Source organism: Pseudomonas sp. PA-1-3F, assembly GCF_021609665.1.
Classification (GTDB): Bacteria; Pseudomonadota; Gammaproteobacteria; order Pseudomonadales; family Pseudomonadaceae; genus Aquipseudomonas; species Aquipseudomonas paracarnis.
In genome coordinates this window covers 1-44,344 of sequence record NZ_WJZD01000043.1, presented here as the reverse complement: position 1 = coordinate 44,344, position 44,344 = coordinate 1, and the positions used below count along the sequence as shown (strand labels likewise).

Genomic DNA, 44,344 nt, shown 5'->3' with positions numbered 1-44,344 from the left:
CATCATCATCGGCTTGCTCGGCGTGTTGCTGGCGGTGCTGGTCTCCGGTCTCAACGAGATGGTCACCAAGGTTGCTCTCGCCGATATCCGTGGCGCGCTGTACATCGGCTTTGATGAAGGCACGTGGTTGGTCGCCACCTATACCGCCACCTCCGTGGCAGCCATGGCCTTCGCGCCGTGGTGTTCGGTGACGTTTTCCCTGCGTCGCTTCACCCTGTGCGCTATCGGTTTGTTCACCGTGCTGGGCATCCTTTGCCCGTTTGCGCCGAACTACGAAAGCCTGCTGCTGCTGCGTACCGTGCAAGGCCTGGCCGGTGGCGCGCTGCCGCCGATGCTGATGACCGTGGCGCTGCGTTTTTTGCCGGCCAACGTCAAGTTGTACGGGTTGGCCGGTTACGCACTGACCGCCACCTTCGGGCCCAGCCTGGGCACGCCGCTGGCGGCGTTGTGGACCGAATACGTCGGCTGGCAGTGGGCGTTCTGGCAGATCGTCGCGCCGTGCCTGCTGGCCATGGCGGCCGTGGCCTACGGTTTGCCACAAGACCCGCTGCGCCTGGAGCGCTTCAAGCAGTTCAACTGGCGTGGCCTGCTATTGGGCTTTCCGGCGATTTGCATGCTGGTGATCGGCTTGTTGCAGGGCAATCGCCTGGACTGGTTCGAATCGGGCCTGATTACCTTCCTGCTGTGTGGCGGCACATTGTTGCTGGTGCTGTTCATGCTCAACGAATGGTCACAGCCGCTGCCCTTCTTCAACCTGCAGATGCTCGGCCTGCGCAACCTGGCCTTCGCCCTGATCGTGCTGGCCGGCGTGCTGATGGTGCTGACCTCGGTGATCATCATCCCGTCGAGTTTCCTCGCCCAGGTCCAGGGCTACCGGCCGCTGCAAACTGCGCCGGTGATGCTGCTGATGGCGCTGCCACAGTTGATTGCGCTGCCGCTGGTGGCGGCGCTGTGCAACCTGCGCTGGGTCGATTGCCGCTGGGTGCTGGGCATTGGCCTGAGCATGTTGGTGCTGTGCTGCATCGGCAGTTCTCACCTGACTTCGGCGTGGATTCGTGACGACTTTTACGGCTGGTACCTGCTGCAGATTTTCGGTCAGCCGATGGCCGTGTTGCCTCTGCTGATGCTGTCCACCGGCAGTATCCAGCCCATCGAAGGGCCGTTTGCCTCGGCCTGGTTCAATACCGTCAAAGGCCTGGCTGCTGTGATCGCCACTGCGGTGCTGGATACATTGACCACCCAGCGCGGGCATTTCCATTCAACCATGTTGGTGGACCGCCTGGGCAATTCGCCCCTGGCCGACGCTGACGCGCCGGGCCTCGCCCACCGCTTGCACGAGCAGACCGTGGTGCTGACCTCTTCGGATCTTTACGTCGTCATGGCCGGTGTCGCGGTGGCGTTGATCCTGCTGATTTTCTGGATGCCCACGCGGATCTATCCGCCTCGCGCTCCGGCCTGACCACAAGGACTCTCCATGAAACGCAAAGACAAAATTGCCGTCTCCGTTATTGCTGTATTTGCCGTCGGCGTGTTGGTTTACCTGGTTGCGCCGGGCGTACTGGGCAGCAAGCACCAGACCACCAACGACGCCTTTGTCGCCGCCGACTTCACTCTGGTGGCGCCGCGGGTGGCAGGCTTCATCAAGGAAGTGCTGGTAGAAGACAACCAGCGCGTCAAGGCTGGCCAACTGTTGGCGTTGATCGACGACCGCGATTTTCGCGCTGCCGCCCAGGCCGCCGATGCCGACACCCTGGTCGCCCAGGCCCAGCTGAAAAACGCCAGCGCGACCCTGGAGCGCCAGAGCTCGGTGATCGCCCAGGCCCAGGCCACCGTGGCAGCAGATCGCGCAGAAGTGGCGTTTGCCGAGCATGAACTGAATCGCTACAACCACCTCGCTGGCGTCGGTGCGGGCACCGTGCAGAACGCCCAGCAAGCCAAGACCCGCATCGACCAGGCTACCGCGCGCCTGGCCAAATCCACCGCCGTGCTGGCCGCCGAACGCAAGCAGGTGGAAATCCTCACCGCCCAGCGCGACGCCGCCGAAGGTGGGCTTAAACGCGCCCAGGCCGCGCTGGAAATGGCCAGTTATCAGCTGTCTTACACGCGCATTGTCGCACCGGTGGATGGCATGGTCGGTGAGCGTGCGGTGCGGGTCGGCGCCTATGTGACACCGGGCAGCAAGATCCTCGCGGTGGTGCCACTGGCCGAAGCCTACGTGGTGGCCAATTTCCAAGAGACCCAACTGTCGCATATGCACGCGGGGCAAGCGGTGCAAGTCAGCGTCGACAGCCTTGACGGCGAACTGCTCAAAGGCCATCTGGAAAGCCTGGCGCCTGCCACCGGGGTGACCTTCGCCTCGGTCAAGCCCGACAACGCCACCGGCAACTTCACCAAGGTGGTGCAGCGTATTCCGGTGAAGATCGTCCTCGAACCGAACCAGCCACTGACCGAGCGTTTGCGCGTCGGCATGTCGGTGGAAGCCAGCGTCGACACCCGGCCGGTCGCGCAACAGCGTGAGGTGGCCCAGCAATGAAACACGTTGCCTGGCTCACCTTGAGCCTGATCACCCTGAGTGCCTGCACGGTCGGCCCGGATTTCCAGCGGCCCCAGGGCTCGCAGATCAATCAGTGGAGCGAACCCCAGGGCCGCCAGGCCGCCAGCCGCGCCACCAGCGACCCTTTGCAGGAGCGCTGGTGGGATGTGTTCCACGATGCGCAGCTCTCGGCCCTTACACGTCGCGCCCTCAGCGATAACCTCGACCTGAAACTGGCCAGCAGCCGCCTGCAACAAAGCCGCGCTATCCGCCAGGTGACCACGGCCGAGCGCTACCCCAACGTTGATGTCGGCGGCGCTTACCAGCGCAAGCGCAACAGCGGCAAAGGCTTGAACGACCCTTCCGGCGAGAACGGCCGCTCGGCCTTCAACCAATGGGACATGGGCTTCTCCGCTTCTTGGGAACTGGACTTCTGGGGCCGGGTCAAGCGCGAAACCGAAGCCGCCGACGCCACCCTGGAAGTCGCCGAAAACGACCGTCGCGCCGTGTTGTTGTCGGTACTGGCCGAGACCGCCCAGGACTACATCCAACTGCGCGGCGTCCAAAACACCCGCGCCGTGACCGAGCAAAACCTCGACGTCGCTCGCCACAGCCTCAAGCTCTCGCAACTGCGTCTGGCCGACGGCGTCGCGACCGACCTGGACGTGGCCGAAGCCGCCGCTCAAGTCGCGGCTATCGAGGCGCGCCTGCCGGATTTACAACAGCGCCAGGACCAATTGATCAACGCCCTTAGCCTGCTGATGGGCGAGCCGCCCCAGGCCCTGCACGCGCAGCTGTCCAAGGATGCACCTGTGCCGCAAACCCAGCGCCAGGTCGCGATCGGCTTACCATCAGAGCTGGCTGAACGGCGCCCAGACATCCGTCAGGCAGAAGCTCGCTTGCACGCTGCCACTGCCAGCATCGGCGTGGCCAAGGGCGACTTTTACCCACGCATCACCTTGTCCGGCAGCCTCGGCTCCCAAGCCATGCAGCTCTCGGATTTCGGCTCCTGGGGTTCCCGCGCCTTTGCCTTCGGCCCGCAATTGAGCCTACCGCTGTTCAACGGCGGGCGCCTGCAAGGCATGGTCGATTTGCGTGAAGCCCAGCAACAGGAAGCGGCGCTGGCCTACCAGCAAACCGTGCTACGCGCCTGGCATGAAATCGATGATCAACTGTCCCGCTACAACGCCAGCCAACTGCGTCGCGACAGCCTGGCCGAAGCGGTGCGCCAGAACCAGATCGCACTGACCACTGCGCAACATCAGTACGTCGAAGGCGTGGCGGATTTCGTCAACGTACTCACCGTGCAAAGCGCATTGCTGGCGACGCAGGAGCAGTGGGTGGAAAGCTCCACCGGCGTGTCGTTGGCCATGGTCGGGCTGTACAAAGCGCTGGGAGGAGGGTGGGAGTCGGTGTACCCGTTGCAGACCGCTGTGCGCTGAGCGAGAAAGAGTTTTTGTCAGTCGCCAAATAAGATGTAATGATAATTGCTCTCAATAACACTTCTGAGCTTTTCATGGGCATCGCGACTGACGGCCAGCAACAGCTTCACATCCTGTACCGCGACCATCATGGCTGGCTGCAAGGCTGGTTGCGCAAGCGTCTGGGCGACCGGGAACAGGCCGCCGATGTGGCTCAGGACACCTTCCTGCGCCTGCTGGTGGCCGGGCGCTTCCCGGGTGACAAAGAAAGCCGCAGCTACTTGGCGCAGATCGCCCGCAACCTGGTGATCGACCAATGGCGCCGCCTGCGCATCGAGCGTGCGTACCTGGAAAGCATCGCGCACCTGCCCGAGCCCGAGTCGCCTTCCCTGGAAACCCGCGCGCTGATCCTCGAAACCCTGATGCAGATCGACGCCATGCTCGACCGCATGCCCGACAATGTACGCCGTGCGTTTTTACTTTCGCAGTTCGAAGGCTTGAGCTATGCGCAAATCGCCGTACGCCTGGGCGTCACCGTCAGCTCGGTGCAGAAGTACATGACCCGCGCCATTGTCGCCTGCTACCAGGTGGTGTACGAAGAATGAAACACGACGCGCCTATCGCCCCCGCGATTGTCGAGCAAGCCAGCGAGTGGTTGATGCTGCAATGGGGCGACGAGCTCAAGGGCGAGCAGCGCCAGGCGTTTGCCCGCTGGCAGGCCGCTGACCCGGAACACCGCCGCGCCTGGCAGCGCTTGCAGCAGCTGCAACACACCCTGGGCGGCGTACCTGCCGACAGCGCTCGCGCAGTATTGCGCGACACCCCGGATACCCAACGCCGGGCCGCGCTCAAACTGCTCGGCCTGCTGTTGGTGGCCGGTGGCAGCGGCTACCTGGTGCAACGCAGTGAAACCTGGCAAGCGGCCTTTGCAGAGCTGCGTACCGCCACGGGCGAAATTCGCCATATGACCTTGAGCGACGGCACGCAACTGGACCTTAACAGTGACAGCGCCGTAGACCTGCGTTTCAGTGCTACCGAGCGGCGTATTCGGCTGATCCGAGGCGAGGTCCTGCTGACCAGCGGCCACGACGCCTCGCGCCCGTTGATCGTCGAAACGCCAGCCGGTGATGTGCAGGCGTTGGGCACGCGCTTTGCGGTGCGTGAACTGCCCGACGGCAGCCGCGTGGATTTGTACGAAGGTCGCCTGCGGGTCACGCCGTTGCAGGGCACGCCGGTGCATATGCAGGCAGGGGACAGCCTGTGGTTCAACGCACGCCAAAGCACCGCGTTGCCGGCAGTGAGCGCCAATGCCAGCAGTTGGACCGAGCATCGTCTGGTTGCCGAACGTCAGCCGTTGGGTGAGTTCGTGGCGCAACTGAGTCGCTACCGCCCGGGCCTGTTGCGCTGTGATCAGGCGGTGTCGAACCTGCTGTTGACCGGCGTGTTCCCGCTGAACGACACCGACGCGATCCTGGCGGCCTTGGAGCGTTCATTGCCCGTGCACGTGCAGGCGGTGACCCGTTACTGGGTAACGATCAAGGCGCGGGTCTGAAAATACTTTGTACAGGGCTTGTCGGTTTCTGCGGCCCGTTCGGGATACCTCTTGAAAGCCAATCAAGAAGCGTTCTCACGGGGAGTCCTGCCATGTCGCACCACCCAATCCAACCTTTGGCCCGCGCGCTGCGTCGTGGCCTGTTTGCCGGCCTGCTGGCAACGGCTCCGGTACTGCCGAGCATGGTTCAAGCCGAAGAAAGCACCGAAGCGCTGCGCAGCTATGACATTCCGGCGGGCAGCCTCGACCAGGCGTTGAACCGTTTCGCCAGTGCCTCAGGCATCTTGCTGTCGGTTGACGCATCGCTCACCGACGGCAAGCGCAGCGCCGGCTTGAAAGGGCGTTACGGTGTAGGTTCGGGATTGCAGCGCTTGCTGGCGGGCAGTGGTTTGGCGGCGGTGCAATCCCAGGGCGGTTGGTCGTTGCAGGCCCTTTCCGGCGACGGAGCCTTGCAGTTGGGCGCGACCCAGATAAGTGGCCGGCAGGAGCAGGAAAGCGCCTGGGGCCCGGTGGACGGTATTGTCGCCAAGCGCAGCGCCTCGGGCAGCAAGACTGACTCGGCGCTGGTGGAAATCCCCCAGACCATCAACGTGATCACCGCCGCCGAGATCAAGGCGCGTGGCGCCCAGAGTGTCACCCAGGCGTTGCTCTACACCCCAGGTATGAGCGCTGGTGGTTTTGCCGACCGAGTCAAATTGTTCGATGAGCCGACGTCACGCGGCTTCTCGCCCACGCCGCTGTACCTGGATGGCCTGCACCTGCCTTATGGCGGCGGCAGCACAGGTGGCGCGTTGCAGATCGAGCCGTATTCCCTGGAGCGCATCGAAGTGCTCAAAGGCCCGGCGTCCGTGCTTTACGGCCAGAACCAACCGGGCGGCATCGTCAATATGGTCAGCAAGCGCCCCAGCGAAACGCCGATACACCAAGTGGTACTGGAAGCCGGCACCTACGAACACAAAAGCGCGGCCATCGACCTGAGCGGCCCGCTGGACGAGGAGGGGCAGTTTCTCTACCGCCTGACCGGCCTGGCGAATGACGCGCAAGACGAAATCAACTACGTCGAAAACAAGCGCCAGTTCATCGCCCCCAGCCTCACCTGGCGCCCCAACGACGACACCAGCCTGACCCTGTTCGCCCAGTACCAGAAAGACAAAGGCGTGCCCGAAGCCCAAGGCCTGCCGGCGTCCGGCACGCTGTGGGACAACCCCAACGGCAAGATCAAGCGCGATGTGTTTATCGGCGAGCCGGGCGTCAACCAGTACAACCGCGAGCAATACGTGCTGGGTTACGAAGTTTCCCATCGCCTCAACGACATCTGGACCCTTAAGCAAAACGCCCGTTACGCCGAGGTCGACGACCGCTACACCGCGCCCTTGCACGGCTACCGCTTTGTCGCCAACCCCAACACCGGCGTGCAGGACCAACGCTACCTGCAACGCTTCGGCGTGGACTGGTCGCAGACCAACAAAGTGTTCGGCGTGGACAGCATCGCCCAGGCTGAATTCGACACGGGCGCACTGTCCCACACCTTCATCGTTGGCCTGGACTACTACCATTCCAACTCGCAGTTCCATGGCCTGTATGACCGCAACCCGCCGATCATCGACCTGTTCAAACCGGTGTACGGCCAGCCCTTGAACTTCGGCCAACCGTACCGCTGGGACCGCACCATTACCCAGACCGGCCTGTATCTGCAGGACCAGATCAAGCTGGATAAATGGGTGCTGGTACTCCGTGGCCGCTATGACTGGGCGAATGTGGTGAACAAGGAGCCGATACAGGACACCCGCTTTGCCAGCAAAGACCAGGCATTCACCGGCCGTGCGGGCCTGGTGTACCTGTTCGATAACGGCGTATCGCCCTTCGTCAGTTATTCGGACTCCTTCTTGCCGCTGGCCGGCACTGATGCGAACCGAAAACCCTTCGAACCGTCCACCGGCAAACAGTACGAAGTCGGCGTGAAGTTCCAGCCACCGGGCCAGAAGAGCTTCATCCAGGCCTCTGTGTACCAACTGGACCAGGAAAACGTGCTGACCACCAACCCGGTGGACACCACCTTCAGCACCCAAAGCGGCGCCCTGCGCTCGCGAGGTGTTGAACTGGAAGCCAAGGCCGTCTTGAGTGATGCCTGGGACGTGGTCGCCTCGGCTGCGCGCAATGACGTCAAATACATCAAGGACAACGATGGCCGCCAAGGTCGCCACCCGGCCGGCATCTCCCCACTCACCGCCTCGATGTGGGTCAACTACACCGTGCTCGGCGACACGCCCTTGGCGGGGCTGGGTGCAGGGCTTGGCGTGCGTTACGCCCGTCAAAGCCTGGGCGACTACTACGAAGGCGCCTTCAACGTGCCGTCCTACAGTGTCTACGATGCAAGCCTGAGCTACGACCTGGGCGCCTCGCCGCTCAAGCTCAAGGGCGTGAAGCTGGCGATGAACGTGCAGAACCTCAGCAACAAGACCTACGTCTCGCAGTGCACCAGTGATCTGGATTGCTACTACGGGGAAGGACGCACGGTGGTGTCGAGCCTGACGTACGATTGGTAACTTAGCGTTTAGGTGATATTTGCTGCGGCGCGCACCCTTCAAGGGTGCGCTCTGTTGCCGCCCTACACCAGGTCCGCTGCAAATCGTGTACACACATTGGAAAGCATGCGTACCTCGGCACCGCTACAGCCTGCCGCTTCGAAAAAGCCGGAGGCTTCTCGCACGACGGCATACATATCCGTGACGATGGACCTTGCTTCATCCGCCCCCAACCCAAAGCGTTCAGGCGTACTCAGCAAATTGCTGACAGACGATACCCTGCCTTCATTGCCGATGATCAGCGCCTGCAAGCCGAGTTGCGTGGGGTGGGGCAACACGTCAAATACTGGCGCAAGGGAGTAGCCCGAGGCGCTGGTCAGCAGCAGCCCGGTTTGTTTCAGGTGGTCGTCGCTATTGCCGATGAGCACGTTGAAGGCCATACGCTTGTAAAGCTCGCGCATGTCAAAGGTGGCATCGTCGCTGACCTTCTTCAATACGTCGGCGATTCTGGAATATGAAACGGCACCGTCAGCCGCATCAACCCGCATTCTTGGCTTCTCCGTGCTTACCAAAGAGTTGCAGCTGACATAGTGCTCGCGGCCAGCGCCTTCATGTCGGTCAAAACGCTCGACCATCAACACCGGTTTGCCGGCGACCTCTACCAATTTGCGCCCGGCTGCGGGTAGACCCGCAGCATCCGCCATTTGAAGGCTGGCGAATTCCGCCCGTGGCTGGTCGAACACATCGTCGCTACGGCCGAGTTTAGCAATCCATTCCTTGCCTTCATGGGTCACGGTGACCTTCGGCCTGGCGCCGCCCATGGAACTCCCAAACTCGAATAACCGTGCGATTTCCGCAGGCAGGTCGACGTCACCCTTCTCGACTCGATCAAGGCCCACCATGATTTTCTCAAGGTCTTCAAATTGCGGGGGTTGGTGCAGGGTTGGCAGCTGACTTCTTGACGCACTGAACAGCAGGCAACCCACTCCTGCTCCCCGCGAGGCAAGCAGCCATTCAACTTCGTTTTGTGGATGCTGTTTGTGGGTCGCCAGCAGAACACGCCGACCCCAATTATCGGGCGTTGCATCGTCGAGCACACCAAACATGCGCGTCGAGGAATACTGGTTAGGGGTCAGTGGCAAACTCAGCGGGTCAATCGCAAATGCGTCGGGCCGTGCGAGCCAACTGTTGGCGTAGCGAAAAACGAATCCATTCCCATGCATGGCCACTTCGCCAACAGGGACCGGGTCACCGACTAAGTGAGCTGAAAAAACAAAGGCATTACCAATCGGCTTCCAGGACATCGTGTTCTCCTTCAGTGCGAATTCGCTCAGGCTCACGGGCGAGGCTCATGGTAATGCCAACTTGGTCAAGTTCTGGTGACGCAATGCTCGCCATACCTTCTTCCAAGTCCATCGCGCTAAGTACATTCATCAGCACGCCGAGGGATACGCCGGCCTCGCCCTGCCTCAGCCGCTGATACGTCTGCCGCGTAATGCCCGCGCGGCTGCATATGGTGGAGATTTTCAACCGGCGACGAATGCGGGCTACTTCGATACCGTTCCCGATACCTCTCATTAGCTCAGCGCTTCTCTCTGAGATGTACCCTTTGTGCGGGTAGGGTTTCGCTGTTTCTTGCATGATATATCACTCTTTAAAGCAATAAAGGTAACTTATATCATCCAAGCCTCTAAGGCCACCTGCAAAAAACCGGCTCGATGCTAAGGTTTTTTGTAGGAGCGAGCTTGCTCGCGAAAAACTCACAGGCGCCGCGTTCAATCAGGAAACACGCGTTGTCGTTGACGTTTTTCGCGAGCAAGCTCGCTCTTACAGAGGGCATTAGGCTCGATGCCCGGTTTTTTTCAGGGTTGGAAGACTCAAGGGTTTTGCAAAAACACCACATACCCCCGAAACCACTCACTTCCCTGTAAATACCCCGGCGCTTGCCACTCGCCTCCCTGAATCAAGCCGACCTTGAACGGCATCCCCAGTCGATTCATCCGCGGCAAATACGCGCCATAGTCAGGGATGCTGTGGCGCCCTTGATACGTCTGCACCACCACTTCATCCACCACGCCTTTGAGCTGGGCGATGGCGGCCGGGTCGGCGTTGCTGCTCCAATCCATCAGGCCGGTGATGCTCAACCGCAGGTCGGCAGGCAGGCGCTGGCGCAGGTCGCGCAGAAAGTCGGCGTATTCGTGCAGGTATTGGGTGCGGGCGTCGAAGTCGATCTGGATGCCGATCACCGGGTTACCCGCGTCGCGCCAGCGTTGCACCTGGCCGAGCACTTGGGTGTAGACCTGTTCCGGCCAGTGCAAGGTGTGGGCGCGATAGACCACCCAGATTTCGCCTTGGGTAATGCGGGGCACACTGATGCCCTGGGCGATCAATTGCACGCCGCGCTGGGGTGCGCGGCGCGTGGCGTTGATCTGGCCTTGCAGGATGTACAGGGTTTTTGCCTGCTTGATGACCGGCTGGGGCGTGACGCCACTCCACAGCCAGAAGGCGTCGTAGTCGCCTGCGTCAACGGCGCCAAAAGCCGGGCTTGCCAGCAACAGCAAGCCTAGCCACAGCGATTTCACCAGTAGTACTGCAGCGATTTGCCCCACTGGGTATCGGCAAAACCGCTCTTGAGTTGGCGGAACCATGCTTTGCGCACTGCCGGCGCAACGTCTTCGCCGCCGCAGCTGTTGTAGCCGGCCGGCGCGTAGCAGTTGATGGCGCGGAACAACGCATAGGCCTTGTCGGTTTTCGGCGCCTTGGCGTTGGCGATCACCTGTTTGTAGCCGTCCAGGCGCGAGAAGGTTTCACCCTTGAAGTCCGAGGCGGTACTGCCCAGGCTGCCGGCGGCGCGGGGTTGTTCCAACGGCATGCCGTCCAGGCCGTTGCGCAGGATGAATTCACCGAAGCAGTTCAACGCGTGCGGGTTTTTGGCCTCGTTCTGCAGGGTCGCCGCGGTTTGCGCGATGCTTGGGCACGCGTACCCAGATTCGGCCTTGTCGCCGTTCCATTGGAACAGCTTCAAGGTCTGGCCGCTGGTATAGGTGTAGCCCAGGCTGGTGCCGAGTTTGTCGTCAGAGAGCGAGGCCTGCTTGAGGTCATCGGCGAAGGTGGCGTACTGGCCGCGCAGCAGGTCTTTGTAGAGGAGCACGAATTGCGCGCTCTGACGCTCGATCGGGTCGCTGGCGTTGGCGATCTGCTGGCGTAGCAGGTCGGGGCCGGCGACGTTGCGCAGCAGGATGTAGCGCACTTGCTTGGCGCTGATCGGTGAGTCGGCGGCGAACACCTTGGCCAGTTGGCCGCTGCGCTCGTAGTTCATGGCCAATGCCAGCTCCAGCTGGTCACGTTGCAGCGGTTGCTTGGCCAGCGGCAGCAGTTGCAGCCACAGGGCTTCGGCGCCTTTCCAGTCCTGCTTGGCCTCCAGGGCGAGGGCGCGCAGGGTTTGTTGGCTGAAGGCGAAGTAATCCAGGCTCGATGGCACATCCGCAGGCAGGTGCTTCAAGGCCGTGTCGGGTTGGTGCTCGACGTACAGGGCATAGCTGGCTTGCAGGAAGTCAAACAGCGCGGGCTCAGTGGCGAAGGTGCTCTTTTGCTTATCCAGGTCTTCGCGGCTCAACAGCGGCGGGGTGTGGGCGCGCATCGCCATCAGGTCGCTGACCACTTGCAGCATCGGGCTGTTCGCCGCTTGGTTGCCGACCATCAGCAACTTGAGGTCAGCCTCTTCCACCAGTTCGTCCACGCTCACATTGCGCTGGGCGTCGGTGGCCTCGGTGAATTGCCAGGTGAAGTCTTCGGCAAGTTTGGCGTCGTCGTTCGCCAGCCAGTGCACACGGCGCAAGAGCCCACGGGCGGAGGCGACGTAATCGCCCTGTGGGTAAGTTTTCAGGTAACCGAGAAAGCCTTGCTCGGCATCGCTCAGGGCCGACTTATCCACATGCTCGCGTTGCGGCATGCCGTATTCGTCGAAGGCTTCAGCCTGGGCCTGATTCAGCGACGTACGCGCAGTCATGTACAGCGCCGTTTCCTTCAGCCATGGCACATCGCTGGTGGAGGCAGCGGCGAAACCGCGCTCGGCGTAATCGAAGCGCCCGCTGTAGAAGTCGCCGGCGGCCTGCAAATAGGTACGAAACAACTGAGCATTGGCCGACGGGGTCAGCTGCGCGTCCACCACCTGGCGGCTCCAGTCACAGGTGCTCAGTAATTGCAGGCGTGCTTTGACCAACACATCGCGCTCGGCGGGCGGCATCTGGGCCTTGATCACCTGGCTGATAAACGCCGTGGCGCTGTCATCGTCATTGCTGCGGCAACGGCTGCCTTCGCCATTCAGGAAGGCCTGGCCTGCGGTCTTGTACTCCTCGCGCTTGATACCCAGGGGCTGGAGCAAAGTGTCGAGTTCGGCTGTGCGTGAATCGTCAGCCTTGTCATCCGGCTCCTCAGCCGTAGCCGGAACCGGCACCAGGCGATACACCGGAAACGGCACCGGGCCGAACCCTTGCGCCAAATCGTCTTCGCCCAAGGCATTGGGGGCCAGGGGCGCGGCTTTTTTGTCAGCCAGCAACAGGCGCAGGTTCACTCGGCTGTCGTTGCCAGGGCTGAGAAACGGCTGGTTGCTGCACGGCTCGTAGCTGTCCCGCGATACCCGCCAGTCGGGGTAGCATGAGTCGTCAGAACTGGCCTGGGCCGGTAGGGAAAAACCGGCCAGCAGGGCCAGGGCCAGAGGTGACAGCAAACCGATGCGCATAACGTTTCCTTGATCCTGAGTCCTTGGAGAAGGGGCAATAATAGCCTGATCCGGCGAGTGCTTCGGTGAAGGCCTACACAAATTGCTGATTTGTCCGATTCCAGCAGCGAGGCCAGGGCTTTTGGCCTAGAGTGGCGGTGTTTGCGCATGCGCAGTGTTTGTCCTGTAAGAGGGCAGTAGTAGCGGAGTCGATATGCGTCGGTCTGTGGTAGAGCAACACGAAAAAGTCGAGGCATTGCCTGCCTTTCATCGCTTGAGCTGGGAGGGCGCCGGCTGGCTCAGCCGTTTATGGTGGGTACCGATCCTGGCGCTGGCCATGGCCCTGCGGTTTTACCACCTCACCTCGGCGGCGATCTGGGGCGACGAAGGCTCCAGCCTGTTGCTCAGCGAATACGCCCTGGCCGACCTGTGGTTTCACGCGGCCCATGATGTGCACCCGCCGCTGTACTTCTTGCTGCTGCGCGGTTGGATCGAGGTGTTCGGCGACAGCATCGGCTCAATTCGCAGCCTGAGTGCGATCCCCGGCGTGGCCGTCGTGGGCCTGGGCATCTGGCTGACACGGCAACTGTCCACCCGACGCGCAGCCGTGCTGGCGGGGATCCTGCTGGTTCTACTGCCCACTGCGGTGCGCTACAGCCAGGAAGTGCGTATGTATTCGCTGCTGGGCGTGTGGCTACTGGGCGCCACGCTGGCGCTGGTGTACTGGGTGAGGCAGCCCGAACGCGCGCGCTATTTGGCTGTGTATGTGCTGCTGATGAGCGCCGGCTTCTATACCCACTACTTCACTGCGCTGTGCGTGCTGGTGCATTGGGCGTACCTGGGGTTGCAGGCGCCGGGTCAGCGCTTGATCACGCGACCTGCCTGGTGGGTCGCCAACGTGGCGATAGTGTTGCTGTATCTACCCTGGCTGCCCAACCTGCTGGACCTGGTGCAGCACGTCGAACAGCTCAAAGTCGGCGGCGACATTGGTTGGGAAGAGCCGGTCAATCTGCTGTCGCTACCGTCGATGGTCTGGCAGTTCCTTTTGCAGGATGACGGTCTCGGCCTGTGGCCGCCGCTGTTCTGGCTGTTACCCCTGCTGCTGGCCGTGGTGGTTGTATCGACGGCCTGGCGCAATAACGCGGCGCGCCTACCGGCACTGTTTTGCCTGCTACCGCTGCTGCTGGTCTATGGCGTGTCCTTTATCTCGCCCGTGTTTATCGAGCGCTACCTCACGGTGTATGCGTTAGGCCTGCCGATAGTCCTGGCGCTTGCCATCGACCGTTTGCCGTCCCGTTTGTCCTGGCTGGGCGTGGCGTTGTTCGCACTGTTTGTTGGCGTAGAACTGCTGGGGTTAAAAAACAACTTCGAGGTGGATGAACACGACCAGTTCAACGTGCCGGTGGAGTTCGTCAATCGCAACTACCAGGAAGGCGACCGCATCGTCCTCAGCGACATGATGTGGTACCTCAGCTACGTGTATTACGACCAGACCGACGCGCAACTTCAGCTCTACACCCCCCCCAAACCCGACGGGACTGCCACTCGCCCGAACGCCTATGGTTTCGGCACACTGGTGGACCAGGACGGTGGCCGCATCTATCTGGACCGCCTCTCAGCACTGCCTGCTCAAACGCGACGGGTATGGTTGATCAGCAGCAACGAAGCCCCGGATGAATTCGCGCCGCTGCCCACCAGTTGGCACGAACTCAGTCGCCAGGACGGCGGTGGCGCCAGGGCGCGGTTGTTCGTGCTATGCAACGCACCGGCGCCGCAACCTGAAGGCTGCCGCTAGACTCACTTCAACTTACTTATGAGGAACCCTCCATGGAATCGCCAGTGCACAGCCTACCGGCTTTGTTCAAACAGCTTGGCTTGCCGCACGACCCGGTCAGTATCGAGCAATTTGTCGCCTCTCATTCGCCGCTCAAGCCGGAGTTGAAACTGGCGGATGCGTTTTTTTGGAGCGACGCCCAGAAGGCATTTTTGCGTGAAGAGATTCTGGATGATGCGGATTGGGCGGTGGTGGTGGATGAGTTGAACTTGATGTTGCGGAGTGGGCGAGAGGTGTAAAAAAATATCCAAATAAGGGCGAGTATGTAAAAAAAAATGGTGAGCGGTAAAAAAAACTGGGCTTTAATCGCCTAAGTGAATTTTTTCTGGAAAGCTCGCCATGCCAACAGTCGGATACGCTCATCTGTGTGAGGCGCTGGATCTAAAGGTTATCGCACCCTTGAGGACTGCGATGATCAAGCCGGTGACGAGGATTACCTTGATCGGCGACTGCCTGGCAGTTCCCCATTCGGTGGCGCCCGCCCAACATGCGCTGTTTGAGCATGTGTTATTTGCGCTTAAGCATGAAGGCGTGAACCTGGCGATACTTGCTCAGGTGTTTGAACAGCTCGGCCCAGAACCGTTTTTGGACGCGCTGGCCGACTCGCCTAACGGTGCGTTTATCCGAAAAGCCTGTTTTCTGTGGGAAGGCTTTACCGGGAAAATGCTGGATCACACCCTTCCTGTTCGTGGTCGCGTTGTTCCCTTGTTCGATCCCCAGCGCTATGTAACCGGCCCGAGCATTCGCAACAGTCGTTGGCGAGTGGATTTCAACGGTTTGGGCTCTTTGCATTATTGCGCCACCGTAGAGCGAACGCCTGAGCTGGAAGCGTTGTTGGCGCTTGATGTATTGGCTCGTGCCAAATCCTTCATGGCCACCCTCCCTCCGGAAATGATGGACCGCGCCATCCAGTGGGCATACCTGCACGAAACCCGCGACTCATTTGCCATCGAAAAAGAACAACCCAGCGAAGAAAAATCCCGCCGCTTCGTCCAACTCCTGCGCCAGGCCCACGAAGGCCGGTTGCTCACCGAGGACTACTTGGTCGAGCTGCAAAACAGCACCATCTCCAATCCGTTTGACAAAGCCGTCGCGTTTCGCCACGAACAGAACCATCTGCACAACGGGCTACGCGGCGCAGCCGGTGTGAGCTACGTGCCGCCAGCTCCCGCGCTTTGCCAGGAATTAATGGAAGAGCTGATGGCCTTCGCCAACCAGCCCGTGCGAGACGTCGATCCTTTAGTGGCGGCCGCGGTCACCGCTTTTGGTTTCGTCTTCCTGCACCCGTTCATGGACGGTAATGGGCGCCTGTCTCGCTTCCTGATTCACCAGACGCTCTGCCACTACGGCGCACTGGAAAATGGCTTGCTGCTACCGGTCTCTGTCGCCATGAAGCACGAGGAACAAGCCTATCTGGAGGCACTCAAGACCTTCTCCCAGCCGACTCGGGAATTCTGGAACGTCACCTGGCTGGACGCCGACCACATGGCGTTCGACTTCATCGGCCACCCCTCGATCTATCGCTACTGGGATGCGACCCGCTGCGTCGAATTCACCCTGCAAATGGCCCGCCGCGCACTGGAAGTGGAACTGCGCGAAGAAACCGAATTCCTCGACCGTTATGACCAAGTGATCAAAGCGGTGAACCAATGCTACGACGTGCGCGGCAGCGATCTTTCGAAGCTGGTGATGATGTGCCTGGATAACGGTGGGAAGCTTTCCAAGCATCGGCGTAAGCAGTTTCAGTACAGTGTGGCGGAAGAGGTGTTTGGGTTTATTGAGGAGGAGAGCTTGAGGTTGATGGGCGAGTAAGAGGTCATCCAGTCACGCCAGATGAGGCGTCTGAAAAAAAGGAATTCCGTATCTGAGTGATGTGATAAGCGCCTCAGATGTTTTGCGAGAGCACAGTGATGTGCAAATTGTCATGTTTATGGGGGCGTTGGTTGGTTTTACAGGCCTCAATTTTCGCATCCTGTGCCATGTTTTTTCTTCAGAAAAAATCAGTCAGGTGGCTTGTCTTTTTTCAAACCCCCTTACGACTTGTGCACATTATTCCGTCCGTTTCGCTCCTGTTGATTGGCGCTCGAGTTTTCCCGCATTACAACGTACTGGCAATGGCTGGATTGATCGGTGCGTCGGAGATTTTAAAAGTCTGGAGCGTGTGGCGATGGAGCAAAAAATGCTGACGCTGACCTAATGTGGGAGCGGGCTTGCCCGCGAAGGCGGCGTGTCAGTCACTGAATATTCAACTGAACCACCGCTTTCGCAGGCAAGCCAGCTCCCACATTTTGTTTGTCGTATGGTGAATATCAGCGATTTGCTGATGCCTACCCTAAAACCCGCTTTACTCAAGCCACATCCCACCACTCATCTGCGAAATTGTTTCAAAACTTGACGATGCTTCATGCATCGACCATATTGATAGTTAGCAAACTAACTGTATGCGAACTATCCAGTGCCTCAATCCCTCGAACAACTCCAGATGAGCCTCAGCAGCAGCATGGTGGTGGGCGCCCGTAATTGGCGCAAAATCTGCCAGACCACGCTGGTCAGCTATGGCATCTCCGAAGCCTGCGCCGTGCCGTTGTTGATGATCGGTCGCTTGGGCGACGGTGTGCACCAGGTCAAAGTAGCCCAGGCTTCCGGTATGGAAAGCCCATCACTGGTGCGCCTGCTCGACCGACTGTGCGGTGACGGCTACGTATGCCGCACCGAAGATATCCACGACCGCCGCGCCAAGGCTCTGAGCCTTACCGAGCGTGGCCGTGAGTTGGTGCAGGCGGTGGAGGCGCAATTGGTGCGTCTGCGCAAGGATGTGTTGGCCGATATCGCCCCCGACGATCTGCGAGCGGCACTGCGTGTATTGCGCGCCTTCGAAGCGGCCGAGGCTGTGACGCCTTGAACGGATTTTTTACTGGCTTCCCGCCCGCCCGCGACTGGTTCTACGGGGTGCGTACCTTCGCTGCGTCGATGATCGCGCTGTACATCGCCATGCTCATGCAAATGCCGCGTCCGTACTGGGCGATGGCCACGGTGTATATCGTCTCCAGCCCGTTTGTCGGCCCTACCAGTTCCAAAGCCCTGTACCGCGCCATCGGCACCTTGATGGGCGCGGCGGCGGCGGTGCTGTTTGTGCCGATGTTCGTTCAGTCACCCTACATTCTGGTGGTGGTGATTGCGTTGTGGACCGGCACTTTGCTGTTCTTATCCATGCACCTGCGCACCGCGAATAACTATGCCCTGATGCTGGCCGGCTACACCTTGCCGCTGATTGCTCTGCCGGTGGTGGATAACCCCTTGGCGGTCTGGGATGTGGCGGAGGCGCGTACCGAAGAAATTTTCCTCGGCATCGCGGTCGCAGCGGTGGTGGGCGCGATGTTCTGGCCTCGGCGCCTGATGCCGGTGTTCGATGGCTCGGTGGCCAAGTGGTTCAGCGACGCCCAGGTCTATAGCCAGCGCTTCCTCACCCGTCAGGTAGACCCAGAAGAAGTCAGTAACCTGCGCGGCGGCATGGTCGCCACCTTCAACACCCTTGAGTTGATGATCGGCCAGTTGCCTCACGAAGGCGCGCGGCCACAAACGGTGCGCAACACCAAGGAACTGCGCGGGCGCATGATCCATCTGCTGCCGGTAATCGATGCACTGGATGATGCGGTGTACGCCATCGAGCATCGCGCACCGGAGTTTCTCGACCGGCTCAAACCGTTGCTGGAAGAGGCCAACGCCTGGCTGCAAAGCACCACCGAACAAGCACCCCTGGAACGCTGGCGCGTGCTGCGTGACCAGATCGACGCCGCCCAACCCCAGGGCGAAGCGCTGGATGACCGCCACACGTTGCTGTTCTCCAACGCCCTGTACCGCCTGGGCGAATGGGTCGACCTGTGGCAAGACTGCCGCAGCCTGCAAGCCGCCATCCAGTGTGAAAGCCAGGACACCTGGCGCGCCGTCTACCGCCACTGGCGCCTGGGCCGGCTCACGCCGTTTCTCGACCGTGGCCTGATGTTCTACTCGGCGTTTTCCACCGTGACCGCGATCATCGTCGCCTCGGTGCTGTGGATTCTGCTGGGCTGGACCGACGGCGGCAGCGCCGTGATCCTCGCCGCCGTTGCCTGCAGCTTTTTCGCCTCGATGGACGATCCGGCACCGCAGATCTACCGGTTCTTTTTCTGGACCGCCATGTCGGTGCTGTTCGCCAGCCTTTACCTGTTTCTGGTGCTGCCCAACCTGCATGACTTCCCCATGCTGGTGCTGGCCTTCGCCGTGCCGTTTATCTGCATCGGCACCCTTACGGTTCAGCCACGCTTCTACCTGGGCATGTTGCTGACGCTGGTGAACACATCATCCTTCATCAGCATCCAGGGCGCCTATGACGCGGACTTTCTCAACTTCGCCAACGTCAACCTGGCCGGGCCCGTGGGCCTGCTCTTCGCGTTTGTGTGGACCTTGATTGCCCGGCCCTTCGGCGCAGAGCTGGCGGCCAAGCGCCTCACCCGTTTCAGCTGGCGCGACATCGTCAGCCTCACCGAGCCCGCGACCCTGGCCGAGCACCGGCACATGGCCGCGCAAATGCTCGACCGCCTGATGCAGCACTTGCCGCGCCTGGCCCTCACCGGCCAGGACACCGGCATCGCCCTGCGCGACCTGCGCGTGGCGCTGAACCTGCTCGACCTGCTGGCCTACTCGCCACGCATCCTCGGCGTACCCCGGGTGTTGCTCAACCAGGTGGTGGAAGGCGTGGGCGGTTACTTCAAGGCGTGCTTGAAAGCGGGTGAACGCTTGCCCGCGCCCAGCGGTCTGCTGATGACCCTGGACCGCACGCGTCGTGCCCTTAACGGCCAGGGCCTGCAAGACGAAGAGGACACGCGCCTGCATCTACTGCACGCCTTGGCCGGCCTGCGCCTGGCGCTGTTGCCCGGGGTGGAGTTCATTGGCGGTACAGAGATGCAAGCGCCGTTACCTGATGGAGCGCCTTTATGATCGGTGACCTGGATATCAGCGGGGTGTTCCTGCCCACGCTGCTGGTGCTGATGGGCATTACTTATGTGTTGTTTCTGGTGGTGCACGGGCTGTTGACGCGCATGCACTTCTATCGCCTGGTCTGGCACCGGGCATTGTTCAATGTGGGGCTCTACGCGCTGTTGCTGGGCGCGGTGGACTCACTCAGTCGATATCTGATGACATGAAAAAACCTTTTTTGACTATCGGCCGTGTTGTCCTGACGTTGTTGGTCGTGAGTTTCGCGGTCGTCGTTGTGTGGCGCATGGTCATGTACTACATGTTTGCGCCCTGGACCCGTGACGGCCACATCCGTGCCGACATCGTGCAGATCGCCCCGGACGTTTCCGGGCTGATCCAGCGCGTTGACGTGCGCGACAACCAGTTGGTGACCAAGGGCCAGGTGCTCTTCGCCGTCGACCAGGACCGCTTCAAGCTGGCCCTGCGCCAAGCCCAGGCCGCCGTGGCCGACCGCCAGGAAACCCTGGCCCAGGCCCAGCGCGAGTACAAGCGTAACCGTGGCCTGGGCAACCTGGTGCCCAGCGAGCAACTGGAAGAGAGCCAGTCCCGCGTCGCCCGCGCCCAATCGGCACTGGCCGAAGCGCAAGTGACGGTGGACTCCGCCCAACTCAACCTCGACCGCTCGGTGATCCGCAGCCCTGTGGACGGCTACGTCAACGACCGCGCACCGCGTACCCAGGAGTTCGTCACCGCCGGGCGCCCGGTGCTATCGGTGGTGGACAGCAATTCCTTCCACATCGACGGTTATTTCGAAGAGACCAAACTCGACGGCATTCACGTGGGCATGGGCGTGGATATCCGTGTGATCGGCGACAACGCGCGCCTGCATGGCCACGTGCAGAGCATCGTCGCCGGTATCGAAGACCGCGACCGCAGCAGCGGCTCCAACCTGTTGCCCAACGTCAACCCTGCTTTCAGCTGGGTGCGCCTGGCCCAGCGGATCCCCGTGCGCATTGCCTTCGATGACGTGCCGGCGGACTTTCGCATGATCGCCGGGCGCACGGCGACGGTGTCGATCATTGACGACAAAGTTAAAGACGGGGACAAACCATGAAGCGGCTTCTGGCAACCGCTTCCCTGGGGTTGTTGCTGTCGGCCTGCCAAGTTGTAGGCCCGGATTACAAACTGCCGGAACAGGCCGCAGTCAACCGTGGCGACCTGCAAGGGCCGATCATGGGTGAAGGCAAAAACGTGGTGTCGGCACCGGTGCCGGCGGATTGGTGGAAGCTGTACAAAGACCCGCGCCTGGACGAACTGGTACGCCAGGCCATGGCCTCCAACACCGACCTGCGCGTGGCCGCCGCCAACCTGCAGCGCTCGCGTTATCAGGTGCAGCAGGCCGAATCCGCTGGCGGCTGGAGTGCCGGCGTCAAGGCCGAGGCCCAGCGTTTGCAGGAATCTGGCGAGGCCTTCTTGCTGCCGGACAAAGTCCCGGTAGGCAATATCGGTAGCGTCGGGATTACCACGTCCTATCAATTCGACCTGTTCGGCACCTTGCAGCGCGGCATCGAAAGCGCCCAGGCCAGCGCCGATGCCACCCAGGCCGCGGCGGATATCGCCCGCATCACCCTGGTGGCCGATGTGGTGCGCTCCTATACCCAGGTGTGCGCGGCCAACGAAGAACTGGCGATTGCCAACGAGTCCCTCGACCTGCAAGCCCAGAGCACCAAACTGACCCAGCGCTTGCGAGATGCCGGGCGTGGCGATGAGACCCAGGTGACTCGTTCGCAAACCCAATACAAATCCCTGCGCGCCGATATACCGCGTTATGAAGCCTCGCGTCAGGCGGCGCTGTTCCGGCTGTCGATGTTGCTGGCCAAACCTGTCGACCAACTGCCAGCCGGCACGGGCACCTGTGCCGAGCTGCCACATATTGCTCAACTGCTGCCGGTAGGCGATGGCGCCACGCTGCTCAAGCGCCGCCCTGATGTGCGCCAGGCCGAACGCCAGCTGGCCGCCGCCACGGCGCGTATTGGCGTGGCGACCGGCGCGTTGTACCCGGATATCAGCATCGGCGCCACGGTCGGCACTGTGGGCTTGTTGGAGAACCTCGGCACGCCTGCCACCAACCGCTGGGGCTTTGGCCCGATGATCAGCTGGACTGTACCGACCAACGGCGCTCGCGCCCGCGTGCATGAAGCTGAAGCCGCGACCCAGGGCGCCCTGGCCCACTTCGACGGCGTGGTGCTCAACGCCATCCGCGAAACCCAGACCGGCCTGGCCCAATACACCGCCGTGTTGCAACGCCGCGACGCCCTGGCCGACGCCGAACAGTCGGCGCGAGAAGCCGCCGGCCAGATCCATCGCTTCTTCCAGGCCGGCCGCGAATCCTTCCTGGCCGACCTGCAAGCCACGCGCACCTACACCGATATGCGTGCGCAACTGGCGGCGGCCAACACCCAGGTTGCCATGAGCCAGATCGACCTGTTCCTGGCCCTGGGCGGCGGTTGGGAAAGCGGACGAACGCAAGGGGTAAAACCCGGCAAACCGTGAGGTGATTGCTATGCTTTGTCAGGTGAGGCGCCGTGACGCCTCACCCGACAAAGCTCGCGTTTGCTCATGGGGATTCCAAGAATGAAAAACCCTTATGCTCCCGCTTTCTGGTGCGTGCTCTTCGCACTGGTTTTGTTATCGGCCGCGTATTTTTACGGCGTCATGCTCGCCCATCAACTCGACAAGGCCATGGTGTTCCTCGACAGCGCCTGCCTGGTGATCGGCACCTTGTCCATCGGCGTAGTGGCCTGGGCGTCGTATCAAAACCAGCGCGTGAAGAAAAAACTCCTCGAACAGGGCAAGACCCGCGTGGCTATCTGGGACACCAAGGTCGCCCTGCGCCGTGTCGAAACCGTGTTCGATCGCTATTTCTGGGGCAGTTACTGGCAGCCGGGGCGCACGTTCCAGGAAGTCATGGGTGACCTCACCGGCACGCCGCTGGAAAAAAGCCTCGAAGTCCTGAAAAAACAATGTGTGCTGCTGGATCGGCAGGTTGCCGACGGTAGGCACTGGCTGGATAACGCGCGGGAATTGTCCGACGTGGCCACGCAAATGGCCCGGGAGCGCTACCAGCTGGACTTTTGCGACCCCAAGGCCGACACCCCTGGCAATGCCGTGATACATCGCGAGTTCGAGGTGCTGGTGTACACCTGGACCGCACGCTTGAAGAGTTTTGATCACCAACTGGATGAAGTCGAACAGGAGTACTCCTGAACTCCTGCTGAACTGATCCCTCTGAAAGGTTGGGCCGTTTACGCCCGCCAGTGCTAATCTTCCCCCGTTTTCGGCGGGCTTGAGCCAATCCCCTCAGGGGTTCAAGGAAGACAGCCCACTTCTCACAGGATTTGATCAGGTCACTTCATGAATAAGCCAGCCGTTGTTTTCTTGGGTTTTGTTGTCGCCGTCGGCGCCGTCAGTGCGGGCGGTGCCTGGTACACCGGTAAACAACTGGAGCCGGTCCTGCAAACCGCTATCCAGAGCGCCAATAAAGAACTGCAGACCTCCATGGCCGGCGTCGATGGCAGCGTGACCCTGGAGCTGGTGTCCCTGGACCGTGGCGTGTTCAGCAGCACCGCGCACTATCGCCTCAAAGGCCAAGGCAGCGTGTTCGGCGAAGACAACCCGAACCCCGAATTGCTGTTCGTCGACCATATCGAACACGGCCCGCTGCCGTTCTCGCGCCTGGTGACCCTCAAGTGGTTGCCGGTCATGGCCACCAGTCACTACGAACTGGAAAAGAACCCCACCACCGAAAAATGGTTCGCCGCCAGCAAAGACGTGTCGCCGCTCAAAGGCGTGGCGAATATCGGCTATAGCCGTTCGGTCAGCGGCAACATCGAATTGCTGCCCCTGGAGTTCAAGGACGCCACTTCCTCGGTGAGCTTCTCCGGCGCCAACCTCAACTTCGACAGCAGCGCCGAAGGCCAGAAGGTCAAGGCCGAAGGCTTCATGAACAGCCTCAAGGTTGCCGCAGTGGACGCCGAAGGCGCACCGTTCGAAGCGGAGCTGGCCGGCCTGACCGTCGCCAGCAACCTGGAAAAAACCACCTTCGGTTTCTACACCGGCCAGAACACTGTGGAGCTGACCGACACCAAGGTCACCTTCGGCCCGCAGAAAGCCGTGCTGACCCTCAAGGGTTTCGAGCAGAAAGACTCCAGCGAAACCAAGGACAACAACCTGGCTGGCCGCGTCGACTACAAGATCGACGAGATCGGCTACCAGGGCAAAGCGGTAGGCTCGGCCGCCATGGCCGTGAGCATGAAGAACGTCGACATTCCGGCGATGCTGGTGCTGACCAAGCTCTACCAGGACAAGATGCAACCGGTGCAAGCTGCCGCTGCTGCCGGTCAACCGGTGCCGGAGCTGCAAATGACCGAAGCCGAGCAAGCCCTGGCGGAAGCCAATGTCAACCAGGTGCTGGCCGCCAAGCCGCAACTGGCTGTGGAAAACTTGTCGCTCAAAACCACCCGTGGCGAAAGCAAGTTCAACCTGGTGGTGGACCTGACCAAGCCAACGTCTATGGAGCTGCCGCCGGTTGAACTGGGCAAGCAAATGGTCTCGCTGCTGGATGCCAACCTGACCCTGTCCAAGCCGATGATCAGCGACGTGGCGGCCCTTCAAGCCCAGGTGGGCGGCGTGACCGACCCGCAAGCCATCGAACAGCAATCGCAGATGGCGGCCGAGATGGTCAGCAGCATGGCGGTCGGTACTCAACTGGCGACCCTGGTGGGCACCGACGTGGTTTCCAAGCTGCACTACGCCAACAACGAGGTGACCTTCAACGGCCAGAAGATGACCGTTGAGCAGTTCCTCGGCTTTGTGATGTCCAAAGCCGGTGCGGTCAGCGGCGCCCAATAAACCTGAAATGCGATAAAAAAATGTGGGAGCTGGCTTGTGTGGGAGCTGGCTTGCCTGCGATAGCATCGCCCCGGTCTGGCTGAACGACCGAGGTGCCTGCATCGCGGGCAAGCCCGGCTCCCACACAAACCCGGCTCCCACTTTTGTTTTGTGTGAGGGCAAAAAATCGCGGTCGTACAATTCTGAACAATTGTTCTGAATTGTGCTTCCCCCTACTTCCCTAAGGGATAGTTCCTACAGGAAAGCTAGGTCGGGCCCCGAGACGCCGACACCCTGAAGCGTTTCGTTCAGGACCATCTATCGTTAGAGCTTTCCGTGTGTAAGGAAGCTCACGACATGCTGCGAAACCACCCCTACAGTGCCTCAGGCCGGTTGCGTCTGCTTATCGGAGCCGCACTGTGCAGCCAATTGCTGGTCCCAGGCCTTGCATTTGCCGACCCTGCCTACGACGCCCTGATCATCCAGGCCCGCAACGGTCACTTCACGCCGGCGCTGACCCAACTTCGCCAACTCTCCGCCGAACGCCAGACCCCAGGCCAGGTCAGCGACCACCTGGTGATCGCCGGCTGGGCCGGGCAAGACGCCGAAGTGCTCAAGGTGTACGAGGCGCAAGGCAAGCATCGCAACCTCACCACCCAGGCACTCGCCACGGTGGCGCGCACTTATCGCAATCAAAAGCAGTGGGCTCAGGCCGAAGCGGTCTATCGCCAGGCGCTGCTGCGTGAACCCAATAACGTCGACCTGCAACTGGGCCAGGCCCTCACCCAGGCCGATGGCGGCAAAGCCAACGAAGCGGTACAACGCCTGCGCACGCTGGTGGCGGCGCAACCCAATGACCCCAATCGCCGCATGGCCCTGGGATATGCGCTGACACGTGCCGGCCTGAACTACGACGCGCTGTTCGAATTCGACCAAGCCTTTATCCGGGCGGGCGATAAACCCGAAGTGGCGCGTGAATACATCGTTGCCCTGCAAAAGGCGCGGCTGCCGGAGCCGGCACTGCGCCTCTCGGCCAAGCGCCCGGGGCTGGTGGACGCAGTCACCCAGCGCCGCCTCGAAGGTGACCTTGCCGCCGAGCGTGTGCGCATGGCTGAGTTCGCCACACGCAGCGAGAAGGAACGCTACGTCATCGCAGACCGTGCCCTGCAGGACTACGACAAACTGATCAGTCGCTGGGCGCCGGACGCCACAGCCAAGGACGACGTCATCCGCTGGCGCATTGACCGCCTGGGCGCGCTCAAAGCGCGAGCACGGCATGCCGAGGTGATCCGCGATTACCAGACCCTCACTGGCGAAGGCGTGCAACTACCTACCTACGCGTTGCGTTGGGTTGCCGGCTCTTACCTGGAACAGCGCCAGCCGGAAAAGGCCGAGCCGTTGTACCGCCAGGTACTCACCGCCCCCGACACCGATGCCAGCTATCGGGTCGATGACAGCACGGCGCTGTTCTACGCCTTGTTGGAAAGCGACAAGGTCGAAGAGGCTCGCCAGGTCGCTAACAACCTGGCCAAGGAGCAAAACCCCCGCGTTGAGCTCAAGGGCTTGCCCATTGGTAACCCCAATGACAACTGGATGGACGCCCAACAATTATCCGCCCAGGCCGGTACCTATGGCGGTGACCTGCCCGGCAGCGAAGCCAGCCTGGAAGCCCTGGTGGCCAAGGCACCGGGCAATGTGGGCCTGCGTCTGGCCCAGGCCGACATGTACCGCGCCCGCGACTGGCCGCGTCGCGCCGAAGGCACGCTCAAGGAAACCGAAACCCAGGCTCCCCGCGATATCGGCCTGGAAGTCTCCCAGGCCTATACCGCCATGGACTTGCAAGAATGGCGGCAGATGGACGCGCTCACCGACGACGTGCTCGCCCGTAACCCGGACAACCGTCAGGTGCAGCGCCTGAGCCGCCTGCGCGATGTGCACGACATGGCCGAGTTGCGTGTCGAGGCCTACACCGGCAAGAGCTACGGTGGTGGCAATAACAACGACGCTGGTGCCGTCTCCGGCAGCCGAGACTGGGGCATTGAAAGCGTGATCTACACGCCTCCCATCGACGAAGACTGGCGCCTGTTCGCCGGTGCCGGCTATGCCACCGCCGACTTCCAGGAGGGCACTGGCCAACATCGCTGGCAGCGCGTGGGCGTGGAGCGTCGCACCCGTGACATGACCATCGAAGCCGAAGTGTCCAACCATTCCTATGGCGACGGTTCCAAGCAAGGCGCCAGCGTGTCGATTGCCCGCGACATCAACGACCACTGGCAATACGGCGGCAGCCTTGGCTATTTGCTCAGCACCACGCCGTTGCGGGCCCTGAATGACGGTGTCACAGCCAACGGCGGCAGCGGTTTTATCCGCTGGCGCGCCAACGAAAGCCGCGAGTGGAAACTGACCCTCAGCCCGTCCCATTTCAGCGACGGCAACGACCGCTTCGAAGCATTGCTCACCGGCCGCGAGGGCCTCTACAGCTCGCCCCATGTGCAAGTGGACCTGGGCCTGGAAGTGGGCGCCAGCCGCAACAGCAAGGAAGACACCGTGTACTTCAACCCGAAGTCGGACTTCACGGTGTTGCCCATGATCAACGTCAATCACGTGCTCTATCACCGCTACGAAACCCAGTGGAGTCAGCAGTTCCAAATCGGCGCGGGTACCTACAGCCAGCGTGACTACTCCACCGGCGGTATTGGCCTGATTGGCTACGGCCAACGCTATCGCTGGAATGACGTACTGGAAATGGGCGCCAACCTCAGCCTGATCAGCCGACCTTATGACGGTGATCGCGAACGCGATCTGCGCCTGCTCGTCGACCTCACTTACCGTTTCTAAAAGAGCCTGACCATGACCGTCCTCAGCCGTTGCTTGTTGGTCCTGGGTGTAATGCTGGCCGCCGCCTGCGCCCAACAACCCGCGCCCTACACCCCACCCGCCGAACGGCCGATAGCGCCCAACGAAGCGCCGTGGCCGAAGAACCACTTTTTGGGCATTGCCTATCACGACGTGGAAGATCGCGACCCCGATCAAGCCGTGGTGGCGGTGCGCACCGAGCGTTTGATCGAGCAACTGGCGTGGCTGCGGGAGAATGGCTACCAGGCGGTAAGCGTCGACCAGATTCTGGCGGCCAGGCGTGGCGGCCCGGCATTGCCGCCCAAGGCGGTGATGCTCAGCTTCGATGACGGTTATTCCAGCTTCTACACCCGCGTGATGCCGATTCTGCGTGCCTACCACTGGCCTGCATTGTTGGCGCCGGTGGGGTCCTGGATCGACACGCCGTTGAACCAACCGGTGGATTTTGCCGGTACGCCACGACCACGGGGAGAGTTCCTGACGTGGCAGCAGATTCGCGAGGTGTCGCAGTCTGGCCTGGTGGAAATCGCCGCCCACACCGACGCCAATCACAAAGGCATCCTGGCCAACCCCCAGGGCAACCTGGAACCGGCCGCCACCACGCGAAGTTTTGACCCCAAAACCAACGGCTACGAAAGCGAAGCGCAGTTCCAGGCGCGTATGCGGGCTGACGTCGCCGCGATTTCGAACAAAATCCGAACCGTCACCGGCAAGGCGCCGCGTGTATGGGTGTGGCCGTACGGGGCCGCCGATGGCACCTCGTTGGCGGTGGTCGGCGAGCACGGCTACGAGATGGCGCTGACCCTGGAAGACGGGCTCGACGACCTCGGCAACCTGATGAACAGCCCACGCTTTCTGGTGGCCTCAGACCCGGACGGCGAGCATTTTGCCAACAGCATGGTCGCCGTGCAGACCAAAGCGCCGATGCGCGTGCTGCACGTAGACCTGGACAACGTGTACGACCCCGACCCGGCCCAGCAGGCACGCAACCTCGACGTGCTGGTTCAGCGCGTGGTGGACATGGGTGCTGGCACCGTGTTCCTGCAAGCCTTCGCCGACCCCAAGGGCGACGGCCTGGTGCATTCGCTGTACTTCCCTAACCGTCACCTGCCGATGCGGGCCGATCTTTTCAACCGTGTCGCCTGGCAGTTGCACACCCGTGCCCATGCCAGTGTGTACGCCTGGATGCCGGTGCTGAGTTTTGCCCTGGACCCCAAGCTGCCGCGTGTCACCCGCTGGGACCCGGAAACCGGCCAGGTCGGCCCCGACCCGGATCAATACAAGCGCCTGTCGCCGTTTGATCCCAAGGTGCGGCAGATCATCGGTGAGATCTACCAAGACCTGGCGCGTGTAGGGCCGATTGACGGCATCCTTTACCACGATGATGCGGTGTTCAACGACTTCGAAGACGCCAGCCCCGCAGCGCTCAAGGCCTATGCGGCCCAAGGCCTGCCGGACAGCATCGCCGCCCTGCGTGCCGACCCGGCCGTGATGCAGCGCTGGACCCGTTTCAAAAGCCGCTACCTGATCGACTTCACCCATGAGCTCACCGCCAAGGTCCGCGCTATCCGTGGGCCGCAGGTACTCACCGCGCGCAATATCTTCGCCGAGCCGATGCTCAACCCTGGCAGCGAAACCTGGTTCGCGCAGAACCTTGATGACTTCCTCCAGGCCTACGACTGGACCGCGCCGATGGCGATGCCGTTGATGGAAGGCCAGGAAGTGAAGACCTCCAACGCCTGGCTGGAAAAACTCATCGCCACGGTCAAGGCGCGCCCCGGCGCCATGGAAAAAACCATCTTCGAATTGCAAGCCAAAGACTGGCGCACCCAGGCCGCACCGGATATCAGCGCTGAGCAATTGGCAGAGTGGATGGGTGTACTCAAACGCCAGGGCGTCACCAGTTTCGGCTACTACCCGGACAACTTCCTGGAAAACTCCCCGGACTTGAAAACTATTCGTCCGGCCCTCTCCAACCAATGGAACCCTTGATCATGGTTGACAGAATCCTGGCTCTATTCGTGTTGGCACTGGTACTGGGCTTGCCCCTGGGCCTGATCTTCCTGGTGACCGGGCAGTTTCTGATGGACTTCGTGTTCTTCTACCCGTTGTTCATGTCGGCACTATGGATAGCCGGTGGCCTTTACTTCTGGCTGCATTGGGAACGCCACTGGCCGTGGAAAGAAGACACGCCGGCGCCGACCCTGGCCGGCGAGCCGCTGATCTCGATCATCATCCCTTGCTACAACGAGGGCGATAACGTCGCTGACACCATTGGCGCGGCCCTCGGCCAGTTGTACCCGAACATCGAAGTGATCGCGGTCAACGACGGCTCCAGCGACAACACCGCCGCAGTTCTCGATGCCCTGGCGTTGCAACACCCGCGCTTGCGCGTGCTGCACCTGGCGCAGAACCAGGGCAAAGCCGTGGCCCTGCGCATGGGCGCCGTGGCCGCCCGCAGCGAATACCTGGTGTGCATCGACGGCGATGCCTTGCTCGACAAAAACGCGGCCGCCTACATGGTCGCGCCGATGCTCGACAACCCGCGCCTGGGGGCCGTCACCGGCAACCCGCGCATTCGTACCCGCTCGACCCTGATCGGCCGGGTGCAGGTGGGCGAGTTCTCCTCGATCATCGGTTTGATCAAGCGTACCCAGCGGGTATTCGGTCGGATCTTCACGGTCTCCGGTGTGGTGGTGGCGTTTCGCAAGAAGGCCCTGGACCGCATCGACTACTGGAGCACCGACATGATCACCGAGGACATCGATGTCAGTTGGAAGCTGCAACTCGATCACTGGGCGATCTTCTACGAGCCGCGCGCCCTATGCTGGATCCTCATGCCCGAAACCGTCGGCGGCCTGTGGAAACAACGCCTGCGTTGGGCCCAGGGCGGCGCTGAAGTGCTGTTCAAGAACATCCGTGGCATCTGGCAATGGCGCCACCGCTACCTGTGGCCGCTGCTGTTCGAGTACTGCCTGTCTACCGGTTGGGCCTTCACCTTCCTGCTGTCGGTGATCTTCTGGGCCGTGGGTAAATTCGTCACGCTGCCGGCGGCGATCACCGTGAGCTCGTTGGTGCCGCCCGCGTTCACCGGCCTGGTGCTGGCGATGGTGTGCCTGCTGCAGTTTGCGGTGAGCATCCTGATCGACCGGCGCTACGAAAAAGACCTGTGGAAAACCCTGTTCTGGACCGTGTGGTACCCGATGGTGTTCTGGCTGGTGAGCCTGCTCACCACCCTGGTCAGCTTTCCCAAGGTGTTGTTCAACCAGCATCAGAAACGCGCACGCTGGGTCAGCCCGGACCGCGGTATCAAACCTGCACAAGAGGAGGCGTGATCATGAAACTGGTCAGAACTCGCCAAAACACACTGATGTGGATCGTCGATGTGCTGCTGACCCTGCTGGCCTGGGGTGGGTTGATCTGGCTGCTGGCGCGAGGCATCAGCGCTATGCTTGAAACCCACGGCGGCCCACGCATCGAGGCGCCTATCTTTGCGGCGCTCAACACCTTGCAGGTTTACCTGTGGATCGCGCTGTTCAATGCGGTGATCCTGATCAGCTGGGCACGTTATCAGCAGCATCGCGGGCGCAAATTCGCCCAGCGCCGCGCCGAGGCCAATGCGCTGAGCGACCAGCACCTGAGTGAAAGTTTCAACTTGGGCGACGGCGACCTCGAACAACTGCGCCGCCCCGGCGTGCTGGTGATTCACAACGATGAAGAGGGCGGCGTCGAAGAAGTGAAGTCTCACGTCTCCCGCGACGTCGAACGCCCCGGCCTGACCCTGGTACCCGACAAAGACAAGGGCGTTATGTAGGAGCGAGCTTGCTCGCGAAAAACGCCAGCGATAACGCGTGCTTTCTGAATAAACGCGGCGCCTGTGAGTTTTTCGCGAGCGAGCTCGCTCCTATAAAATGGCGCGAGTGCTCCCCACCTGATTCAACGCACGTGTCGCAATTCCGATAAATGGGATCCAATTCACAAAACCCTCGCGAACTTTTCCCCCTTCTCCGGTACTAACCTAACTCGACGAACACCTGATGGCTAAATAATGGCAGTCAGAAAGTCATTCGTCGAATCGCCATCAAAACAGTTGCCGCTTGTCGGATTAATCACCGCAAGTGCCCGACATAAACTCTTTTGATGAAAAATTATTATTAATAATCAATAGGTTAGAAAACTAATCAGTCGAACGGCCCAACGTCGCCCGTTTCTAGGCGAGCTAGAAGTTCGATGTTAGTTTCGCGGCCCTTGATTTTCGATGGATCGAACATGTCTTCGTTATTGCCATGGACCCGGTTATTGCTCTGCACCCTCCTGCTCACCTGCCTGAGCCTGAACAGTGCATCCGCCGCCCCCACGCCTGGCGATCAAGACTTGATCCGCGACCGGCAGAACCGCTTGCTTGAAGAGCAACAGCGGCGCCTCCAGGAGCTGCAGGACCTGCCCGGCAAAGCGAACAAGCCCCAAGCCCCGGCAACCCCGGCCGACACCCGTTGCTTCCCGATCAAAACCATCGAACTCAAAGGCGCCGACAGCCTTCCGGCGCCCGACCGCGAGCGCTTGCTCAAGCCCTACATCGGCCAGTGCCTGGGCGTGTCCCAGCTGAACGACCTGCTCAAAACCATCACCGACTACTACCTCGGCAAAGGCCGCGTCACCAGCCGTGCCTACCTGCCGCAGCAAGACCTCTCCACCGGCCATCTGCAAGTGCTGGTGGTGGAAGGCAAACTCGAAGCGTTGCGCAGCGCCGAAGGCAGCACGGTGACCGACCGCGAACTGGCCATGGCCTTTCCCGGCAAAGTCGGTGAAGCATTGAACCTGCGTGAAATCGAGCAACTGGTGGACCAGCTCAACCGCCTGCCGTCCAAACAAGCGCAGATGGAACTCACCCCCGGCAAGCAAATCGGCGGCAGCGACGTGGTGGTCAAGAACACCGCGCAAAAGCCCTGGCGTGCCAGCCTGTCGCGCAACAACGACGGGCAGAAAAGCACCGGCGAACAGCAATGGGGCGCTGGCCTTGAGTGGGACAGCCCACTGGGCCTGGGTGACCAACTGATGCTGCGCGGCGGCCATGACGCCATCAGCGACCACCAGAAAACCTCGAAAAACACCCTGCTCTACTACAACCTGCCCTGGGGCTGGTGGAACTTCAGCTACACCTACAGCGAGAGCGACTACCGCACCTACGGCGTGACCGACGGCTTCAAATTCAAGCAGGACGGCGACAACCAGAACCACCAACTGCGCGCCGAGCGGGTGATCCATCGCGACGATGTGAGCAAGACCTCGGTCAACGTCGGCCTGGCGCACCTGCGCACCAACAACTACATCCTCGACGCACGCACCGAGGCCAGCAGCAACCGCCTCAGCGAACTGCAACTGGGCGTCAACCACGGTCGGCGCATCGGCAGTGCCTTCGTCAACCTGGACCTGGGCATGCAAAGCGGCATCGGCCTGCTCGACGCCCAGTCTCAAGACGAGCGTGACCCGCTCGGTCGGCGCCAGCCCAATTCGCGCTACCGCAAATACACCGCCACCGTCAGCTACCTGCAACCGTTCAGCCTGTGGGGCGAGTCGTTCAGCTTCAGCAGTTTGGCCACCGGCCAACACAGCGAAGACATTCTGTTTTCGCCCCAGCGCATGAGCCTCGGCGGCTCGGCGTCGGTGCGCGGTTTCAAGGACCAGTTGCTGACCGGCGACAGCGGCGGCTACTGGCGCAACGAAGTGCGCTGGGCACGCCCGGTGACCCTCGACTGGATGCGCCCGGCCTTCGCCGAATACGGCGCCAGCGTCGGTTATGACCAAGGCGTGATCCGCAACGACCGCTACAACGACAACGTTCATGGCCGGGTGTCCAGCAACTCCCTGGAGCTGTTCGCCCGTGGCAAACACGTCAGCACCAGCGTGACCTTTGCTCATTCGTTAGAAAGACCCGGTGTGGTGACCGAGCGCGAAGCGCCGATCTACTTCCGCATGGATTTTTTCCTGTAATTCAACTCCCCGCTGCATGAGAGCCTGACAATGGATGTTCGCCAATTCGCCTTCCTGGCCCGCCAACCTTCTGCCGCCCTGAAGCGCCGGGACGCGTTCTTCGGCCTGCCCAAGCGCGGGCTGGCGTTGATCCTTGCCAACGCACTGTTCTGGCAGCCGCTGCTGGCCCAGGCCGAGGGCATTGTGGTCAGTGCGCCGGGCACCACCGTGGGCGCGGCGGGCAATGGCGTGCCGGTGGTAAACATCGCTACCCCCAATGGCGCGGGCTTGTCCCATAACCAGTTCAAGGACTACAACGTCGGCCCCAACGGCGTGATCCTCAACAACGGCAACACCGCCATGGTCAACACCCAACTGGGCGGGATCATTGTCGGCAACCCCAACCTCAAGGGCGGCGCGGCGAACGTCATCCTCAACGAAGTCAACGGCGGCAGCCCCAGCCAGTTGCGCGGCTACACCGAAGTGGCGGGGCAGTCGGCCAAGGTCATTGTCGCCAACCCGTACGGCGTGACGTGCAGCGGTTGCGGCTTTATCAACACCCCCAACGTCACCCTCACCACCGGCAAACCGGTGCTCGACGCCAGCGGCCAATTGCAGCGCTATGAAGTGGATGGCGGCGCCGTGACCATCGACGGCGAAGGCTTGAACGCCAGCAACGTCGAACGTTTCGACATCATCACCCGCTCGGCCAAGATCAACGCACAAATCAACGCCCGCGAACTCAACGTGATCGCCGGGCGCAACGACGTCGATGCGCAAAGCCTGAAAACCACCGCCCGCGCCGATGACGGCAGCGCCAAGCCGGAGCTGGCGATCGACTCGTCGGCCCTGGGCGGCATGTATGCCGGCGCGATCAAACTGGTGGGCACCGAGGCAGGTGTGGGCGTGAAGCTCGACGGCACCCTGGCCGCCAGTGGCGGCGATATTCAGCTCGACGCCAACGGGCGCCTGAGCATGGCGCAGGCGGCGGCCACCGGTAACGTCAAGGTCACCGCGCAAAACGTCGACCTCACCGACAAGGTCTACGCCAACGGCAACGTGCAGGTCACCAGCGCCCAGGCCCTGGTCAACCGCAAAAGCATCGCCGCCGGCCAGCGCATCGACATCAACGCGGCCAGCGTGAACAACCCCGGCATCATCGAAGCCGGCGTCGCCGCCGATAACAGCCGCAACACCACCGGCGATCTGGTGGTAAACGCGCAAACCGTCACCACCAGCGGCAACCTGTTGGCCAGCCGCGCACTGGCGATTACCGCCGCGCAAGCGCTGACCAACCAGGGCGCGATCATCCAGGCCAAGACCGTCGAGGTCAGCAGCGCCAAACTCACCAACCAGGGCGCCAGCGCACGTCTGTTTGGCGAACAAACCCTGGCGATCAACTCGCCGGCCATCGTCAACCTCGGCGGCCTGATCCGCTTCGGCGAAGGCCAGGCCGCCACGCTCAACAGCGCCTCCCTGGACAACCGCCAGGGCCGTATCGAAATGGCCGGCGGCAGCCTGGTGCTCACCAGCGCCGACCTGAACAACAGCGGTGGGCAAGTCATCGCCAACGACCTGACCGTCAACGCCGGCAGCCTGAACAACCAGAACGGCGTGCTGGTGGCCAAGACCGCGACCGTCACTGCCAGCAACCTCGACAACAGCCTCAAGGGCCTGATCCAGGCCGACGGCGGCGCGCTCAACCTCGCCGTGTCCAACACCTTCAACAACAACCAGGGTTTCGCCCAGGCCAGCACCGATCTGAACGTTACGGCCGGCACCCTCAGCAGCAACGCAGGCGGCGTACTGAGCGCCGACACCGGCAAGCTCACCCTCACCGCCGCGCAACAGCTCAACAACGCCCAGGGCCGCTTGCAGGCCGGGCAGGGCGATATCGAACTGCACGCCGCCAACCTGGATAACCAGGGCGGCACCATCGTCGGCAAGCAACTGCTGCTCGACGTGGCCGGCGGCGATATCGACAACCGCGCCGGGCGCGTGTTGGGTGACCACCTCGACGTGCGCGCCTCGGGCCTCGACAACCGCAACGCCGGCCTGCTGGCCGGTGGCGCCCAGGGCGTAAGCCTGCTGCTCAAAGGCCCGGGCCAGTTGCTCAACGCCCAGGGCCGCATCCAGAGCGAGGGCCTGCTGCAACTGCAAGGCGAGCGCTTCGACAACAGCGCCGGCATCCTGCTGGGCCAGACCGTCGACGTCACCGCGCAGACCTTCACCAACAGCAACAAAGGCGCGCTGGTCAGCGATGGCGGTGATGTGGTGCTCAAGGTCAGCGACCTGCTCACCAACGTCGGCGGCCAGATCGACGCAGGCGAACGCAGCGTGCTGGTCAAGCAGCTCACCACCCTCAACAACGACGGCGGCACCCTGCGCGGCAAGCGCCTGGACATCGCCGCCCAGCACCTGAACAACGACAACGGCCAACTGCTGGCCGGCGCCGAAGGCCTGAGCTACAGCGGCCAGGATGTAAGCAACCGCAAAGGCCTGATCCTCAGCGGCGGCGCCCTCACCGAACTGAACACCACCCGCCTGGATAACCAGGGCGGCACCGTGCAGGGCGACAGCCTGAGCGTCACCGCCAACAGCGTCGACAACGCCAGCGGCGGCCTGATGGCAAGCCTGGTCGGCAACCTGCAACTGACCGTAGAAGCCCTGGCCAACCGTGGCGGCAAACTGTTCGGCAAAGAACAAGTGACCGTCAGCGGCGCCAGCCTCGACAACAGCGCGGGCGGCCAGATCAGCGGCAACCAGATCAACCTGACCTCACGTGGCACCCTCAGCAACCAGGGCGGCCTGATCGAAGCCAACCAGGGCCTGACCCTCACCGGCGGCAACCTGGACAACAGCGCCAACGGCCAACTGCGTGCCCTGGGCGGCGCCAGCAGCAAGCTCAACCTCAGCGGTGCGTTGAACAACCAGAACGGCACCCTCGAATTCGGCAGCCAGGCCTTCAGCCTTGACGCCGCCAGCGTCAACAACCAGAACGGCATGTTGCAACACGCCGGCACCGGCCTGTTCCACCTCAACACCGCCAGCCTCGAAGGCAGCCAGGGCAATATCCAGGGCATGGGCAGCGCCGACTGGGCATTCGGTAAAGTCGACGGCCTGGGCCGTGTGCAACTCAACGACGTGCTCACCTACAAGAGCGACCAAGGGCTGGCCCTCAAGGCCGGTGACCGCATGGCCAGCGCCAAGGGCTTGATCCTCAACGTGGCCAGCCTGGACAACGGCGGCGAACTGCTCAGCGACAGTGACATCAGCATCACCACCGGCGATATCACCAACAGCGGCCGCGTCTCGGCCCTGCAAACACTCACCGTCGCCGCCAACAACCTCAGCCAGAACGGCGGCCGCCTGGCCGCAACCAATGCGCGCCTGACCCTGGGCGGCACCCTGGACAACCTCGGGTTCCTCACCGCCCGCCAGCAACTGGACATCGCCGCCGCGCAAATCAACAACCGTGGCACCCTTGGTGCCCAGGGCGCAGTGAACCTCACCGCAGTCAACGGCATCACCAATGCCGCCGATACGCTGCTGTTCAGCGGCGGCGACATGACCTTGCGCAGCAATGGCTTCAGCAACAGCTATGGCGATGTCTACAGCAAAGGCAACCTGAGCTTCGCCGCCCGCGATGGCGGGCGTGCCGTGCTGTTCAGCAACCGCTCCGGCACCGTGGAAAGCGAAGGCTCGATCGCCATCAATGCGGGCTTTATCGAAAACGCCAAAGATGAATTCGAACTCGGGCAAACACTGACCACCGGCAGCTTGAGTTGGATCTGTGGCCAGCACTGCGGCGAGAGCGACAACTGGGAACGCGGCGAGATCACCATCTACGAAACGTACCTTGAGGCGGCGACCAAGGACTCGGTAGCGGCGCGCCTGGTGGCTGGCAAAAACATGCTGCTGCAAGGCGACACTGTGCAGAACCGCTACAGCCTGATGGCCGCCAATGGCGACCTGAGCATCACTGCCGGTGACCTGCTCAACCAGGGCGCCGCCACGCGCACGGGCCAGCGCAAGCTTGTCATCGGCACGCCAGGTCACGTCTCCGACGATTTGTTTGAACGCATGCAATACGTCGACGTGCCCGCGTTCAATGCGGCCACGGCGGCCGGGAATTTTGATAAGGCGCGCTTCGAAGAACTCAAAAGCCGCTCACCCAACAGCCTGCCGTTCGCCTACGCAAGTGACGTCACCACCTGGACCAACAACAGCGGCCCCGGCTACGACGCCACCCTGCAAGCGGGCGGCACGGTCAACCTCAACGTCGCCCGCACCCTGCAAAACGGCACGCTGCACAACAACACCCTGGCCCAGTTGACCGGCACCCTCGGCGACGACCAGACCGGCATCCCCGTCGGCGGCATCAACATCAACCTGAGCAAACACGCCAACGACCCGAGCGCCCAGGCGCCCGGCAGCGTATTGCCCGTGGTAGGCGTGGCCCCTGGTGGCGGCTTCGTGCCCGTGGACTACACCGGCACCGCCTTCGCCCCGGTCGACCCCACCACCTCGCCCACCTTCCAACTGCCCAAGGGCGAATACGGCCTGTTCGTCAAAAACGCCGACCCCACCAGCCACTACCTGATCGAAACCAACCCCGAGTTCACCTCGGTGTCGGGCTTCTTCAGCTCCGACTACATGCTCGGCAAACTCGGTTTCACCGCCGACAACGCCTGGCGCCGCCTCGGTGACGGCCAGTACGAAACCCGCTTGATCCGCGACGCCGTCCTCGCGCAAACCGGCCAGCGCTTCCTCGCCGGCGGCCTGTACAGCGACGCCGAGCAGTTCCGCTACCTAATGGACAACGGCCTTGCCAGCAAAGACGCCCTGCGTCTGAGCCTGGGTGTGGCCCTCACCGACCAGCAAGTCGGCGCCCTGACCCACGACATCGTGTGGATGGAAAACCGCGTCATCGACGGCCAGACCGTCCTCGTACCGGTGCTGTACCTGGCCCAGGCCGACTCGCGCAACGTGCGCGGCAACAGCCTCATCCAGGGCCGCGACCTCAACCTGGTCACCGGCGGCGACCTGATCAACGTCGGCACCTTGCGCGCCAGCAACAACCTCTCCGCCATCAGCAGCGGCAGTATCTACACCGGCGGCCTGGTCGAAGCCGGCAACAACCTCAACCTGCTGGCCCAGGACAGCATCCGCAACGCCATGGCCGGCGAAATCCGCGGCAAACAAGTCAGCCTCACGGCGCTCAAAGGCGACATCACCAACGACACCACCGCCATCCAGGTGCGTGACGGCGCCGGCATGCGCACCCTCACCGACACCAGCGCCGGCACCATCGTCGCCCGCGAAAATCTCGCCATCGACGCCGGCCGCGACCTCACCAACCGAGGCGCCCTGGTAGCGGGCAACGACGCTAACTTAACCGCCGGCCGCGACCTCAACCTCATCGCCGCCAGCGACACCAGCGTCAAACACGAAACCCGCGACGGCGGCGAGAAATCCACCATCACCACCGACGTCAAAAACCTCGCCGCCAGCGTCACGGCGGGCGGCAACCTCAACATGCAGGCCGGGCAAGACGTCAACATCATCGGCAGCACCGCCACCGCCGGCAAAGACCTCAACATCGCTGCCGGCCGCGACCTCAACGTCGCCTCGGTCAGCGACATGCACAACGTTGAGGGCAAGGAAAAGGACGGCAAAAAACGCATCAAGACCTCGGACGACCAGACCACTCAAGTGGCGAGCGTACTGACGGCGGGTGGGGATTTTGTCAGCCAGGCTGGGCGTGATACCACGATTGTGGCGAGCAGGATCAGCGCGGGGAATGAGGCTTATCTGTATAGCGGGGATAAGTTGAGTTTGTTGGCGGCTGAGAACAGTACGCATACGTTGTATGACATGAAGGAGAAGGGAAGCTGGGGCGCTAAAAAGGCGCAGATGGATGAAGTGACCCGCACCACCCAGGTAGGGACCGAGATCAAGACAGGTGGCAACCTAGTCCTTAAAAGCGACGGCGACCAGCTGTATCAAGTTGCGAAGCTTAATAGCGGCAAGGACATCATCCTTGATAGCGGTGGTGCAATTGTCTTTGAAGGCGTCAAGGACCTGCACGATGAGAGCCACACTAAGAGCAAAAGCGACCTCTCGTGGTTCAGCGCTAAGGGCAAAGGTAATACAGACGAAACCTTGCGTCAGAGCGAGTTGGTTGCCCAAGGACAGCTTGTCATCAAGGCCGCCGAAGGCATTCGTATCGACGTCAAACAGGTCGATCAGCAGACTGTAAGCCAGACCGTTGATGCGATGGTCAAGGCTGATCCTAATTTGGCCTGGCTCAAGCAAGCTGAGGCACGTGGCGACATTGATTGGCGCCAGGTAAAGGAGATTCACGAGAGCTTCAAGTACGACAACTCAGGGTTGGGCGCCGGTGCCAAGATTGCGATTGCGATCATGATGGCGGCGATCATGGGGCCGGTAGGATTCGGGTTGCAGGGAGCCACCCTTGCGGTGAGCACCAGCCTGAGTACGACGGCAGTCACTAGCACCATCAACAACAAAGGCAATTTGGGTGCAGCGCTTAAGGAAACGGTCAGCGCCAATAGCCTGAAAAGCGCAGCAGTCGCCGGGTTCACGGCGGGGGCTCTTGAGTATGCCGACACCAATTGGTTCGCTGGTGCTGACGGTGCAGGTGCAGGTGCAGGTGCAGGCACAAGTACAAGCACAGTCCAAGGTGTTACCCCGAGTACGGGTTCAACCTTGGCGGTTACGAACTCCTCCAAAGATATTTTCACCTGGACGTCAGCAGGCGATATCGCGCTGCGTACCGGTGGCCGGGCGGTAATCTCTAGCGGAATATCGACGGCCATTCAAGGGGGAAGCTTCGGCGACAACTTCAATGCGGCCCTGTTGGGAGAGGCTGGCAACGTTGCAATGGCTACCGGTTTTAATTGGGTGGGTGACTACGTCACGTTCCCCAATAGCAGCCCTCAAAAGATTATTGCGCACGCTTTGATGGGGGGATTGCTGGCTGAAGCCACAGGTAGCGATTTCAAAACCGGGGCTGCCGCTGCCGGGCTGAATGAGGCACTCATCAATCAGTTGGTGTGGGCTGCTCAAGGCAATGACGACATCACGCTGATGCTTTCACAGCTGACAGGCTTGTTAGCAGCTGCGGCGGTCGATGGAGATTTGGAAAAAGGCTCTCAGATTGCTCAGAAGGCGACGACGTTCAACTATCTTTACCACGAAGAAGTCGAGGAAATGCTTCGGGAGGTAGATAGCAAGACTACGGAGCAAGAGAAGCGTGAGGTCAGGCAGCGCTATGCGGAACTTGATCAGCAGAGAAATGACGAGTTGGATGCGCTTTGCGCACGCGATCCGCAACGCTGCCGAGGTATTGCCACTTCCTTGGCGAACGATGATCAGAAACTCGTTGATCTGGTAGGTAGGTTGAGATCCCAAGGGCAGGGCGGTGCTGCTTCTGCGGTTGGTTTTGTGATAGGGAACAACCTAGACGCGTCCAGCCAAATTGCAGCAGATATCAGCTCTGCGGGCGGTGGGCCATTAGTTAAGCTCGGTGCGGAGGCAATTAAGGCCGGAGTTGGGATCACACTGCCTTCACGTTCAAGCTCTGGTAAGGGGAAAGGAAGCCAAGTCGGCGCGGGTTCCCTTGAAGAGGCGGCGGGTCCAAAGGCGACAGGCGAAGTAGTGCCTCCCGCGCCTATTGTGACTTCTGGTGCGACTAGGACAGGTGTTGTTCGTACAAATGCCGCAGATTGGAGAGCACTGCGTAATAATTGGGATGACCTTGGGTATGGTCAAATCTTAAGTACTGAAAATCGGGCCGCGATTGCTAAAGGACGGACTCCAAAAGTCGACGATGCATGGGTTAAGGTTTTTCCTGAAGATGCAGGGCTAAAGGGCGAGAGAATTCCTATGCACCATGTTCAGGGTTCGCCACTTACTGTGCCACTGCCTGATACACGGCATTTGGATGCGCATATGCCAGGAGGGTTTAGATATAATCCAGGCGGTCCAGGGTCGGCTCTCCCGGCATACCCTCCAAAAAAAGGAGCTGAATAATGCATTCCGTACCGCTAGAACATGAGAAGCAAAAGTTGATTTTCTACGTGGCTCAAGACTTAGATCAGTCTATTAGATCTAATGTGCAGCAGCTCGTGAATGAGCTCGCTGCGTCAAGAATATGGAGCATTGCCCCGCCAACCTTTATTGACGCGATAGACGAAGGGGGCGCGGAAGTGGTGGGTGGAATGTTGGAGATTTATTCAGCACTGCAACCGAATATACTGTCTGTTGATATGGATTCAAAAAATCTAGATGAAGTGGAAGAAATAGTCTGTGCCGTAAAAAAGTTATCGGAAAAGGAAAATATTTCCTTTGAGTTTCAGTTGGATACAACTTTTGTCGGCGCCATTGATGATGGTGTTGTTGATCGAGTCTTGTTGGAGGGACTGCTCGTGCCGTGGCGAAATCATATAAATGGAAAAAGTTGAGTCGGTGCCAGAGCGGAGATGAATAAAAAAGTGAGAAAAGGGAAAGGCTTATTTAGAATTAGAGTTGAAAAACGTATTAAATAAATATGTCCCATTTTTCACATTTTCACGGAGAGAAAACGTGAAAAAAATTAGCGTAATAATGGTAGTTGTATTTCTGATTGTGGGTTGCGCGCCGTCACGGTCTGCGTGGGTATCCAGTAAAGATGGATGGGTAGGTACCACCTTTTAATCTCACGAGAAAAGGGGACAGATTTATTTAAATTAGAGTTTAAAGGCGCATTAAATAAATCTGTCCCCTTTTGCAGTGATCCTCATGGTAAGCAGTACTTTAGCCCCGCGACTACTTTTGAAAAGAATTTTTCAGGTTATGTTGTTGTTCCAAAGGATGCTCTGAAATGAAATTAAGCATTAAGTTTCCCGAGAATTTGTTAACCCACAGCCTGCTCGAGCAAAGGCGGATTCCTTGCATTTGCAAAATTGCAACGGAGTTTGAAATTGAATTTTTGGACCCTTTGCCAGAAGCTGCAGGAACCGTTCTGGAGTGGGATCGTGCAGAACTTGAAAAAAGAGCGATAGGTGGGGTAGGTGGGCAATACTCTCACTATGCACACGGTCGGGTGACGTTAAAAAAAGTTGATATTGATATCTACCAAATATTGGATCTTGAAATGTTTTATAGGCTTTTTGGATGGTGCAGCATCTTGGAAGATGGCAACTATGCGCCGCCGGGGCAGTTTTGGGATGATGAATAAGTTGAAAAGGAAAGGGGGCAGATTTATTTAAATTAAAATTTGAAGGTGTACTAAATATATCGCCCTCCTTTTGTTAATAGATATACTTAATGAGCCAAATATCAGAAATATTTCTGTAAGGGTGGCACGGTGATTACCACATATAAACTCGAATTTCGACATAGGCCTAGTGTTTCAGAGTCTATCGAAGAGAGGCATAAAGATTTTTTGAGAGCTATAGGCGATTTGGGCGTTCCGTGGAATTTGAACGATGCCTTTGAAGTCCCCCCTATTGGAAGCGAGTTGGTGACCTCGGTGTCATTGGATAAGCTACTTCCAGTCGGCGTTAAAGGTCGAATTTCATATGCTCTGCGAGATCAGAAGTATCTCCAGGATGATGCGCAGTTTGATGATACGCTATTTATTGAATTCACAGCCTCCAAAGTCGACTATTCATATTTGTTGAGGATTGTTTTTCCTGTTTATATAAAGGCGTTTGGCTCCTATCGCTCAGCTTTACATGATTGGAATGTTACGAGGAGTGATTGGCCTTTAGTGTTGGAAGCTTGTGATGCTACAAAAAAAGACGTTAACGGTAGGGATGGCGTTTTCCGTATAAATGCGGCGAATTATTTCGATAAGGAATTGTGTTTTCGCGCCTTCGGAAAAGGGCCGCTTGAACTTGTTGATTTGTTGAATGGTTATGTAGAAGAAGTGTGTGAGTTTGAAGAGGGGGTTTTGATTGTAATTAGTTATACTCCGCTTTCTGCCGACGAACTACTCAGTGCGGGTGAGCGACTAAAGAGCTTAGTGGTTTGATTTTTTTGTCTGGTCAAATTGGTTGATATACTACAGTTTTGATTGGGCTTGGTTGAGTTGGTGTAAAGGTTCTGTTTTGGTGGTTCTTTAACAAAATGGTTTCTTGTAAGTCGGTCGGGCAGTTATGAGTTAACTGCCCAGATTCTGCTTTAGATCTTCGCGTTTAATTTTCGTCCAGTAATATCCAGCAGATCACACCCGTCCCTCAGCGGGATAGCCAGAAATAGCGCAAGAACATGCAACATAATCGCACAATTGCTGATCTTCTCCCTAAATGCCAGTTATTAAATAGAACTGTCCCCTTTTGTCTTGTGCCGCAGATCGTAAATTTGTTACAGATTTGATTAACGATATTGGGAATAACGCCACAAAGGTTATCCCTGGGACCTTCGCGGGGCAGGGAGCTAATGGTGCGCGAGGCAATGTCTATTTTAGAATTAAAGGCAATGATGTCGTGGTGACCAAGCCGAATGGTACGTTTGTGACGATTTTGAAAGATGGCGTCAACCAAAATCCATCAGTAAAAAGTGCGCTGGAAGGGAAGGTTAGATGATGAAAGATTCTTCGTTGAAAGCGTGGCTTATACTTGCCATTGGCAAAAGGCTTTTGTCGGTGGACGCACTCATTCATAATTTAGGCTCGGTGGCGCATGGCTTTCCACAATAGATTAGTTTCCATTTTGAAGGAAACATTCCTGGCCGTTTATTTTGCGATAGTGATGGGGCTTCGATAGGACTATCCGTGGAGCCATTAACCGAATGCGATATGCAAGAGTATGGCGCGCAAGTAATTGCGTCGATGTCCGACGATGCATGCTTTAGTAATGTTATAAACAAAACGCTGTCTTCAGCTGTTCTGGTGAAATCCTCAGTGGAAGATAGGATTGTGGGTGTTGGTTTTTCATTTGATTGTGAAGAACGTTTTTTTATTTTGAATTTGGGAGATGAGATTTTTGTTTACAGGTCTATCCCCTCGGATGTTGTTGAAAGTGAATTTCTTGTTTTTATAGCCGTGGAGGGGGAGGACTGAAAGGTCTGGCTAATAA

32 protein-coding genes are annotated in these 44,344 nt (G+C 60.2%); 28 read left to right on the top strand and 4 right to left on the bottom strand.

Annotated features, from left to right (window positions below):
- The 6 genes from GIV26_RS24105 to GIV26_RS24080 all read left to right on the top strand — a co-directional run.
- A partial coding sequence (locus GIV26_RS24105; RefSeq protein WP_236282485.1) for an MFS transporter occupies nucleotides 1–1,459 on the top strand: 1,459 nt, incomplete at its 5' end.
- A 15-nt stretch (nucleotides 1,460–1,474) separates the two neighbouring features.
- Nucleotides 1,475–2,533 carry an HlyD family secretion protein gene (locus GIV26_RS24100; protein WP_032878511.1) on the top strand — a complete coding sequence of 353 codons (1,059 nt, stop codon included), beginning with the start codon at nucleotides 1,475–1,477 and terminating at the stop codon, nucleotides 2,531–2,533.
- Nucleotides 2,530–3,975, top strand: coding sequence for an efflux transporter outer membrane subunit (locus tag GIV26_RS24095; protein WP_236282482.1), 1,446 nt, complete (start codon nucleotides 2,530–2,532; stop codon nucleotides 3,973–3,975). The genes GIV26_RS24100 and GIV26_RS24095 overlap by 4 nt, the downstream gene beginning before the upstream one ends.
- A gap of 74 nt (nucleotides 3,976–4,049) precedes the next feature.
- Nucleotides 4,050–4,559, top strand: coding sequence for a sigma-70 family RNA polymerase sigma factor (locus tag GIV26_RS24090; protein ID WP_054922440.1), 510 nt, complete (start codon nucleotides 4,050–4,052; stop codon nucleotides 4,557–4,559).
- Complete coding sequence (locus GIV26_RS24085) at nucleotides 4,556–5,506, top strand: FecR domain-containing protein (protein ID WP_236282480.1); 951 nt, start codon at nucleotides 4,556–4,558, stop codon at nucleotides 5,504–5,506. The genes GIV26_RS24090 and GIV26_RS24085 overlap by 4 nt, the downstream gene beginning before the upstream one ends.
- A gap of 92 nt (nucleotides 5,507–5,598) precedes the next feature.
- The gene (locus GIV26_RS24080) at nucleotides 5,599–8,052 is read left to right on the top strand and encodes a TonB-dependent siderophore receptor (protein ID WP_236282478.1); all 2,454 of its coding nucleotides are present in this window, start codon (nucleotides 5,599–5,601) and stop codon (nucleotides 8,050–8,052) included.
- A gap of 62 nt (nucleotides 8,053–8,114) precedes the next feature.
- Here the strand turns inward: GIV26_RS24080 and GIV26_RS24075 are convergent, their stop codons facing one another.
- From GIV26_RS24075 to GIV26_RS24060, 4 genes are all read right to left on the bottom strand, one after another.
- Complete coding sequence (locus GIV26_RS24075) at nucleotides 8,115–9,335, bottom strand: type II toxin-antitoxin system HipA family toxin (protein ID WP_236282476.1); 1,221 nt, start codon at nucleotides 9,333–9,335, stop codon at nucleotides 8,115–8,117.
- Complete coding sequence (locus GIV26_RS24070) at nucleotides 9,313–9,672, bottom strand: helix-turn-helix domain-containing protein (protein ID WP_198790410.1); 360 nt, start codon at nucleotides 9,670–9,672, stop codon at nucleotides 9,313–9,315. Before GIV26_RS24070 ends, GIV26_RS24075 begins: the two co-directional genes overlap by 23 nt.
- 236 nt (nucleotides 9,673–9,908) lie before the next feature.
- A complete protein-coding gene (locus GIV26_RS24065) occupies nucleotides 9,909–10,613 on the bottom strand; it encodes a DUF3142 domain-containing protein (RefSeq protein ID WP_236282474.1) in 705 nt (234 codons plus the stop codon).
- On the bottom strand, nucleotides 10,610–12,772 hold the full coding sequence (locus tag GIV26_RS24060) for an outer membrane assembly lipoprotein YfiO (RefSeq protein WP_236282472.1): 2,163 nt from the start codon (nucleotides 12,770–12,772) through the stop codon (nucleotides 10,610–10,612). Before GIV26_RS24060 ends, GIV26_RS24065 begins: the two co-directional genes overlap by 4 nt.
- Nucleotides 12,773–12,965: 193 nt before the next feature.
- Here GIV26_RS24060 and GIV26_RS24055 point away from each other — a divergent pair, with 193 nt between their 5' ends.
- The 22 genes from GIV26_RS24055 to GIV26_RS23950 all read left to right on the top strand — a co-directional run bounded on the left by GIV26_RS24055 (nucleotide 12,966) and on the right by GIV26_RS23950 (nucleotide 44,328).
- On the top strand, nucleotides 12,966–14,546 hold the full coding sequence (locus GIV26_RS24055; protein ID WP_057977812.1) for a glycosyltransferase family 39 protein: 1,581 nt from the start codon (nucleotides 12,966–12,968) through the stop codon (nucleotides 14,544–14,546).
- Nucleotides 14,547–14,578: 32 nt separating this feature from the next.
- On the top strand, nucleotides 14,579–14,824 hold the full coding sequence (locus tag GIV26_RS24050) for a DUF2789 domain-containing protein (protein ID WP_054896848.1): 246 nt from the start codon (nucleotides 14,579–14,581) through the stop codon (nucleotides 14,822–14,824).
- A gap of 100 nt (nucleotides 14,825–14,924) precedes the next feature.
- Nucleotides 14,925–16,397, top strand: coding sequence for a Fic family protein (locus GIV26_RS24045; protein WP_236282470.1), 1,473 nt, complete (start codon nucleotides 14,925–14,927; stop codon nucleotides 16,395–16,397).
- A gap of 100 nt (nucleotides 16,398–16,497) precedes the next feature.
- On the top strand, nucleotides 16,498–16,782 hold the full coding sequence (locus GIV26_RS24040) for a hypothetical protein (RefSeq protein ID WP_125919887.1): 285 nt from the start codon (nucleotides 16,498–16,500) through the stop codon (nucleotides 16,780–16,782).
- Between the two features lie 285 nt (nucleotides 16,783–17,067).
- Nucleotides 17,068–17,487, top strand: a complete 420-nt coding sequence (locus GIV26_RS24035) for a MarR family winged helix-turn-helix transcriptional regulator (RefSeq protein WP_236282468.1) — start codon at nucleotides 17,068–17,070, stop codon at nucleotides 17,485–17,487.
- A complete protein-coding gene (locus GIV26_RS24030) occupies nucleotides 17,484–19,562 on the top strand; it encodes an FUSC family protein (RefSeq protein WP_057702319.1) in 2,079 nt (692 codons plus the stop codon). The genes GIV26_RS24035 and GIV26_RS24030 overlap by 4 nt, the downstream gene beginning before the upstream one ends.
- Complete coding sequence (locus GIV26_RS24025; protein WP_003187469.1) at nucleotides 19,559–19,768, top strand: DUF1656 domain-containing protein; 210 nt, start codon at nucleotides 19,559–19,561, stop codon at nucleotides 19,766–19,768. Before GIV26_RS24030 ends, GIV26_RS24025 begins: the two co-directional genes overlap by 4 nt.
- Nucleotides 19,765–20,655 (top strand): efflux RND transporter periplasmic adaptor subunit, encoded by an 891-nt coding sequence (locus GIV26_RS24020; RefSeq protein ID WP_032894228.1) that lies wholly within the window; start codon nucleotides 19,765–19,767, stop codon nucleotides 20,653–20,655. Before GIV26_RS24025 ends, GIV26_RS24020 begins: the two co-directional genes overlap by 4 nt.
- Nucleotides 20,652–22,094 carry an efflux transporter outer membrane subunit gene (locus GIV26_RS24015; RefSeq protein ID WP_236282466.1) on the top strand — a complete coding sequence of 481 codons (1,443 nt, stop codon included), beginning with the start codon at nucleotides 20,652–20,654 and terminating at the stop codon, nucleotides 22,092–22,094. Before GIV26_RS24020 ends, GIV26_RS24015 begins: the two co-directional genes overlap by 4 nt.
- 81 nt (nucleotides 22,095–22,175) lie before the next feature.
- Complete coding sequence (locus GIV26_RS24010) at nucleotides 22,176–22,808, top strand: hypothetical protein (RefSeq protein WP_019819550.1); 633 nt, start codon at nucleotides 22,176–22,178, stop codon at nucleotides 22,806–22,808.
- 147 nt (nucleotides 22,809–22,955) lie between these two features.
- Complete coding sequence (locus GIV26_RS24005) at nucleotides 22,956–24,452, top strand: YdgA family protein (RefSeq protein WP_236282464.1); 1,497 nt, start codon at nucleotides 22,956–22,958, stop codon at nucleotides 24,450–24,452.
- Between the two features lie 336 nt (nucleotides 24,453–24,788).
- Nucleotides 24,789–27,269: a poly-beta-1,6 N-acetyl-D-glucosamine export porin PgaA gene (pgaA, locus tag GIV26_RS24000; RefSeq protein WP_089042756.1), complete on the top strand. Its 2,481-nt coding sequence runs from the start codon at nucleotides 24,789–24,791 to the stop codon at nucleotides 27,267–27,269.
- Between the two features lie 12 nt (nucleotides 27,270–27,281).
- Entirely contained in the window at nucleotides 27,282–29,279 is a 1,998-nt protein-coding gene (gene pgaB / locus GIV26_RS23995; RefSeq protein ID WP_236282462.1) for a poly-beta-1,6-N-acetyl-D-glucosamine N-deacetylase PgaB, read from the top strand.
- A gap of 2 nt (nucleotides 29,280–29,281) precedes the next feature.
- Nucleotides 29,282–30,622, top strand: coding sequence for a poly-beta-1,6-N-acetyl-D-glucosamine synthase (pgaC, locus tag GIV26_RS23990; RefSeq protein ID WP_054896841.1), 1,341 nt, complete (start codon nucleotides 29,282–29,284; stop codon nucleotides 30,620–30,622).
- Nucleotides 30,623–30,624: 2 nt separating this feature from the next.
- On the top strand, nucleotides 30,625–31,101 hold the full coding sequence (gene pgaD / locus GIV26_RS23985; RefSeq protein WP_236282460.1) for a poly-beta-1,6-N-acetyl-D-glucosamine biosynthesis protein PgaD: 477 nt from the start codon (nucleotides 30,625–30,627) through the stop codon (nucleotides 31,099–31,101).
- A gap of 455 nt (nucleotides 31,102–31,556) precedes the next feature.
- The gene (locus GIV26_RS23980; RefSeq protein WP_236282458.1) at nucleotides 31,557–33,278 is read left to right on the top strand and encodes a ShlB/FhaC/HecB family hemolysin secretion/activation protein; all 1,722 of its coding nucleotides are present in this window, start codon (nucleotides 31,557–31,559) and stop codon (nucleotides 33,276–33,278) included.
- A gap of 30 nt (nucleotides 33,279–33,308) precedes the next feature.
- Nucleotides 33,309–41,315, top strand: coding sequence for a two-partner secretion domain-containing protein (locus tag GIV26_RS23975; RefSeq protein ID WP_236282456.1), 8,007 nt, complete (start codon nucleotides 33,309–33,311; stop codon nucleotides 41,313–41,315).
- Nucleotides 41,315–41,746 (top strand): hypothetical protein, encoded by a 432-nt coding sequence (locus GIV26_RS23970; protein ID WP_003187491.1) that lies wholly within the window; start codon nucleotides 41,315–41,317, stop codon nucleotides 41,744–41,746. The genes GIV26_RS23975 and GIV26_RS23970 overlap by 1 nt, the downstream gene beginning before the upstream one ends.
- 398 nt (nucleotides 41,747–42,144) lie before the next feature.
- Nucleotides 42,145–42,501: a hypothetical protein gene (locus GIV26_RS23965; RefSeq protein WP_034134579.1), complete on the top strand. Its 357-nt coding sequence runs from the start codon at nucleotides 42,145–42,147 to the stop codon at nucleotides 42,499–42,501.
- Between the two features lie 129 nt (nucleotides 42,502–42,630).
- Complete coding sequence (locus tag GIV26_RS23960; RefSeq protein WP_236282454.1) at nucleotides 42,631–43,299, top strand: hypothetical protein; 669 nt, start codon at nucleotides 42,631–42,633, stop codon at nucleotides 43,297–43,299.
- 304 nt (nucleotides 43,300–43,603) lie between these two features.
- Nucleotides 43,604–43,852 carry a hypothetical protein gene (locus GIV26_RS23955; RefSeq protein ID WP_137205040.1) on the top strand — a complete coding sequence of 83 codons (249 nt, stop codon included), beginning with the start codon at nucleotides 43,604–43,606 and terminating at the stop codon, nucleotides 43,850–43,852.
- A 188-nt stretch (nucleotides 43,853–44,040) separates the two neighbouring features.
- Nucleotides 44,041–44,328 (top strand): hypothetical protein, encoded by a 288-nt coding sequence (locus GIV26_RS23950; RefSeq protein WP_236282452.1) that lies wholly within the window; start codon nucleotides 44,041–44,043, stop codon nucleotides 44,326–44,328.
- The last annotated feature ends 16 nt before the right edge of the window (nucleotides 44,329–44,344 follow it).

What these genes read in the sequence shown, in the direction of transcription:
- GIV26_RS24100 (WP_032878511.1), top strand. Translation starts at nt 1,475, where the DNA reads ATGAAACGCAAAGACAAAATTGCCGTCTCCGTTATTGCTGTATTTGCC.
- GIV26_RS24015 (WP_236282466.1), top strand. Translation starts at nt 20,652, where the DNA reads ATGAAGCGGCTTCTGGCAACCGCTTCCCTGGGGTTGTTGCTGTCGGCC.
- pgaD (WP_236282460.1), top strand. Translation starts at nt 30,625, where the DNA reads ATGAAACTGGTCAGAACTCGCCAAAACACACTGATGTGGATCGTCGAT.
- GIV26_RS24090 (WP_054922440.1), top strand. Translation starts at nt 4,050, where the DNA reads ATGGGCATCGCGACTGACGGCCAGCAACAGCTTCACATCCTGTACCGC.
- GIV26_RS23975 (WP_236282456.1), top strand. Translation starts at nt 33,309, where the DNA reads ATGGATGTTCGCCAATTCGCCTTCCTGGCCCGCCAACCTTCTGCCGCC.
- pgaC (WP_054896841.1), top strand. Translation starts at nt 29,282, where the DNA reads ATGGTTGACAGAATCCTGGCTCTATTCGTGTTGGCACTGGTACTGGGC.
- GIV26_RS24095 (WP_236282482.1), top strand. Translation starts at nt 2,530, where the DNA reads ATGAAACACGTTGCCTGGCTCACCTTGAGCCTGATCACCCTGAGTGCC.
- GIV26_RS24060 (WP_236282472.1), bottom strand. Translation starts at nt 12,772, where the DNA reads ATGCGCATCGGTTTGCTGTCACCTCTGGCCCTGGCCCTGCTGGCCGGT.
- GIV26_RS24080 (WP_236282478.1), top strand. Translation starts at nt 5,599, where the DNA reads ATGTCGCACCACCCAATCCAACCTTTGGCCCGCGCGCTGCGTCGTGGC.
- GIV26_RS24085 (WP_236282480.1), top strand. Translation starts at nt 4,556, where the DNA reads ATGAAACACGACGCGCCTATCGCCCCCGCGATTGTCGAGCAAGCCAGC.
- GIV26_RS24010 (WP_019819550.1), top strand. Translation starts at nt 22,176, where the DNA reads ATGAAAAACCCTTATGCTCCCGCTTTCTGGTGCGTGCTCTTCGCACTG.
- pgaA (WP_089042756.1), top strand. Translation starts at nt 24,789, where the DNA reads ATGCTGCGAAACCACCCCTACAGTGCCTCAGGCCGGTTGCGTCTGCTT.
- GIV26_RS23980 (WP_236282458.1), top strand. Translation starts at nt 31,557, where the DNA reads ATGTCTTCGTTATTGCCATGGACCCGGTTATTGCTCTGCACCCTCCTG.
- GIV26_RS24075 (WP_236282476.1), bottom strand. Translation starts at nt 9,335, where the DNA reads ATGTCCTGGAAGCCGATTGGTAATGCCTTTGTTTTTTCAGCTCACTTA.
- GIV26_RS23965 (WP_034134579.1), top strand. Translation starts at nt 42,145, where the DNA reads ATGAAATTAAGCATTAAGTTTCCCGAGAATTTGTTAACCCACAGCCTG.
- GIV26_RS24055 (WP_057977812.1), top strand. Translation starts at nt 12,966, where the DNA reads ATGCGTCGGTCTGTGGTAGAGCAACACGAAAAAGTCGAGGCATTGCCT.
- GIV26_RS24035 (WP_236282468.1), top strand. Translation starts at nt 17,068, where the DNA reads ATGAGCCTCAGCAGCAGCATGGTGGTGGGCGCCCGTAATTGGCGCAAA.
- GIV26_RS24020 (WP_032894228.1), top strand. Translation starts at nt 19,765, where the DNA reads ATGAAAAAACCTTTTTTGACTATCGGCCGTGTTGTCCTGACGTTGTTG.
- GIV26_RS24050 (WP_054896848.1), top strand. Translation starts at nt 14,579, where the DNA reads ATGGAATCGCCAGTGCACAGCCTACCGGCTTTGTTCAAACAGCTTGGC.
- GIV26_RS24025 (WP_003187469.1), top strand. Translation starts at nt 19,559, where the DNA reads ATGATCGGTGACCTGGATATCAGCGGGGTGTTCCTGCCCACGCTGCTG.
- GIV26_RS24005 (WP_236282464.1), top strand. Translation starts at nt 22,956, where the DNA reads ATGAATAAGCCAGCCGTTGTTTTCTTGGGTTTTGTTGTCGCCGTCGGC.
- GIV26_RS24070 (WP_198790410.1), bottom strand. Translation starts at nt 9,672, where the DNA reads ATGCAAGAAACAGCGAAACCCTACCCGCACAAAGGGTACATCTCAGAG.
- GIV26_RS23970 (WP_003187491.1), top strand. Translation starts at nt 41,315, where the DNA reads ATGCATTCCGTACCGCTAGAACATGAGAAGCAAAAGTTGATTTTCTAC.
- pgaB (WP_236282462.1), top strand. Translation starts at nt 27,282, where the DNA reads ATGACCGTCCTCAGCCGTTGCTTGTTGGTCCTGGGTGTAATGCTGGCC.
- GIV26_RS24045 (WP_236282470.1), top strand. Translation starts at nt 14,925, where the DNA reads ATGCCAACAGTCGGATACGCTCATCTGTGTGAGGCGCTGGATCTAAAG.